At 72.7% G+C, this 56792-nt stretch carries 50 protein-coding genes and 1 tRNA gene (2 of these 51 cut by a window edge); 30 read left to right on the top strand and 21 right to left on the bottom strand.

Translation table 11 applies throughout. The annotated features are described in order from the left end of the window. The 4 genes from ACIBIW_RS15225 to pyk all read left to right on the top strand — a co-directional run. Window positions 1-969, top strand: partial view of a pyridoxal phosphate-dependent decarboxylase family protein gene (locus ACIBIW_RS15225; RefSeq protein ID WP_399336061.1) — the 3' portion only. 423 nt of this gene lie to the left of the window's left edge; only the last 969 of its 1392 coding nucleotides appear in the window; its start codon lies beyond the left edge, outside the window; its stop codon occupies window positions 967-969. Continuing rightward, on the top strand, window positions 966-2414 hold the full coding sequence (locus ACIBIW_RS15220) for a lysine N(6)-hydroxylase/L-ornithine N(5)-oxygenase family protein (RefSeq protein WP_399336059.1): 1449 nt from the start codon (window positions 966-968) through the stop codon (window positions 2412-2414). Before ACIBIW_RS15225 ends, ACIBIW_RS15220 begins: the two co-directional genes overlap by 4 nt. Window positions 2415-2651: 237 nt before the next feature. Next, window positions 2652-3497, top strand: a complete 846-nt coding sequence (locus ACIBIW_RS15215) for a sulfotransferase family protein (RefSeq protein ID WP_399336708.1) — start codon at window positions 2652-2654, stop codon at window positions 3495-3497. A 244-nt stretch (window positions 3498-3741) separates the two neighbouring features. Beyond that, the gene (gene pyk, locus ACIBIW_RS15210; RefSeq protein WP_399336057.1) at window positions 3742-5178 is read left to right on the top strand and encodes a pyruvate kinase; all 1437 of its coding nucleotides are present in this window, start codon (window positions 3742-3744) and stop codon (window positions 5176-5178) included. Between the two features lie 124 nt (window positions 5179-5302). On the opposite strand, the gene ACIBIW_RS15205 is transcribed toward pyk, so the two are convergent. Further along, a tRNA-Leu gene (locus tag ACIBIW_RS15205) sits at window positions 5303-5375 on the bottom strand. A 100-nt stretch (window positions 5376-5475) separates the two neighbouring features. On the opposite strand from ACIBIW_RS15205, the gene ACIBIW_RS15200 reads away from it, so the two are divergent. Further along, window positions 5476-6126: an ANTAR domain-containing response regulator gene (locus ACIBIW_RS15200; protein ID WP_399336055.1), complete on the top strand. Its 651-nt coding sequence runs from the start codon at window positions 5476-5478 to the stop codon at window positions 6124-6126. Between the two features lie 62 nt (window positions 6127-6188). On the opposite strand, the gene ACIBIW_RS15195 is transcribed toward ACIBIW_RS15200, so the two are convergent. The 7 genes from ACIBIW_RS15195 to ACIBIW_RS15165 form a co-directional block, all read right to left on the bottom strand. Then, entirely contained in the window at window positions 6189-6905 is a 717-nt protein-coding gene (locus tag ACIBIW_RS15195) for an ABC transporter ATP-binding protein (protein WP_399336053.1), read from the bottom strand. Beyond that, window positions 6902-7798, bottom strand: a complete 897-nt coding sequence (locus ACIBIW_RS15190) for an ABC transporter ATP-binding protein (protein WP_399336051.1) — start codon at window positions 7796-7798, stop codon at window positions 6902-6904. The genes ACIBIW_RS15195 and ACIBIW_RS15190 overlap by 4 nt, the downstream gene beginning before the upstream one ends. 3 nt (window positions 7799-7801) lie before the next feature. Continuing rightward, window positions 7802-9655 carry a branched-chain amino acid ABC transporter permease gene (locus ACIBIW_RS15185; RefSeq protein WP_399336049.1) on the bottom strand — a complete coding sequence of 618 codons (1854 nt, stop codon included), beginning with the start codon at window positions 9653-9655 and terminating at the stop codon, window positions 7802-7804. 5 nt (window positions 9656-9660) lie between these two features. Then, the gene (locus ACIBIW_RS15180; protein ID WP_399336047.1) at window positions 9661-10590 is read right to left on the bottom strand and encodes a branched-chain amino acid ABC transporter permease; all 930 of its coding nucleotides are present in this window, start codon (window positions 10588-10590) and stop codon (window positions 9661-9663) included. 126 nt (window positions 10591-10716) lie between these two features. Continuing rightward, entirely contained in the window at window positions 10717-11925 is a 1209-nt protein-coding gene (locus tag ACIBIW_RS15175; protein WP_399336045.1) for a branched-chain amino acid ABC transporter substrate-binding protein, read from the bottom strand. Window positions 11926-12771: 846 nt separating this feature from the next. Beyond that, entirely contained in the window at window positions 12772-13245 is a 474-nt protein-coding gene (locus ACIBIW_RS15170; protein WP_399336043.1) for a PaaI family thioesterase, read from the bottom strand. Window positions 13246-13329: 84 nt separating this feature from the next. Next, window positions 13330-15654 carry an FdhF/YdeP family oxidoreductase gene (locus tag ACIBIW_RS15165; RefSeq protein WP_399336041.1) on the bottom strand — a complete coding sequence of 775 codons (2325 nt, stop codon included), beginning with the start codon at window positions 15652-15654 and terminating at the stop codon, window positions 13330-13332. 228 nt (window positions 15655-15882) lie between these two features. On the opposite strand from ACIBIW_RS15165, the gene polA reads away from it, so the two are divergent. The 3 genes from polA (at window position 15883) to ACIBIW_RS15150 (ending at window position 21598) form a co-directional block, all read left to right on the top strand. Beyond that, complete coding sequence (polA, locus tag ACIBIW_RS15160; RefSeq protein WP_399336039.1) at window positions 15883-18627, top strand: DNA polymerase I; 2745 nt, start codon at window positions 15883-15885, stop codon at window positions 18625-18627. Between the two features lie 245 nt (window positions 18628-18872). After that, window positions 18873-19577, top strand: a complete 705-nt coding sequence (locus tag ACIBIW_RS15155) for an NAD(P)H-binding protein (protein WP_399336037.1) — start codon at window positions 18873-18875, stop codon at window positions 19575-19577. Between the two features lie 308 nt (window positions 19578-19885). Beyond that, window positions 19886-21598, top strand: coding sequence for a lytic transglycosylase (locus ACIBIW_RS15150; RefSeq protein ID WP_399336035.1), 1713 nt, complete (start codon window positions 19886-19888; stop codon window positions 21596-21598). 126 nt (window positions 21599-21724) lie between these two features. Here ACIBIW_RS15150 and hrpB read toward each other — a convergent pair whose 3' ends face one another. Beyond that, complete coding sequence (hrpB, locus tag ACIBIW_RS15145; protein WP_399336033.1) at window positions 21725-24295, bottom strand: ATP-dependent helicase HrpB; 2571 nt, start codon at window positions 24293-24295, stop codon at window positions 21725-21727. Between the two features lie 88 nt (window positions 24296-24383). Beyond that, window positions 24384-25247, bottom strand: a complete 864-nt coding sequence (locus ACIBIW_RS15140) for a class I SAM-dependent methyltransferase (RefSeq protein ID WP_399336031.1) — start codon at window positions 25245-25247, stop codon at window positions 24384-24386. 489 nt (window positions 25248-25736) lie between these two features. Between ACIBIW_RS15140 and rpsA the strand changes: the two genes are divergently transcribed. From rpsA to ACIBIW_RS15120, 4 genes are all read left to right on the top strand, one after another. Beyond that, window positions 25737-27227, top strand: coding sequence for a 30S ribosomal protein S1 (gene rpsA, locus ACIBIW_RS15135; protein ID WP_399336029.1), 1491 nt, complete (start codon window positions 25737-25739; stop codon window positions 27225-27227). A gap of 211 nt (window positions 27228-27438) precedes the next feature. Next, window positions 27439-28377 carry a PAC2 family protein gene (locus ACIBIW_RS15130; RefSeq protein WP_399336027.1) on the top strand — a complete coding sequence of 313 codons (939 nt, stop codon included), beginning with the start codon at window positions 27439-27441 and terminating at the stop codon, window positions 28375-28377. Window positions 28378-28426: 49 nt separating this feature from the next. Next, window positions 28427-29038: a dephospho-CoA kinase gene (gene coaE / locus ACIBIW_RS15125; RefSeq protein ID WP_399336025.1), complete on the top strand. Its 612-nt coding sequence runs from the start codon at window positions 28427-28429 to the stop codon at window positions 29036-29038. A 58-nt stretch (window positions 29039-29096) separates the two neighbouring features. After that, a complete protein-coding gene (locus tag ACIBIW_RS15120; RefSeq protein WP_399336023.1) occupies window positions 29097-29477 on the top strand; it encodes a tetratricopeptide repeat protein in 381 nt (126 codons plus the stop codon). Between the two features lie 53 nt (window positions 29478-29530). On the opposite strand, the gene ACIBIW_RS15115 is transcribed toward ACIBIW_RS15120, so the two are convergent. Beyond that, window positions 29531-29791 (bottom strand): DUF6343 family protein, encoded by a 261-nt coding sequence (locus ACIBIW_RS15115; protein WP_399336021.1) that lies wholly within the window; start codon window positions 29789-29791, stop codon window positions 29531-29533. A gap of 140 nt (window positions 29792-29931) precedes the next feature. Between ACIBIW_RS15115 and ACIBIW_RS15110 the strand changes: the two genes are divergently transcribed. Further along, window positions 29932-30642, top strand: coding sequence for a class I SAM-dependent methyltransferase (locus ACIBIW_RS15110; RefSeq protein ID WP_399336019.1), 711 nt, complete (start codon window positions 29932-29934; stop codon window positions 30640-30642). Window positions 30643-30676: 34 nt separating this feature from the next. Here ACIBIW_RS15110 and ACIBIW_RS15105 read toward each other — a convergent pair whose 3' ends face one another. Beyond that, window positions 30677-31264: an RNA-binding S4 domain-containing protein gene (locus ACIBIW_RS15105; protein ID WP_399336017.1), complete on the bottom strand. Its 588-nt coding sequence runs from the start codon at window positions 31262-31264 to the stop codon at window positions 30677-30679. A 107-nt stretch (window positions 31265-31371) separates the two neighbouring features. Between ACIBIW_RS15105 and ACIBIW_RS15100 the strand changes: the two genes are divergently transcribed. From ACIBIW_RS15100 to ACIBIW_RS15090, 3 genes are all read left to right on the top strand, one after another. Beyond that, a complete protein-coding gene (locus tag ACIBIW_RS15100) occupies window positions 31372-32073 on the top strand; it encodes a uracil-DNA glycosylase (RefSeq protein WP_399336015.1) in 702 nt (233 codons plus the stop codon). A 132-nt stretch (window positions 32074-32205) separates the two neighbouring features. Continuing rightward, window positions 32206-32667 (top strand): hypothetical protein, encoded by a 462-nt coding sequence (locus tag ACIBIW_RS15095; protein ID WP_399336013.1) that lies wholly within the window; start codon window positions 32206-32208, stop codon window positions 32665-32667. A 105-nt stretch (window positions 32668-32772) separates the two neighbouring features. Beyond that, window positions 32773-33579 (top strand): nucleotidyltransferase domain-containing protein, encoded by an 807-nt coding sequence (locus ACIBIW_RS15090; RefSeq protein ID WP_399336011.1) that lies wholly within the window; start codon window positions 32773-32775, stop codon window positions 33577-33579. A gap of 38 nt (window positions 33580-33617) precedes the next feature. Here ACIBIW_RS15090 and ACIBIW_RS15085 read toward each other — a convergent pair whose 3' ends face one another. Further along, on the bottom strand, window positions 33618-34478 hold the full coding sequence (locus tag ACIBIW_RS15085; protein ID WP_399336009.1) for a trypsin-like serine peptidase: 861 nt from the start codon (window positions 34476-34478) through the stop codon (window positions 33618-33620). Window positions 34479-35153: 675 nt separating this feature from the next. On the opposite strand from ACIBIW_RS15085, the gene ACIBIW_RS15080 reads away from it, so the two are divergent. Then, window positions 35154-35327, top strand: coding sequence for a hypothetical protein (locus ACIBIW_RS15080; protein ID WP_399336007.1), 174 nt, complete (start codon window positions 35154-35156; stop codon window positions 35325-35327). 130 nt (window positions 35328-35457) lie between these two features. Here the strand turns inward: ACIBIW_RS15080 and ACIBIW_RS15075 are convergent, their stop codons facing one another. Both ACIBIW_RS15075 and ACIBIW_RS15070 read right to left on the bottom strand, forming a co-directional pair. Continuing rightward, window positions 35458-35889, bottom strand: coding sequence for a hypothetical protein (locus tag ACIBIW_RS15075; RefSeq protein WP_399336005.1), 432 nt, complete (start codon window positions 35887-35889; stop codon window positions 35458-35460). After that, a complete protein-coding gene (locus tag ACIBIW_RS15070; RefSeq protein WP_399336003.1) occupies window positions 35877-36419 on the bottom strand; it encodes an ATP-binding protein in 543 nt (180 codons plus the stop codon). The genes ACIBIW_RS15075 and ACIBIW_RS15070 overlap by 13 nt, the downstream gene beginning before the upstream one ends. Before the next feature lie 165 nt (window positions 36420-36584). On the opposite strand from ACIBIW_RS15070, the gene ACIBIW_RS15065 reads away from it, so the two are divergent. The 3 genes from ACIBIW_RS15065 to ACIBIW_RS15055 all read left to right on the top strand — a co-directional run bounded on the left by ACIBIW_RS15065 (window position 36585) and on the right by ACIBIW_RS15055 (window position 38953). Continuing rightward, window positions 36585-37445: a helix-turn-helix domain-containing protein gene (locus ACIBIW_RS15065; protein WP_399336001.1), complete on the top strand. Its 861-nt coding sequence runs from the start codon at window positions 36585-36587 to the stop codon at window positions 37443-37445. Then, window positions 37446-37688, top strand: a complete 243-nt coding sequence (locus tag ACIBIW_RS15060; RefSeq protein WP_399335999.1) for a DUF397 domain-containing protein — start codon at window positions 37446-37448, stop codon at window positions 37686-37688. Between the two features lie 446 nt (window positions 37689-38134). Next, window positions 38135-38953 (top strand): SAM-dependent methyltransferase, encoded by an 819-nt coding sequence (locus tag ACIBIW_RS15055; protein ID WP_399335997.1) that lies wholly within the window; start codon window positions 38135-38137, stop codon window positions 38951-38953. 78 nt (window positions 38954-39031) lie between these two features. Here ACIBIW_RS15055 and ACIBIW_RS15050 read toward each other — a convergent pair whose 3' ends face one another. Beyond that, the gene (locus ACIBIW_RS15050; protein WP_399335995.1) at window positions 39032-40519 is read right to left on the bottom strand and encodes a glutamate synthase subunit beta; all 1488 of its coding nucleotides are present in this window, start codon (window positions 40517-40519) and stop codon (window positions 39032-39034) included. Between the two features lie 255 nt (window positions 40520-40774). Here ACIBIW_RS15050 and ACIBIW_RS15045 point away from each other — a divergent pair, with 255 nt between their 5' ends. Then, window positions 40775-41407: a uridine kinase gene (locus tag ACIBIW_RS15045; RefSeq protein ID WP_399335993.1), complete on the top strand. Its 633-nt coding sequence runs from the start codon at window positions 40775-40777 to the stop codon at window positions 41405-41407. Window positions 41408-41417: 10 nt separating this feature from the next. On the opposite strand, the gene ACIBIW_RS15040 is transcribed toward ACIBIW_RS15045, so the two are convergent. Next, on the bottom strand, window positions 41418-42545 hold the full coding sequence (locus tag ACIBIW_RS15040) for a magnesium and cobalt transport protein CorA (protein WP_399335991.1): 1128 nt from the start codon (window positions 42543-42545) through the stop codon (window positions 41418-41420). 196 nt (window positions 42546-42741) lie between these two features. On the opposite strand from ACIBIW_RS15040, the gene ACIBIW_RS15035 reads away from it, so the two are divergent. Together ACIBIW_RS15035 and ACIBIW_RS15030 are read left to right on the top strand one after the other, a co-directional pair. Beyond that, complete coding sequence (locus ACIBIW_RS15035) at window positions 42742-43599, top strand: methyltransferase domain-containing protein (RefSeq protein WP_399335989.1); 858 nt, start codon at window positions 42742-42744, stop codon at window positions 43597-43599. Between the two features lie 133 nt (window positions 43600-43732). Further along, on the top strand, window positions 43733-44179 hold the full coding sequence (locus ACIBIW_RS15030) for a VOC family protein (protein ID WP_399335987.1): 447 nt from the start codon (window positions 43733-43735) through the stop codon (window positions 44177-44179). 58 nt (window positions 44180-44237) lie between these two features. Here ACIBIW_RS15030 and fdhA read toward each other — a convergent pair whose 3' ends face one another. From fdhA to ACIBIW_RS15015, 3 genes are all read right to left on the bottom strand, one after another. After that, the gene (fdhA, locus tag ACIBIW_RS15025) at window positions 44238-45464 is read right to left on the bottom strand and encodes a formaldehyde dehydrogenase, glutathione-independent (protein ID WP_399336706.1); all 1227 of its coding nucleotides are present in this window, start codon (window positions 45462-45464) and stop codon (window positions 44238-44240) included. A 139-nt stretch (window positions 45465-45603) separates the two neighbouring features. Next, a complete protein-coding gene (locus tag ACIBIW_RS15020) occupies window positions 45604-46158 on the bottom strand; it encodes a methylated-DNA--[protein]-cysteine S-methyltransferase (RefSeq protein ID WP_399335985.1) in 555 nt (184 codons plus the stop codon). 129 nt (window positions 46159-46287) lie between these two features. Next, complete coding sequence (locus ACIBIW_RS15015) at window positions 46288-47184, bottom strand: glycerophosphodiester phosphodiesterase (protein ID WP_399335983.1); 897 nt, start codon at window positions 47182-47184, stop codon at window positions 46288-46290. 241 nt (window positions 47185-47425) lie between these two features. Between ACIBIW_RS15015 and ACIBIW_RS15010 the strand changes: the two genes are divergently transcribed. The 7 genes from ACIBIW_RS15010 (at window position 47426) to aroQ (ending at window position 56438) form a co-directional block, all read left to right on the top strand. Then, window positions 47426-48325: an MHYT domain-containing protein gene (locus ACIBIW_RS15010; protein ID WP_399335981.1), complete on the top strand. Its 900-nt coding sequence runs from the start codon at window positions 47426-47428 to the stop codon at window positions 48323-48325. A gap of 66 nt (window positions 48326-48391) precedes the next feature. After that, a complete protein-coding gene (uvrB, locus tag ACIBIW_RS15005) occupies window positions 48392-50554 on the top strand; it encodes an excinuclease ABC subunit UvrB (RefSeq protein WP_399335979.1) in 2163 nt (720 codons plus the stop codon). Between the two features lie 136 nt (window positions 50555-50690). Next, entirely contained in the window at window positions 50691-51269 is a 579-nt protein-coding gene (locus tag ACIBIW_RS15000) for a TerD family protein (protein ID WP_399335977.1), read from the top strand. 99 nt (window positions 51270-51368) lie between these two features. After that, the gene (locus ACIBIW_RS14995) at window positions 51369-53270 is read left to right on the top strand and encodes a TerD family protein (RefSeq protein ID WP_399335975.1); all 1902 of its coding nucleotides are present in this window, start codon (window positions 51369-51371) and stop codon (window positions 53268-53270) included. Window positions 53271-53624: 354 nt separating this feature from the next. Further along, a complete protein-coding gene (locus ACIBIW_RS14990) occupies window positions 53625-54647 on the top strand; it encodes a TerC family protein (RefSeq protein WP_399335973.1) in 1023 nt (340 codons plus the stop codon). Between the two features lie 110 nt (window positions 54648-54757). Continuing rightward, window positions 54758-55858 carry a calcium:proton antiporter gene (locus tag ACIBIW_RS14985; RefSeq protein WP_399335971.1) on the top strand — a complete coding sequence of 367 codons (1101 nt, stop codon included), beginning with the start codon at window positions 54758-54760 and terminating at the stop codon, window positions 55856-55858. Between the two features lie 97 nt (window positions 55859-55955). Continuing rightward, a complete protein-coding gene (gene aroQ, locus ACIBIW_RS14980) occupies window positions 55956-56438 on the top strand; it encodes a type II 3-dehydroquinate dehydratase (protein ID WP_399335969.1) in 483 nt (160 codons plus the stop codon). A 99-nt stretch (window positions 56439-56537) separates the two neighbouring features. Here aroQ and ACIBIW_RS14975 read toward each other — a convergent pair whose 3' ends face one another. Then, window positions 56538-56792: the 3' portion of an MBL fold metallo-hydrolase gene (locus ACIBIW_RS14975; RefSeq protein WP_399335967.1), read on the bottom strand. It continues 402 nt past the right edge of the window; 255 of the gene's 657 nt are visible here — the last part of the coding sequence; its start codon lies off the right edge, out of view — the gene reads right to left on this strand; its stop codon occupies window positions 56538-56540.

Genomic DNA, 56792 nt, shown 5'->3' with positions numbered 1-56792 from the left:
CCCACCGCGCCCCGCCCCGACGCCCTCGTCACCACCGGCGGCACCGAGGCCAACCAACTCGCCCTCCTCCTCGCCCGCGAACACCACCCCACCGCCCCCCTCCAGCTCATCTGCGGCGCCAACGCCCACCACTCCCTCCACCGCGCCACCTGGCTCCTCGGCCTCCCTGCCCCGCACGTCCTGCCCACCCCCGACGGCACCCTCGAACCCCAGTCGCTCGCCACCGCCCTCGCCCGCTCCGCCCCCGGCACCCCGCTGCTCGTCGCCGCCACCGCAGGCACCACCGACGCCGGACTCATCGACCCGCTCCCCGAGATCGCCGATCTCTGCCACCGCCACGGCGCCCGCCTCCACATCGACGCCGCCTACGGCGGGCCGCTCCTGCTCAGCGACCGCCTCCGCCCCCTCCTCACCGGCCTCGACCACGCCCACACCGTCGCCCTCGACCTCCACAAACTCGGCTGGCAGCCCGTCGCCGCCGGACTCCTCGCCGTCCGCGACCCCCACGACCTCGCCGCACTCGCCCACCGCGCCGACTACCTCAACGCCGACGACGACACCCACGCCGGCCTCCCCGACCTCCTCGGCCGCTCCCTGCGCACCACCCGCCGCCCCGACATCCTCAAGGTCGCCGTCACCCTCAGGGCGCTCGGCCGCACCGGCCTCGCCCACCTCGTCGAGGCCGTCCACACCCAGGCCCACGACCTCGCCGCCCGTATCACCGCCCACCCCCGCCTCGACCTCTGGGCACCCCCCACCATCAGCACCGTCCTCTTCCGCCCCACCGGCGCCCCCGACGACCACATCGCCCGCGTACGCCGCGCCCTGCTCACCGACGGCCGCGCCGTCCTCGGCCGCGCCCACCTCCAGGGGCGCCTCTGGCTCAAGGCCACCCTCCTCAATCCGCACACCCGCCCGAGCGACCTCGACGCGCTCCTGAAGCTCGTGGAAGGACACCTCTCCCCGTGACCCCGCCGCCCCTGCCGCCCACACCCCCCGCAGAGCCGCACGACCTCGTCGGCATCGGCATCGGCCCCTTCAACCTCTCCCTCGCCGCCCTCGCCCACCCCCTCGGCCTCGCCACCGCCTTCTACGACCAGAAGCCCGCCTTCCACTGGCACCCGGGGCTCCTCATCGAGGGCACCACCCTCCAAGTCCCCTACCTCGCCGACCTCGTCACCCTCGCCGACCCCACCAACCCCTGGAGCTTTCTCAACTACCAGCGCCACACCGACCGGCTCTACCCCTTCTACTTCGCCGAACGCCTCCACATCCAGCGCACCGAGTACGACGCCTACTGCCGCTGGGTCAGCGACCACCTCCCGGGACTCCACTTCGGCCACCGGGTCGACGCCGTACGCCACGACCCCCACGACAACCTGTTCCACATCGACGTCACCCGGACCGGCACCGACGGCGGTGCCACCGCACCCGGCCGCGCCACCGCCCGCAACATCGTCCTCGGCACCGGCACCGTCCCCCACATCCCCGACCCCCTCAAACCGCTCGCCGACGCCCCCGCCGTCCCCGTCATCCACTCCAGCGACTACCTCCGCCACCGCGAACTCCTCCTCGGCGCCGGGCACATCACCGTCGTCGGCTCGGGACAGTCGGGCGCCGAGATCTTCCTCGACCTCCTCAGACACCGCCCCCACGGCCGCGAACGCCTCCACTGGCTCACCCGCACCGAAGCCTTCGCCCCCATGGAGTACTCCAAGCTCGGCCTCGAACACTTCACCCCCGACTACACCCGCTACTTCCACCACCTCCCCGAAGCCACCCGCGACCAGCTCCTGCCGCGCCAGTGGCAACTCCACAAGGCCGTCGACCACACCACCCTCGCCGCCATCCACGACGAGCTGTACCACCACACCCTCCACGGCGGCTGGCCCGACGCCACCCTCACCCCCGGCGTCGACGTGCGCACCGCGGGACGCGCCGCCGTCCACCGCATCGAACTCCACCTCGAACACACCCAGCAGGGCACCCGCAGCCGCCACACCACCGACGCCGTCGTCCTCGCCACCGGCTACCGCGAGAAGCCCGTCGAACAGCTCCTCGGCGACCTCGCCCCCCACATCGGGCGCGACACCGCGGGACGCCCCCTCGTCGACGCACACCACCGCCTCGCCCTCGACCCCCACACCGTGCCCCCCGGCCGCCACATCTACGTACAGAACGCGGAACGCCACACCCACGGCGTCGGCACCCCCGACCTCGGCCTCGGCGCCTGGCGCAGCGCCACCATCCTCAACGACCTCACCGGCACCACCCCCTACCCCCAGCCCACCCGCACCGCCTTCACCACCTTCGGACTCCCCATGACCACGCACAGCCCACCCACGACCCACGAGAGACCCAAGAACCCGCCCCCAGTACCAAGAACCACCCCACGGCTTCCCATGAAAAATTAAGGAAAAGTGACACCGCAGGTCAGAACCGCGCCACGGCCCCCGGCACCACCGCCCGTTCCCTCCCGGACACCTGGAGTTCTCCTCCCACCCCTGGGATGAGGCCCAAGGGGGAGCGGCGCCGACCCCCACCGGCCCGCGCCCCACCGCGGCAACCAGGAGAACGACCAGGAGGAGTACGGCGTGCCAGAACCGCGCATCACCGCCATCGGCAAGGGACTCAAGCGACGCGGCAGACTCATGGCGCAGGCCGTCGCCCCGCCCCGGCGCACCACCCCCACCCACCCCGGCAGCATCCCCCGCACCGGCACCGCGCCCGGCGCCCGCCAGCACGCCGACGGCTACACCGCCCCCGCCACCGCCCGCCTCGTCCCCTCGCCCGTCTTCGTCCTCTCCTCGGTGCGCTCCGGCTCCACCCTGCTGCGCGTACTCCTCAACAGCCACAGCAGAATCCGTGCCCCCCACGAAATGCATCTGCGGACCCTCCACGTCCACCTCTCCCGCGAATTCACGGCGGACGCCATGAGGGAACTCGAACTCGACAAGGAAGAACTCGAACACCTCCTCTGGGACCGCGTCCTCCACAAGGAACTCGACCGCAGCGGAAAAGACGTCATCGTCGACAAGACCCCGCCCAACACCCTCATCTGGCCGCGCCTCGAACGCTGCTGGCCTGAGGCCCGCTACATCCTGCTGCTGCGCCACCCGGGCGCCGTCATCACCTCCCTCACCAAACGCCGCGCCGACCCCGACCCCGAGGAGATCCGCGCCGAAGTACTCGAATACAGCGAGAAACTCGAAGAGGCACGCGGCGCCCTCGACTGCCACGTCATCACCTACGAACAGCTCACCGCAGAACCCGAGGAAACCACCCGCGGAATCTGCGACTACCTCGACATTCCCTGGGAGCAAGGAATGCTCGACTACGGCACCCGGGACCACGGCAGCTTCCGGCCCCAGCTCGGCGACTGGAGCGACACCATCAAGTCGGGGCGCATCCAGACCGCACGCCCCGCCGACCCCGGCACCGGCCTTCCGCCCCGCCTCCAGGAGATCGCCGCCGCCTGGGGCTACCCCACCACCTGACCGCCGCCCGCCCCCACCGGCCGCCCCCGAGGCCACGGCACCGCGCCACCGGCGCCGTGGCCCCCACTCCCCGTACCCGCCCCCTCACGGCCCGCCGCCCGCACCCCGGAAAACGCCCCCGAACCGCTCATCGGAGCGGGTCCCCGCACAATTCAACAGTTGTCAATAACCCTTCACGCAAAGGTTGTTGGGTAGTCATGCCCGGCCAATTGCCTACCCATCGGTAAGGTCTAGGCTCCCTTACATGCGCCGAGCAAAAATCGTCTGCACCCTCGGACCCGCCACCGACTCATACGACCAGATCAAGGCCCTGGTCGAAGCCGGAATGGACGTGGCCCGCCTCAACCTCAGCCACGGCGGCTACGCCGACCACGAGGCCCGATACCAGCACGTCCGCAAGGCCGCCGACGAAACCGGCCGCAGCGTCGGCATCCTCGCCGACCTTCAGGGCCCGAAGATCCGACTCGGAGAGTTCGGCGAGGGCCCCGTACTCCTTGAACGCGGTGACGAATTCACCATCACCGTCGAAGACGGCGTCGAGGGCGACCGCGGTATCTGCGGCACCACCTACCCGGGGCTCGCCGCCGACGTCTCCGCCGGCGAACGCATCCTCGTCGACGACGGCAAGGTCGCCCTGGAGGTCACCGGCGTCGACGGGCCCCACGTGCACACCGTCGTCATCGAGGGCGGCATGGTCTCCGACCACAAGGGGCTCAACCTCCCCGGCGTCGCCGTCTCCGTCCCCGCGCTCTCCACCAAGGACAAGGACGACCTGCGCTGGGCCCTGCGCACCGGCTGCGACATCATCGCGCTCTCCTTCGTCCGCACCGGCCGCGACATAGACGACGTGCACCGCATCATGGATGAGGAGAACCGCCGCCTCCCCGTGATCGCCAAGGTCGAGAAGCCCCAGGCCGTCGAGCACATCGACGACATCGTCGCCGCCTTCGACGGCATCATGGTCGCCCGCGGCGACCTCGGCGTCGAAATGCCCCTGGAGCAGGTCCCGATCGTCCAGAAGCGCGCCGTGAAACTCGCCAGGCGCAACGCCAAGCCGGTCATCGTCGCCACCCAGATGCTCGACTCGATGATCGACAACTCCCGCCCCACCCGCGCCGAGGCGTCCGACGTCGCCAACGCCGTCATCGACGGCACCGACGCCGTCATGCTCTCCGGCGAGACCAGCGTCGGCAAATACCCCGTCGAGACGGTCAGCACCATGGCCCGTATCGTCGAGGCCGCGGAAGAGGACATCCTCGCCAAGGGCCTGCCCCCGCTCACCGAGCACAGCAAGCCGCGCACCCAGGGCGGCGCCGTCGCCCGCGCCGCGGCCGAGATGGGCGACTTCCTCGGCGCCAAGCTCCTCGTCGCCTTCACCCAGTCCGGGGACACCGTACGGCGCCTCTCCCGCTACCGCTCGCCCATCCCGCTGCTCGCCTTCACCCCCGACGAGGCCACCCGCGCCCAGCTCAATTTGACCTGGGGCGTCGAGACGTTCCTCGGCCCGCACGTCGACTCCACGGACGCGATGGTCGCCCAGGTCGACGAGGAGCTTCTCAAGATCGGCCGCTGTCGCCGCGGCGACGTCGTGGTCATCACCGCGGGCTCCCCTCCCGGCGTGCCCGGCACCACCAACCTGGTCCGCGTCCACCACATCGGCGAGGACGACGCCCCGAAGTAACCGCTCTGCCGTCACCGACATATACGGGCCGGGGTACGCGTCAGTACGCCGGCCCTACGTGTGTGCACGGGGGATACGGAGGGCTCGCGACCATTAGGTGCGATCCTTGGAATCTAAGGGAAAGTGCCCCGGGTGGGATTCGAACCCACGCTGTCGGTGGTTTGAGCACCGTGTCTCTACCGCTGGACTACCGGGGCTTCCTATGAAACGAAGGTCGGGAGTTCCCGACGTGCCCCCACCATACCGCAGCTAGGTACCCTTTTGGGAGCCGACCAGCCACACCCGAGGAGCCCTCCCGTGAGCGTCCCCGAGCCGCCGCAGAACGACGACGACAAGTCGCACGTTCCTCCGCTGACGACCCGCGTCGTCATCGCCGAGGACGAGGCGCTGATCCGCCTCGACCTCAAGGAGATGCTTGAGGAGGAGGGCTACACCGTCGTAGGAGAGGCCGGCGACGGAGAGCGTGCCGTGGAACTGGCCCGCGAGCACCGCCCCGACCTGGTCATCCTGGACGTGAAGATGCCCAAGCTCGACGGTATCTCGGCGGCGGAGCAGATCGCGGGCGAGTCGATCGCGCCGGTGCTGATGCTGACGGCGTTCTCGCAGCGCGACCTGGTGGAGCGGGCGCGGGACGCGGGCGCGATGGCGTATCTGGTGAAGCCGTTCAGCAAGACCGACGTGGTGCCGGCGATCGAGATGGCGGTGTCGCGCTTCACCGAGCTGCGGGCGCTGGAGCGGGAGGTCGCGGACCTCACCCAGCGCCTGGAGACGCGGAAGCTGGTGGACCGGGCGAAGTCGGTTCTCCAGACGGACTACGGCCTGTCGGAGCCGGCCGCGTTCCGCTGGATTCAGAAGACGTCGATGGACCGCAGGATGTCGATGCAGCAGGTGGCCGAGGCCGTGATCGAGGACGCCGAGGAGAAGAAGGCCCAGCAGGGCCAGCGCTGAGACCTGTGGCGAGGCCCCGGCTCCCGTGGTGGGGGCCGGGGCCTTCCGCCGTCGCGGCGGGGTCAGTCCTCGCCGAGGTACGCCTTGCGTACGGACTCGTCGTGGAGGAGGTCGTTCCCGTCCCCGGAGAGGACGATCTTTCCGACCTCCATGACGTGGCCGCGGTCGGCCAGGGAGAGCGCGGCCTGGGCGTTCTGCTCGACGAGCAGGATGGTGGTGCCCTCGGCCTTGAGGGCGCCGATGGTGGCCATGATCTTCTGCATCATGATCGGCGAGAGGCCCATGGACGGCTCGTCGAGCATCAGGAGCCTGGGCTGCGACATGAGGGCGCGGCCCATGGCGAGCATCTGCTGTTCGCCGCCCGAGAGGGTGCCCGCCGCCTGCCTTCTGCGCTCTTCGAGGATGGGGAAGATCTCGTAGGCGCGCCGGATGTCCTTGGTGATCTTCTCGCGGTCGTTGCGGAGGTAGGCGCCGAGCCTGAGGTTGTCCTCGATGGTCATGCGGGGGAAGATGTGGCGGCCTTCGGGGGAGTGGGCGAGGCCGAGTTTGACGATCTGGTCGGCGCGGTACCTGCGGAGCGGTTTCCCGTTGAAGGCGATGTGCCCGCCGACGGGTTTGATGAGTCCTGAGAGGGTGCGGAGCGTGGTGGTCTTTCCCGCTCCGTTGGTGCCGATGAGGGTGACGACCTCGCCGGGTTCCACGGTGAAGGAGATGCCTTTGACGGCCTCGATCTTGCCGTAGGCGACGCGCAGGTCCTCGACTTCGAGGAGTGGGCTCATCGGTCGTTCTCCTTGGGCTGCGTGGGCACTCCCGCCGCCTGGTGGCCGGTGTCGCCGTCCGGGGTGTTCGCGGTCTCGGCGGCGATGACGGCCGCCTCGTCCTCGTCGGCGGGGATGTCGTCGAGGGGTTCGCCGAGGTAGGCGGCGATGACCCGGTCGTCCTGCTGGACGGTGGCGCTGTCGCCCTCGATCAGCTTCTCCCCCTGGACGAGGACGGCGACGCGGTCGCAGAGGTTGAAGATGAAGCGCATGTCGTGCTCGATGACGAGGACGGCGATGCCCATCTCGCGGATGGCGAGGACAAGTTCCTCGGTGGCGCGGGTCTCCTGCGGGTTCATGCCCGCGGTGGGCTCGTCGAGGAGCAGGAGCCCCGGCTCGCTGGCGAGGGCGCGCGCGATCTCCAGCTTGCGCTGCTCGCCGTAGGGGAGGTTGCGGGCGAGCTGCTCCGCCTTGTCGGTGAGGCCGACGAAGTCGAGGAGTTCGAGGGCGCGTTCCCTGCTCCGCGCTTCGGCGCGGTGGAACCGGGGCCCGCGCAGGAGCGCGGACCAGAGCCCTTCCTTGGTGCGGGTGTGCCGGCCGACGAGGACGTTCTCCAGGACGGTCATGTTGGCGAAGAGCCTGATGTTCTGGAAGGTACGGGCGATACCGGCGGCGGTGACCTTGAAGGACTTGGTGGGCAGGACGGTGCCCCTGTAGCGGACCTCGCCCTCCGTGGGGATGTAGAGGCCGGTGAGGCAGTTGAAGAAGGTGGTCTTTCCCGCGCCGTTGGGGCCGATGAGTCCGACGATCTCGCCGCTGTCGACGGTGAGGTCGACGGAGCGTACGGCGGTGAGCCCGCCGAAGCGCATGGTGACGCCGCGTGCGTCGAGGACTGTTCCCGGGTGGGTGGTCATGGCTTAGGCCCCTGTCTTGCCGAGGGCTGCGGGGGCCTTCGGTGCGGCGCCCGGTTCCTGGGTGGTTTCGTGGAATTCGAGTTGGCGGCGCCGGTTGGGGATGAGCCCTTCCGGGCGGGTGCGCATGAGGATGACGAGGGCGACGCCGAAGGCGAAGAGCTGGTAGTCGCCGAGGAACTGGAGCTTGTTGGGGATGAGGTAGAGCAGCGCGGCGCCGACGAGCGGCCCGCTGATGGTGCCCATCCCGCCGAGGACGACGGCGGCGAGGAGGAAGGCGGAGTTGGGGGGCACGCTGTTGGCGAACTGGTACTGCTCAGGGGTGACCGTGTAGGTGACGTGGGCCTGGACGGTCCCGGCGAGTCCGGCGAGTGCGGCGCCGAGCGCGAAGGCGACGAGCTTGACGCGGAAGCCGTTGATGCCCATGGCGAGTGCGGCGGTCTCGTCCTCGCGGATGGCGACCCAGGCGCGGCCGATGCGGGAGTCGCCGCTGCGCCGGAAGACGAGGACGACGACGAGGGTGATGATCAGCATCAGCAGCATGTAGTTGGCGAAGCGGCCGATGGTGAACCCGGCGACGTCGTGCGCCTTGCCGAAGTCGAACCCGAAGATATTGAGGTTGGGGATGCTGGAGATGCCGTTGGCGCCGTTGGTGACCTTGGGGCCCGAGGTGCCGTCGAGGTTGTTGGCGGCGATACGGAAGATCTCCCCGAAGCCGAGGGTGACGATGGCGAGGTAGTCGCCGCGCAGCCGGAGGGTGGGGGCCCCGATGAGGACGCCGAAGATGAGGCTCGCGGCGGCTCCGACGAGGAGCGCTCCCCAGAAGGGGAGGTGGACGTCGAAGGGCGAGAAGGTGGAGCCGGAGACCATGGAGGCGGCGTAGGCGCCGACGCCGAGGAAGGCGACGTATCCGAGGTCGAGGAGCCCGGCGAGGCCGACGACGATGTTGAGGCCGAGGGCGACCGTGGCGAAGATCAGGATGTAGACGCCGATGGTCGCGTACTGGTCGTCGGTCTGGGTGAAGGGGAAGAGCGCGGCGGCGATGAAGGCGCCGACGAGGGTGATGTTGCGGTGGCGGCCCGTGATCGTGGAGAGCTGGGCGATCAGGCCGGTCTTGTTGAGCGCGGCGAAGCCGAATCCCGCGGTCAGCAGGAAGCCGACGAAGAGTTCGTCGTACTCGGTGCTGATGCCGTAGGTGAAGACGATCAGGCCGAGCGCCATGACGGCGACGATGATGAGGATGTCGACGGCGCCGGGCAGGGCCCGGGGCGCCGGGGGCTCCTCCGCGGCGAGGGATGCCTTGAACGTGTCGAGGCCATTGCGCGTGCGGTGGCCCAGGCGCTGCCAGGCGGTGTCCTCGGGGGCCGGCGGGTAGTGGGCGGGCCGGGCGAAGGGCAGCGCGAGGGCGCCGACGAGGGCGATGAGGGTGGCCGCGGCGGCGACCCAGCCGCCGGGGTCGAGGTTGGCGAGGCCGCCGAGCTGGGCCGCGATGGCGATGACGGTGAACCAGGCGGTGGTGAACGCGGCCAGGGCGGCCATCTTGATGCCGGGATCGGGGCTGCCAGGGGCGAGAAACCTGAGGGGCCTGACGCCGTAGGAGGCGAGACCGATCAGGGCGGTGAGGGCGCCGGCGATGAGGACGAGCCACTGGAGCCCGCCGGGGTAGCCGTAGACGGTGAGGTCGCCGGGGAACGCGGCCGTCCAGGTCCAGGACATGAAGGCGGAGACGACGGTGAGGGCGCCGCCGCCGGTGGCGAGGGCGCGCGCGACACCCTCGGGGAGGCGTATCAGACCGGTGGCCTTGGGGGCGGCGGGGCCCTCGGGGGTCTCGCTCACGGTGCTTGTCTGCTGTGTCGTCATGGTGGTCACGCCCTGTCCGCGACGCGCTCACCGAGGAGGCCCTGTGGCCTGACCAGGAGTACGACGATGAGGAGTACGAAGGCCCAGACATCGGCCCAGGACTGGCCGCCGAGCTGCTGCATGCCGGGGATGTCGGAGACGTATGCGGTGGTGAGGGCCTCGGCGACACCGAGGACGAGACCGCCGATCATGGCGCCGTACACATTGCCGATGCCGCCGAGCACGGCCGCGGTGAAGGCTTTGAGGCCGAGGAGGAAGCCCATACGGAAGTTGATCTGGCCGTACTTGAGGCCGTAGGCGACGGCGGCGATCCCGGCGAAGGCGGCGCCCAGCGCGAAGGCGATGACGATGACGCGGTCGGTGTTGATGCCCATGAGCTTGGCGGTGTCGGGGTCCTGGGCGGTGGCCTGCATCCCGCGTCCGACACGCGTCTTCTGGACGAACCAGCCGAGGAAGAGGACGCACACGACGGCGGCGGCGATGAGGAAGATGTCCCCGGTCTGGAGCGTGGCACTGCCGATGTGGATGTTGTCGCCCGGGATCTGCGGGAAGGTGCGGGCGGACTTGGCGTCCGGGTACCAGGCCCACACCGCCTGCTGGAGGGCGAGGGAGAGGCCGATGGCCGTGATGAGCGGGGCGAGGCGCGGGGCGCCGCGCAAGGGGCGGTAGGCGAAGCGCTCCGCGCCGACGGCGACGAGGGTGGCGACGACGACCGCACCGATGATCATGAGTGGGAGGGCGAGCCACATCGTGGTGCCGTCCGGGAGGGAGAGCCAGACGGTGAGGGCGCCGAAGCCGCCGGTCATGAAGATCTCGCCGTGGGCGAAGTTGATCAGCTGGACGATGCCGTAGACCATCGTGTAACCGATGGCGACGAGACCGTACATGGCCCCCAGGAGCAGGCCGTTGACGAGTTGTTGCGGCAGTTCGTGCACCGCGGTCCTCCGGTTGATGGTGCGGGGGGATTGGCGGGGCCCGGCCGGGGGGTGCCCCGTGCGCCGGGTCATGCCGCGCGGGGCGCTGTGGTGGTCAGCGCCCCGCGCGGAGGTGGTACGGGTGTGTCAGCCGCCGAACTTGCCGGACTCGACGGGGGTGAACAAGCCGCTCTTGACCTGGTAGACCGTGAGCTGCTTGTTGGTCGTGTCGCCGTACTTGTCGAAGGACACGGCGCCGGTCACACCGTCGAAGGACACGTCCTGCATGGCCTTGGCGACCTGCTCGCGTGCGTCGTCGGGCAGCTTGCCGTCGTTGCCGTCGACGACCTTCTTGACGGCCTCGACGACCGACCAGGTGCTGTCGTAGGCGTAGCCGCCGTAGGTCTCGTACGGGTCCTTGTAGCCGGCCTTCTTGTAGGCGGAGATGAACTCCTTGGCGGAGTCCAGCTTCTCGATGGGCAGGCCGACGGAGGTGGCGAAGTCACCGTCGTTCTTGCCGCCGGCGAGCTTGATGAACTCGTCGCTGTCGAGGGCGTCGCCACCGGCGACGGGGGCGTCGACACCGGCCGACTTGAGCTGCTTGCTGAGGGGGCCGCCCGCGGGGTACTCGCCGCCGTAGTAGACGAGGTCGGCCCCGCTGGACTTGACCTTGGTGACGACCGCGGAGAAGTCCTTGGTGTCGGGGTTGATGTGCTCGGTGCCGGCGATCTTGCCGCCCAGCTTGGCGAACTCGGCCTTGAAGGTGCCGGCGAGTCCCGCGCCGTAGGTCTTCTTGTCGTCGATGACGAAGACGCTCTTGCGCTTGGCCTTGTTGTACAGGTACTGGGCGCCGAAGGGGCCCTGGACCGCGTCGGTGGTGCAGGTGCGGAAGAAGGACGCGTAGGGGCGCTTCTTCGTGCCGCCGTTCCAGTCCTGGCCCTGGCTGAGGGAGGGGTTGGTGGTGGCGGGGGAGACCTCGACGAGGTTTCCGTCGGCGAAGACCTTCTGCATGGACTCGGCGACGTTGGAGTTCAGGGGGCCCACGGCCCCGAGGACGTCCTTGTCGGCGACGAACTTGGAGGCGTTGGTCTGGCCGGAGGAGGGCTGCGCCTGGTCGTCGAGCGCCTCGACCTTGAAGGTGACACCGTCGACGTACTTCTTGCTGTTGGCCTGCTTGGCGGCGAGGTCGGCGGAGTTGTGGATGCCCACGCCGAGCGCGGACAGGTCACCCGTCAGCGGGGCGTCGACTCCGATGACGACGGTGGTGGTGTCACCGGCGCCGGAATCGCTCTTGCCGTCGTCGCGCGAGCCACAGGCCGTGAGGGTGAGTGCTCCGGTGGCGAGAGCAGCGGTCATAGCTATAAGCGAACGTTGACGCACGATCAGTCCTTTCGGTGGCACGCCCCTTGTTGGGGTACCGAGTCGAGCGCTGGAACCGAACTGACTTGAATCCGGTGGCGCGGTGACTTGCGGTGACTATAGGGACCATTTGTGGGTACAGGACTCGTCCGGCTCAGGCTGTGACTCTCTTGTTATGCCGCTGCGTAATAGAGGTGGAAGCAGATGGGGCGGTTGGGAACGTTTGCGCCCTTTCTGGTTTTACCGTTCGTGGTCAAGCGGCAGGACCGTCAAGGGTTTTGGTCATGACAGTGTGCCCGGAGTACGCCGAGCGCAAGGCCATGCGGGCGTCTTACGGGCATGTGTCGTACAGGCCCCGACGGGGCCCTTGCTTTGCACGCTTATTGCGCAGTGTTACGCGCGGGAAAAGGGGACCGGCATTCCGTGGCACTTTCGCGTATTCCCGGGTGCGCACGGTGCGCGGGGCGCTATCCGGGGATACCGATTTCACGGCGGCGGGGGCGGTGGGGAGGGCCGGTGCGGGTGTGCCCGCTTCGCGCGGCCGTGCGGCGCCCCCGGCGCGCGGGTCCGGCGGCCGCGCTGCGCCACATTGCCTTCGCTGTTGGCGATGGCAATGCCGAGGGTGAACGATGGGCGGCGCGAACTCGCGGCGACATCGCGCCAGTCTGCCGGGTGGCGGCGGTGGTGTGCGGTGCCGCCGTGACGTGGCGGTACGGCGCGTGGCGCGGCCCGTGCGGGCTCCGGCGGGGCACGTTCCGGGTCCGGGCGGGGCGCGTGGCGTGGGCGGGTCCGGGCGCGGGGCGCGGCGCCCGGCGTCGGCTCCGGGCCGTCAGCTTCGGGCCGTCAGCTTTGGGCGGGGGCGCCGTCGGCGGGGCGCAGCAGGCAGGTGAGCCGTGCGGTGCACACCCGTCGGCCCTGCTCGTCGGTGATCACGACCTCGTAGGTGGTGGCGGTACGGCCGCGGTGGGCGGGGGTGGCGACTCCGGTGACGGTGCCGGTGCGCGCGGCCCTGTGGTGGGTGCAGTTGAGGTCGACGCCGACGGCGGACTTCCCGGGGCCGCCGTGGAGCATGGCGCCGACCGAGCCGAGGGTCTCGGCGAGTACGGCGGAGGCGCCGCCGTGCAGCAGCCCGTAGGGCTGGGTGTTGCCCTCGACGGGCATGGTGGCGACGACCCGTTCCGCGGACGCCTCGATGACGCGGATGCCCATACGGGCACCGAGGGCGCCCGCGGAGAAGAGTTCCGACAGGTTGATCCCGAGCGCCTCATAGGTGTCGATGACGTCCTGCGGGAACTTCACGGGGGGCGCCTCGCCCATGGACCGGCTCCGTTCTTCTCGTCGGCGGCTGCCGCGGGGGCCGTCCACCGTCGTCGCTGCCCCGGGCGCTGTCCCGGGTGTGCCTCATGCTTCCAGAGGCGCGGCCGCGGCCTCCGCCGGGGCGGTGGCGGGCCCGTCCCCGGCGGCCTCCAGGCGCACGACGACGGACTTGCTCGCGGGGGTGTTGCTGGTGTCGGCGGTGGCGTCGAGGGGGACCAGCACATTGGTCTCCGGGTAGTAGGCGGCGGCGCAGCCGCGCGCGGTGGGGTAGTGCACCACCCGGAAGCCGGGGGCGCGGCGCTCGACGCCGTCGCGCCACTCGCCCACCAGGTCCACGTAGCAGCCGTCGGCGTGGCCGAGGGCGGCGGCGTCGTCCGGGTTGACGAGGACGACGCGGCGGCCGTTGGTGATGCCGCGGTAGCGGTCGTCGAGGCCGTAGACGGTGGTGTTGTACTGGTCGTGGGAGCGCAGCGTCTGGAGCAGCAGCCGGCCCTCGGGGACCCTCGGGTACTCGACGGGGGCCGCGGTGAAGTTGGCCTTGCCGGTGGCGGTGGGGAAGCGGCGCTCGTCGCGCGGGGCGTGCGGGAGGGCGAAGCCGCCGGGGTGCGCCACGCGTGCGTTGAAGTCCTCGAAGCCGGGAATGACGCGCGCGATGCGGTCGCGGATGGTGGCGTAGTCCTTCTCGAACTCCTCCCAGGGCGTGGCGGAGGCGGCGCCGAGGACGCGGCGGGCGAGGCGGGCCACGATCGCGGGCTCCGACAACAGGCTCGGCCCCGCCGGTTCGAGGCGGCCGCGGGAGGCGTGCACCATGCCCATGGAGTCCTCCACGGTCACGAACTGCTCGCCGCTGCCCTGGAGGTCGCGCTCGGTGCGGCCGAGGGTGGGCAGGATGAGGGCGCGGGCGCCAGTGACCGCGTGCGAGCGGTTCAGCTTCGTGGAGACGTGCACGGTGAGGCGGGCGCGGCGCATGGCCGCCTCGGTGACGTCGGTGTCGGGGGAGGCGGAGACGAAGTTGCCGCCCATGGCGAAGAACACCTTCGCGTCGCCGTCGCGCATGGCCCTGATGGCGCGTACGACGTCGTAGCCGTGCTCGCGCGGCGGCGCGAAACCGAACTCCTTCTCCAGCGCGTCGAGGAGCGCGGCCGGGGGCCGCTCGAAGATCCCCATGGTGCGGTCGCCCTGCACGTTGGAGTGGCCGCGGACGGGGCAGACGCCCGCGCCGGGGCGGCCGATGTTGCCGCGCAGCAGCAGGAAGTTGACGACCTCGCGGATGGTGGGCACCGAGTGCTTGTGCTGGGTGAGGCCCATCGCCCAGCAGACCACGGTCCGCTCGGAGGCGAGCACGAGGCGCAGCGCCTCCTCGATCTCGGCGCGGGTCAGCCCGGTGGCGGTCAGGGTCTCGTCCCAGTCGGCCGCGCGGGCGGCCTTCGCGAAGTCGTCGTAGCCGTGGGTGTGCTCGGCGATGAACGCGTCGTCGAGCGCGCCCCCGGTCTCGATGATCAGCTTGTTGAGGAGCCGGAAGAGCGCCTGGTCGCCGCCGAGCCTGATCTGGAGGAAGAGGTCGGTGAGCGCGGCGCCGGCCGCCAGGCCCTTGGGGGTCTGCGGGTTCTTGAACCGTTCGAGCCCGGCCTCCGGCAGCGGGTTCACCGAGATGATCTTCGCGCCGCCCGCCTTGGCCTTCTCCAGCGCGGAGAGCATACGGGGGTGGTTGGTGCCGGGGTTCTGCCCCGCGACGATGATCAGGTCGGCCCGGTAGAGGTCGTCGAGGAGGACGCTGCCCTTGCCGACGCCGATGGTCTCGCCGAGCGCGGAGCCCGAGGACTCGTGGCACATGTTGGAGCAGTCGGGCAGGTTGTTCGTGCCGAACTCGCGCGCGAAGAGCTGGTAGAGGAACGCGGCCTCGTTGCTGGTGCGCCCCGAGGTGTAGAAGACGGCCTCGTCGGGGGAGGAGAGCGCGGTCAGCTCGTCCGCGACGATGTCGAGGGCGCGCTCCCAGGACACCGGCGCGTAGTGGGTGGCGCCGTCGGCGAGGTACATGGGGTGGGTGAGGCGGCCCTGCTGGCCGAGCCAGTAACCGCTGCGGCGCGCCAGGTCCGCGACGGGGTGGGCGGCGAAGAAGTCCGGGGTGACCCGGCGCAGGGTGGCCTCCTCGGCGACCGCCTTCGCGCCGTTCTCACAGAACTCGGCGGTGTGCCGGTGTCCTGGCTCGGGCCAGGCGCAGCCGGGGCAGTCGAAGCCGTCCTTCTGGTTCACCCGCAGCAGGGTCAGCGCGGTGCGGCGCACGCCCATCTGCTGCCGGGCGATCTTCAGCGAGTGCCCGACGGCGGCCAGACCGGCCGCGGAGTGCTGGGGCTCCGCCACGCTGGGTGCGTCCTGCACCGGATCACCCTTCGGCGCCTTGCTGGCCATCCCGGTACCCCTTCCCACGGCCCTCCGCGCACGGCTACCCCTCGATCTTCCCACGCCGCGCCGACAGCGGGCCGCCCTCCCGGCGCGGGGCGGCGTCCCCGCCCCGTCGCCCCGGGTGCCGGACGCCGTACGCGTGTACGGGCTGCGGGCGGCCGGGGAGCGGGTGCGGCCCCGCGCGGGCGACCGGGGGAGACCCGGTTGTCAGTGCGGCATGGCAGGATCGGTCCCGTGGCAGAGAACGCAGCGAAGAAGACCCGTAAGCCCGCGGAGAAGCCGGCGGAGAAGTCCGCGGGGCAGGCCCGCCCGCGCCTGATGCTCATGGACGGGCACTCCCTGGCCTACAGGGCGTTCTTCGCCCTGCCCGCGGAGAACTTCACGACGTCCTCGGGCCAGCCGACGAACGCGATCTACGGCTTCGCCTCCATGCTGGCGAACACGCTGCGCGACGAGTCGCCCACGCACTTCGCGGTGGCCTTCGACGTCTCCCGCAAGACATGGCGCTCCGAGGAGTTCACCGAGTACAAGGCGAACCGCTCCGAGACCCCCGACGAGTTCAGGGGCCAGGTCGAGCTGATCGGCGAGCTGCTCGACGCGATGCACGCGGAGCGCTTCGCCGTCGCGGGCTTCGAGGCCGACGACATCATCGCCACCCTGGCCACCCAGGCCGAGGAGGCCGGTTTCGAGGTCCTGATCGTCACGGGCGACCGCGACTCGTTCCAGTTGATCACCGAGCACACCACGGTGCTCTACCCCACGAAGGGCGTCTCGGAGCTGACCCGCTTCACCCCGGCGAAGGTCGTGGAGAAGTACGGCCTCACGCCCGAGCAGTACCCGGACTTCGCCGCCCTGCGCGGCGACCCGTCCGACAACCTCCCGGGCATCCCCGGCGTCGGGGAGAAGACGGCCGCGAAGTGGATCAACCAGTTCGGGTCCTTCGCCGAGCTGGCCGACCGCGCCGACGAGGTGAAGGGCAAGGCGGGGCAGAACTTCCGCGACCACCTGGAGGCGGTGCGCACCAACCGCCGCCTGACGGAGCTGGTGCGCACGGTGGAGCTGCCGCGCGCGGTGGCCGACCTGGAGCGCGCGCCGTACGACCGCAAGACCCTGGCAATGGTCCTCGACACGCTGGAGATCCGCAATCCCTCGCTGCGCGAGCGGCTGCTCGCGGTGGACCCGGGCGTCGAGGAGGCCGAGCCGCCCGCGCCCGAGGGCATCGAGCTGGACGGCGTCGTCCTGGACACCGGCGCCCTCGCGCCCTGGCTCGCCGAGCACGGCGGCGTGAAGCTCGGCATCGCCTCCGTGGACTCCTGGCACCTCGGCTCCGGCTCGGTCGCCGAGATCGCGCTCGCCGACGCGGACGGCGCCGCCGCCTGGTTCGACCCCGCGGAGCTGGACGAGGCCGACGAGACCGCCTTCGCTGCCTGGCTCGCGGACCCCGCGCGCCCCAAGGTGATGCACGACGCCAAGCGCGCCATGCGGGTCTTCGCCGAGCACGGCTGGCGCATCGACGGCGTCGGCATGGACACGGCGCTGGCCGCGTACCTGGTGAAGCCGGGCCGCCGCTCCTTCGCGCTGGACGCGCTCTCGCTGGAGTACCTGGGCCGTGAGCTGGTGCCCGCCGCGTCCGCCGACGGCCAGCTCGCGTTCGGCACGGACGAGCAGGCCGAGGCCGACGCGCTCATGGTGCAGGCCCGTACGATCCTCGACCTCGGTGAGGCGTTCACGGGACGGCTCGCCGAGGTGAGCGCGCGGGAGCTGCTCACCGACATCGAACTGCCCACCTCGACGCTGCTGTGCGGCATGGAGCGGCACGGCATCGCCGCCGACCGCGCCCATCTGGAGTCCATGGAGGAGGTGTTCGCCGCGGCGGTGCAGCAGGCGGTGAAGGAGGCGCACGCCTCCGTCGGCCACGAGTTCAACCTCGGCTCGCCCAAGCAGCTCCAGGAGGTCCTCTTCGGCGAGCTGGCCCTGCCGAAGACGAAGAAGACCAAGACGGGCTTCACCACCGACGCGGACGCGCTCGCCTGGCTCGCCACCCAGACCGAGCACGAGCTTCCGGTGATCATGCTGCGCCACCGCGAGCAGGCCAAGCTGCGGGTCACGGTCGAGGGCCTGATCAAGTCGATCGCCACGGACGGCCGCATCCACACCACGTTCAACCAGACCGTCGCCGCCACGGGACGCCTGTCGTCGACGGAGCCCAACCTCCAGAACATCCCGGTCCGCACGGACGAGGGCCGCGCGATCCGCCGCGGATTCGTCGTCGGCGAGGGCTTCGAGTCGCTGATGACCGCCGACTACAGCCAGATCGAGCTGCGGGTCATGGCGCACCTCTCCGAGGACGAGGGCCTGATCGAGGCGTTCACCTCGGGCGAGGACCTGCACACCACGGTCGCCTCCCAGGTGTTCGGGGTGGACAGGCCGGCCGTGGACGCCGAGATGCGCCGCAAGATCAAGGCGATGTCGTACGGCCTCGCCTACGGCCTGTCCGCGTTCGGGCTCTCCCAGCAGCTCGGCGTCGAGGCGGCCGAGGCCCGCGCCCTCATGGACACGTACTTCGAGCGCTTCGGGGGCGTGCGCGACTATCTGCGGCGCGTCGTCGACGAGGCGCGCGCCACCGGCTACACCGAGACCATGCTCGGCCGCCGCCGCTATCTGCCCGACCTCAACAGCGACAACAGGCAGCGCCGCGAGATGGCCGAGCGGATGGCGCTGAACGCCCCCATCCAGGGCACCGCGGCCGACATCGTCAAGATCGCCATGCTGAACGTCGGCCGCGCGCTGACCGGGGCGGGCCTCACCTCGCGGCTGCTGCTCCAGGTCCACGACGAAGTCGTCCTGGAGATCGCGCCGGACGAGCGCGAGCAGGTGTCGAAGATCGTCAGCGACGAGATGTGCGGCGCCGTCCACCTGAGGGCGCCGCTCGCGGTCTCCCTCGGCGTGGGTACCGACTGGGAGGGCGCGGCCCACTGACCCCGGCCGCGCACCGCTCGGCGCGGGGAGGAGGCCCGGGACCGGTGCCCGGCGGGCGCGTAGGGTGGCGTGCGTCTTCGCAGGGGCGCCGGGCGTGCCCCGGGCCGGAAGGGGTGGGGGATGGTCGCGGTCGTCTTCGGAGCCAGGGGCAACGTCGGGCGGCACGTCGCCGAGGGACTGCTCGCCGCGGGCGAGCGGGTCAGGGGCACCAGCAGAAACCCGGCCCCGGCCCCCGGGGCATCGAGATGGCCGCCGCCGACCTGGACCGCCCCGAGACCCTGCCCCCGGTCCTCGAAGGGGCCGACCGGGTCTTCCTCTACGCAAGACCCGAGGGCGCCGCCGGATTCGCCGCCGCCGCCAGGGCCGCCGGAGTGCGGCACCTGGTGCTGCTGTCGTCCGCGGCCGTGGCCCAGAAGGAGGCGCGGGGCCCGATCGCGGACGCCCACCGCGCGGTCGAGGACGCCATCGAGGACTCCGGGATTCCCCGGACGTTCATCAGGCCCGGCATGTTCGCCACCAACGCCCTGTGGTGGTGGCGCGAACCGGTGCGCGCGGGCCGCCCGGTCCTGCTGCCCTACCCGCTGTCGAGGACCGCGCCCGTCCACGAGAAGGACATGGCCGCGCTCGCCGTCCACACCCTCACCCACCCCGGCCACGAAGGCCGCGCCTACACGGTGTTCGGCCCCGAGGGGCTGACCCTGCTCCGGCAGGTCGAGCTGATCGGCGCCGCGCTCGGCCGGGAGCTGACCGTCGAGACCGTCTCCCCGGACGAGGGCCGCGCCGAACTCGCCCGCACCATGCCGGAGCTGGGCGTCAGCGCGGTGCTCGGGGCCTGGGAGGCGGGCGTGCGCACCGACCCCGCCACCTCCACCGTCATCGAGGACGTCACCGGCAGGCCCGCGCGCACCTTCGCCCGCTGGGCCGAGGACCACGCCGCCGACTTCCGCTGACGGCACGCCCGCCATTCGCCGCCGCACCGGCGCCCGTACGCGCGCCGCTCCACCCGCGCCCGAAGCGCCACCCGCACCCCGCGCGGGAGCGGGAACCACAACGTGCCCCGGCACGTCGGAAGTTCGGGGGCGCGCCGCCGGTCACGCGGCCCCGGCCGGTTCCGGACGCGCCAACGGTACGTGGGCAACTGGTGAACAAGGGACACGAAGAGGTGTCTGGGCCGCGGAACTTGTCGTAATGTCACGAAGAGAAGCAGACGCGTAGAAGGCCCGGCCCCAGGGGACCGGATCGAGGAGGGGTTCACGCAATGGCGGCGCAATTCGGCAGGAGGCTGCGCAGAGGGGCGGTGACCACCGCCGTGGCCGCGGCCGCGGTGGCGGCGCTCTCGGCCTCCCAGGCCCCGGGGTTCACCGACAGCCAGAAGCCCGACACATCGGACCAGGCGTCCGACTCCGACACCTCCCCGGCGGGCCCGTCCGTCAGCGGCGACTCCCCCTACTACACGGACCTGCCGCCGCTGAACAGCCCCACCCCGCCGCCCTCGGCCGACCACCCCCCGGCCGCCGGGGGCACGGAATCCGGCATCCCGGCCACCGTGCTCGACGCGTACAAGAAGGCCGCCTCGTCGCTCCGCACCTCGCAGCCCGAGTGCAACCTGCCCTGGGAACTCCTCGCCGCCATCGGCAAGGTGGAGTCCGGGCACGCCTCCGGCGGCCGCGTCGACTCCCACGGCACGACCCTCAAGCCCATCCTCGGCCCCGTCCTCGACGGCAACGGCTTCGCGAAGATCACCGACACCGACGGCGGCGCCTACGACGGCGACACCACCCACGACCGGGCCGTCGGACCCATGCAGTTCATCCCGTCGACCTGGACCCAGGGCGGCCCCGACCACAACGGCTGGGGCGCCGACGGCAACGGCGACGGCAAGAAGGACCCCAACAACGTCTACGACGCGGCGCTCGCCGCCGGGCGCTACCTCTGCGCGGGCGGCAGGGACCTCTCCGCCGACTCCGACATGCGCCGCGCGATCCTCGGCTACAACAATTCGAGCGACTACCTCGCCACCGTCCTGTCCTGGTACGAGTACTACCGCAAGGGCACCCACGAGGTCCCCAACGGCAGCGGCTCCCTGCCCGGCCACCGCAGCGACAACGCGACCCCCTCCGCGCCGCCGAGCCCCACGGCGAGCAAGCCGCCCGCCACGGACAAGCCGTCCTCGCCCGGCAAGCCGTCGAAGCCCGGCGGGGGCTCCGGCAGCCCCACGCCGTCCGACCCGTCCAAGCCGCCGGCCGGGGACCCCGAGCCGACCCCGACCGAGAGCGTCACCCAGATCGAGGACGCCGGCAGCGGCGCCCTCAACGCCACCGCGGGCGACGCGTTCTCCGGCCAGGTGAAGGTCCGCACCGTCGACAAGGGCGGCGACGCCGTCGCCAAGGTCCGCGTCCGCTTCACCCTGGTCGGCGACACCGACGCCACCTTCGCGGGCGGCGAGTCGGTCGCCACCGTGCAGACCGGGGCCGACGGCACCGCCACCGCCCCCGCGCTCACCGCGGGCGACAAGGCCGGCTCCTTCACCGTCCGCGCCTCCGTCGTCGGCCGCTCGCTGCCGACCCTCGACTACAAGGCCACCGTCACCGCGCGCCAGGCCGACGCCCTCGCCAGGGTCGGCGAAGAGCCGCTGGTGTGCGCTCCGGGCGAGCAGTTCGCGGCCGACGTCCAGGTCAAGGCGACCTACAAGGGCGCGCCCGCCGCCAAGGTCGGCGCCACCGCCACCCTGGTCGCCTCCGCCGACGGCACCGCCCCGAACACCAAGGGCCCCTACTTCAAGGACCAGGCGGGCAAGCCGCTGCGCACCCTCACCGGCCTCACCACCGACGAGGACGGGCTGCTGACGCTGCCCGAGCTGTACGCGGACGACACCACAGGCACCTTCACGCTCCGTGTCACCACCGAGGGCGGCGCCGCCCTCACCGTGGAGCTGACCGTCAAGGCACCGGACACGCCCCCGGCGGCGTAGCCGCGGCAGGGGCCGAGGACACCGGCGGCCCGCGGGCGCGAAAGCCCCCGCGGGCCGCCGCCGTTTCTCCCGGACACGTTTCTCCCGGCCGCCGCGCGTCCCGCCCCTCTCCCCGCTTCGCGCCGGTCAGCCCCCGGAGCGCGCCTTGGTGAACCGCGTCGGCCGGGCCGTCGAAGGATCGTCCGGCCAGGGGTGCTTCGGATAGCGGCCCCGCAACTCGGCGCGCACCGCCCGGTAGCCCTCCCGCCAGAACGACGCCAGATCCGCCGTCACCGCCGCGGGACGGCCCGCGGGGGTCAGCAGATGCACCAGCAGCGGCACCCCCGCCACCGTCGGTGTGCTCATCAGACCGAACATCTCCTGTAGCTTCACCGCGAGCACCGGGCGCTCCGGGTCCGTGTAGTCCACCCGGACCCGGGAACCGCTCGGCACCGTCAGCCGTTCCGGCGCCAACTCGTCGAGACGCGCCGCCTCGCCCGACGCCCACGGCAGCAGCCTGCGCAGACACCCCGCCGCGTCGATACGCGCGAGATCGGCCCGCCGCCGCGCCCTGCCGAGTTCCGGCTCCAGCCAGTCGTCGGGGCGCGCGAGCAGCGCCGCGTCCGACACATCCGGCCAGCCGCCGCCCACGCGCGCGTGCAGGAACGCCAGCCTGGCCCGCAACTCCCGCGCCCCCTGCGGCCAGCGCAGCAGCCCGAGACCCTCGCGCGCAAGCCCGTCGAGCAGCGCCGCGCGCACCGCCGCCGCCCCCGGCGCCCGCAGCGGCTCCGCGGCAAGCTCGACCGCGCCGAGGCGCTCCACCCGGCGCGCCACCACGTCGCCGCCCGACCAGCCGACCTCCTCGCCCGCCGAGCCGAACGCCGCCCCCGCGCGCCGCGCCGCCGCCTCGTCGATCGGCGCCGCGAGGCGTACGCGCGCGTGGGCGCGGTCGGCCGAGCGGTCCGCCACCGCCACCGCGAGCCACGGCAGGCCGCCGAGGCGCGAGCCCCCGGCAAGCTCGGCGCCGGTCCCGTTCACCATCAGATACGCGCCGCCGCCCCGGGCCCTGGCCAGCCGCTCGGGGAACGCGAGCGCCGCCACCAGGCCCGCCGCCGCGTCGTCCCCCGGCGCGCCACGGGCCCCCGCATCCCGCGCCGCCCCCGGGCCCGCGCGCCCGCCGCCTGCCTCGCCGAGCGCCGCCGTCAGCCGCCCCGTCTCCCTGCGCCACCGCGCCGCGTACCCGGCGTCCCGGCCGCCGCCGGGGCCGCGCGCCGCCCGCCACACCGCCGCCAGATCGTCGCCGTACGCGCGCGGCGGCTCCTCACTGAGCAGCGCGACCAGCTCCGCCGCGCGCCGGGCGCCCACCTCGGGCGCCCCGTCGAGCAGCGCACGCGCCAGCCGGGGATGCAGCCCCATACGTGCCATCCGCTCCCCGCGCCCGGTCGCCCTGCCCGCGCCGTCCACCGCGCCGATCCCCGCCAGCACCGCGCGCGCCGCCGCCATCGCGCCCGCGGGCGGCGCGTCGAGCAGCGCGAGGCCCGCCGCGTCGGGATCGCCCCAGCAGGCCGCCCGGAGCGCGAACGCGGTCAGCTCCGCCACCCTGATCTCCGGCTCGGGAAACCGCGGCAGCCGCCCGAACTCGGCCTCGGCGAGGCACCGGTAGACCGTCCCCGGCGCCTCGCGCCCCGCCCGCCCCGCCCGCTGCTCCGCCGCCGCCCGCGACGCCCGCACGGTGGTGAGCCCGCCGAGACCGCGCGCGTGGTCGGTACGCGGCTCGCGCGCCAGGCCCGAGTCGACCACCACCCGTACCCCGGGCACCGTCAGGCTCGACTCCGCGACCGACGTCGCCAGCACCACCCGGCGCCCCGCGGACGGCGTCAGCACCGCGTCCTGCACCGCCGCCGACGCCCGCCCGTGCACCTGGAGCACCTCGGCCCCCGCCGCCGTCCCCAGCAGCGCCGCCACCCGCGCGATCTCGCCCACGCCCGGCAGGAAGCACAGCACGTCCCCCGCGCGCTCCGCGAGCGCCCGCCGCACCACCGCCGCCACATGGGCGAGCAGCGCAGGATCGACCCGGACGCCGTGCGGCGGGCGCACCGCCGCGGGCGGCGGCGCCCACACCGTCCCCACCGGGTGCGCCACCCCCTCGGCCGCCACCACGGGCGCCCCGCCGAGCAGCCGCGACCAGCCCTCCGCGTCCGTCGTCGCGGACGCCGCGAGCAGCCGCAGCTCCGGGCGGAGCGCCGCGCGCACGTCGAGCAGGAACGCGGTCACCGTGTCGGCGTCCAGGTGCCGCTCGTGACACTCGTCGAGCATCACCGCGCCCACGCCCGGCAGCTCCTGGTCCCGCTGGAGGCGCTGGAGCAGCACCCCGGTGGTGACCACCTCCACGCGTGTGCGCGGCCCGGCCACGCGCTCCCCGCGCACCGTGTACCCGACGCTCTCGCCGACCCGCTCGCCCAGCAGCCACGCCATCCGCCGGGCCGCGGCCCGCGCCGCGATCCTGCGCGGCTCCGCCACCACCACCCGCCCCTCCGGGGCGGCGTACCCCGCCCCGGAGGGCCCGGCGAGCCCCGCGAGCGCGAGCGGTACGAGCGTCGTCTTGCCGGTGCCGGGCGGCGCGCACAGCACCGCCGCGCCCCGCTCCGCCAGGGCGCCGTACAGCGCGGGCAGCGCCCCGCGCACCGGCAACGCGCCGAGGGCTTCGCTACGGATCACGGCCCCAGTCTCCCGGACCCGCCATGCTCCCCGACGGCCCGCCCGCGGGCCGCCACCGCACGCGCACGCGTGGGCGCGGCGCCCGCCCTCAGCGCTCCTCCCGCGCGCACACGAAGATCGCGGTCCCCGGGATCAGATTGCCGCGCAGCGGGGACCAGGCGCCCCACTCCTGGCTGTTCCACGCGGGCCACTCGGGCTCCACCAGGTCCACGAGGCGCAGCCCGGCGCCCACCACGTCGCGCACCCGGTCCCCGAGCGTCCTGTGGTGCTCCACGTACTCCGCGCGCCCCGTGCCGTCCTGCTCCACGTACGGCGTCCTGTCGAAGTACGACGCGGACACCGTCAGGCCCTCGGGGCCCGGCTCGTCGGGGAACGCCCAGCGGATCGGGTGCGTCACCGAGAACACGAAGCGGCCACCGGGCCGCAGCACCCTGCGCACCTCGCGCAGCACCTCCACCGGCCTCGCCACGAACGGCAGCGCCCCGTACGCCGAGCACGCCAGGTCGAACGAGCCGTCCGCGAACGGCAGCATCCCCGCGTCGGCCTGCACCAGGCGCACCCGCCCCTCGCCCGCGGCGACCGGCTCCGTGCCGATCCGCAGCGCGTGCTGCAACTGCCGGTGCGACAGGTCGAGCGCCACGGGCCGCGCGCCGTGCGCGGCGAGCCAGCGCGAGCACTGCGCGGCCCCCGCCCCGATCTCCAGCACGTCGAGCCCGGCGAGCAGCTCAGGCGGGCCGAGCAGCCCCGCCTCCTCCTCGTGCAGCCCCTCGGGCCCCCACACGAAGCGCTCGTCGCCGAGGAACGTGCCGTGCTCGCGCTGGTACTCGTCGGCGTTCGCGTCCCACCAGCCGCGATTGGCCCTGATGCTCTCCGTGGTCGAGGCGGCACGGCGGGTCGCCTCGGGTTCGCCCGGTTCCACGGCGGAACTCGGCTCTTGGATGATTCGCTCCATCGTCGTATTCTCCCGGGTGTTCCGGCGGCCCCGTACCGGCGGAACACCACGCGGAAGCCTCGCCGTTCCCGGGACGGGCACGGCGGTCGACCCGTAGTATCGGTCGGCACACGCCCGGTGTCGCCGGGCGTGCGGTGCCGACGGATGCCTGTGGTGCGCGCTGCCCCGACGGCCGGGAACTGCCGGGTATGCGGCGATCCGCCCCGGGTGTGCATCTTCGTGCATTGACCCTGCCCAGCCGCCCCCGTATGCTACAAGTTGCGCTGCGGGCCTGCGCGCTTCAGACGGAGCAGGCTGCGCTCGCCTCCAGGTATGTTCCCTCGTTCGTCGAGGCGCTTCCGGTCATCGTCGGCCGCTCCGGAGCCATCCGGTCCGGTGCGACGCCACGGAAGCGTCCCCCCGGTCGCGCGGTTCGTTCCGGGGGTGAAACTGGCTCCGGCGCAATGCAGTGCCTACGACCTCAATGTCCGTACCGGAGCCCTTTCCCACATGACGAGCAGCACCGAGACCACCGCCACCACCCCGCAGGTAGCGGTCAACGACATCGGTAACGAGGATGCCTTCCTCGCCGCGATCGACGAGACGATCAAGTACTTCAACGACGGCGACATCGTCGACGGCGTCATCGTGAAGGTCGACCGGGACGAGGTCCTGCTCGACATCGGTTACAAGACCGAAGGTGTGATCCCGAGCCGCGAGCTCTCGATCAAGCACGACGTCGACCCCAACGAGGTTGTCGCCGTCGGTGACGAGATCGAGGCCCTCGTCCTCCAGAAGGAGGACAAGGAAGGCCGCCTGATCCTCTCCAAGAAGCGTGCCCAGTACGAGCGCGCCTGGGGCACGATCGAGAAGATCAAGGAGGAGGACGGGATCGTCACCGGTACCGTCATCGAGGTCGTCAAGGGCGGCCTCATCCTCGACATCGGCCTCCGCGGCTTCCTCCCCGCCTCCCTGGTGGAGATGCGCCGGGTCCGCGACCTCCAGCCCTACGTGGGCAAGGAGCTCGAAGCCAAGATCATCGAGCTGGACAAGAACCGCAACAACGTGGTCCTTTCCCGCCGTGCCTGGCTGGAGCAGACCCAGTCCGAGGTCCGCCAGACCTTCCTCACGACCCTCCAGAAGGGTCAGGTCCGCTCCGGTGTGGTCTCCTCGATCGTCAACTTCGGTGCGTTCGTGGACCTCGGCGGCGTCGACGGCCTGGTGCACGTCTCGGAGCTGTCCTGGAAGCACATCGACCACCCCTCCGAGGTCGTCGAGGTCGGCCAGGAGGTCACGGTCGAGGTCCTCGACGTCGACATGGACCGCGAGCGCGTCTCCCTGTCGCTGAAGGCGACCCAGGAAGACCCGTGGCAGCAGTTCGCCCGCACCCACCAGATCGGCCAGGTCGTCCCCGGCAAGGTCACCAAGCTGGTGCCGTTCGGCGCGTTCGTCCGGGTCGACGAGGGCATCGAGGGCCTGGTCCACATCTCCGAGCTGGCCGAGCGCCACGTGGAGATCCCGGAGCAGGTCGTCCAGGTCAACGACGAGATCTTCGTCAAGGTCATCGACATCGACCTGGAGCGCCGCCGCATCAGCCTCTCGCTGAAGCAGGCCAACGAGTCCTTCGGCAGCGACCCGGCCGCGGTCGAGTTCGACCCGACGCTGTACGGCATGGCCGCGTCCTACGACGACCAGGGCAACTACATCTACCCCGAGGGCTTCGACCCCGAGACCAACGACTGGCTCGAGGGCTACGAGAAGCAGCGGGAGGAGTGGGAGCACCAGTACGCCGAGGCGCAGCAGCGGTTCGAGCAGCACCAGGCGCAGGTCATCAAGTCCCGCGAGGCCGACGCCCAGGCGGCGGCCGAGGGCGGCGAGGCCGCGGCCCCGGCGTCGTCCGGCGGTTCGTACACCTCGGAGCCCCAGGACCAGTCGGGCGCGCTCGCGTCCGACGAGGCCCTCGCCGCGCTCCGGGAGAAGCTGGCGGGCGGCCAGAGCTGACCCCCAGGGTGGGCTCCGCCGACTGACGGACTCCTGAACGGGCCCGCGTTCCCTCCGGGGAGCGCGGGCCCGCTCGCGTCCGCGGCCGGGTACGGACACGGCGGACCGTGCCACAGCCGCCGCGGCGGCGCGACGGAGTGTGACGCGGCGGGAATGCCGGGGCGCGACGGGGCGTTCTTCCCAGTGCCAGACACGAGGAGGAGCGGTCATCGTGCTTGATCCGCAGGATTTGTACGCGTGGGAGCCCAAGGGTCTGTCCGTCGTGGACATGGCGCTGGCCCAGGAGTCCGCGGGGCTCGTCATGCTCTACCACTTCGACGGTTACATCGACGCGGGCGAGACGGGCGGGCAGCTCGTGGAGTCGCTGCTCGACTCCCTCCCGCACCAGGTCGTGGCCCGTTTCGACCACGACCGTCTCGTGGACTACCGGGCCCGCCGCCCGCTCCTCACCTTCCGCCGCGGCAGTTGGACGGACTACGAGGTCCCGGCCCTCGAAGTGCGGCTCGTGCAGGACGCCACGGGCGCCCCCTTCCTGCTGCTGTCGGGTCCGGAACCCGACGTGGAGTGGGAGCGGTTCGCCGCCGCCGTCGCCCAGATCGTCAAGCGCCTCGGCGTGCGGCTCTCCGTCAGCTTCCACGGCATCCCCATGGGCGTGCCCCACACCAGGCCCGTCGGCATCACCCCGCACGGCAACCGCACCGACCTCGTACCGGGGCACCGCAGCCCCTTCGACGAGGCCCAGGTCCCCGGCAGCGCCGAATCCCTGCTGGAGTACCGGCTCTCCGAGGCGGGCCACGACGTCCTCGGCGTGGCGGCGCACGTGCCGCACTACATCGCCCGCTCCGCCTACCCCGACGCCGCGCTCACGGTCCTGGAGTCCATCACCGCCGCCACCGGCCTCGTACTCCCCGGCATCGCGCACGCCCTGCGCACCGAGGCCCACCGCACCCAGACCGAGATCGACCGCCAGGTCCAGCAGGGCGACGAGGAACTGGTCGCGCTCATCCAGGGCCTTGAGCACCAGTACGATGCAGCCGCGGGCGCCGAGACCCGTGGCAATATGCTCGCGGAGCCGGTCGACATCCCCTCGGCGGACGAGATCGGCCAGGAATTCGAGCGCTTCCTCGCGGAGCGCGAGGGCGACGGCTGACACCCGGCGGCCCGGCGGGCGCGAGGGGCGTGCCAGAGGAGGAACAGGCATGGTGTCCGTGGGCCTGACCGGCGGTATCGGGGCCGGCAAGAGCGAGGTGTCCCGGCTGCTCGTGGCGCACGGCGCCGTCCTCGTGGACTCCGACCGGATCGCCCGGGAGGTCGTCGAGCCCGGCACCCCCGGGCTCGCCGCGATCGTCGACACCTTCGGCCCCGGCGTCCTCGCCCCCGACGGATCGCTCGACCGCCCCGCGCTCGGCGCCATCGTCTTCGGCGACGAGGGCAAGCGCGCCGCTCTCAACGGCATCGTCCACCCCCTCGTGCGCGCCAGGTCGGCCGAGCTGGCGGCCGCCGCGCCCCCCGGCGCCGTTGTCGTCCACGATGTGCCGCTGCTCGCGGAGAACGGGCTCGCGCCGCTGTACGACACCGTGATCGTCGTCGACGTCAGCCCCGGGACCCAGGTCGACCGGCTGGTACGGCTGCGCGGCATGGACCCCGGCGAGGCGCGGGCCAGGATGGCCGCCCAGGCCGACCGGGAGGAACGCCTCAAGGTCGCGGACATCGTCATCGACAACGACGTCCCCCTCGGCGAACTCCGCGCCAGGGTCGACGAGGTCTGGGCGGAACTGACCGGCCGCGAGGCCCAGGGCGAAGGACGGTGACCCCGGCGCGATCCCGGGGACAAGGGGAACTCCCGAGAAAAAGGGAAAGGATTCAGGCGTGCCCGACAGCAGCGGACCCACAGGACGTACCCCCGAGACGCATGTCATCGACTTCCGAGCCGCCGAACAACTCCTCGCCGCCCGCGATCCGCGCGGCGCCGTGAAGCTCCTCGACCCCGTCATCGCCGCCCACCCCGAGAACACCGCGGCCCGGCTCCTGAGGGCCCGCGCCTTCTTCGCCGCAGCCCAGCTCCGGCCCGCCGAACTGGAGTTCAGCATCGTCCTTGAGCGTGAGCCGGACAACGCGTTCGCGCACTTCGCGCTCGCCCGCACCTACGAACGCGCCGGGCGGCCCCAGCAGGCCATACGGCACTTCAGACTGGCCGCCGCCCTCGATCCCAATCCGGAGTATCTGAAGGCCGCCCGCTTCGACGCCTGATCTCGGCGCCCCGCCCAAGCGGGGCCCGGTCGCGCTCGGCGGAGCGGACCGGCTCAGCGCCGTGACGGCGGAAGGTACGGGGGGACGTCGCGTCCCGGCTGGAAGCGCGGGCCCTGGCGCATCCGGTGCACCACCACCGCCAGGTTCACCAGCGCCACCAGTGCCAGCGCCCCGCAGAGCGCGGCCCAGCCGACGCGGCCGACCACCGCGAAGGCGGCCGTGCCACCGCCGAACCACAGCAGCCCCCACACGCTCAGCCACAGACGCATACGCAGCGCGCTGCGCGCCGTCGCAGGCTCACTTCCGGTACGCATCACCCTCACCTCGCCGGGGTCCCGTGCCCCCTCTCCAGTGTGCCGCGCCGGACCCCGGGACCGCGGCGCATGCCCCTATCCGCGGGGCCCCGCTGGTGGCATCGTGGGAGATGATCACCGGCCACGGGAGGGAAACCGCCATGGAACCACGCGTACGCGAGGGACACTCGGGCACCGGCCCCGGGGCCTTCACACCTGACGGCTGCGCGGTGGACTTCTACGCCCGGCTGCCCGTGGGCGGCGAGCCCGACATCATCGCCGCCGCCGTGCCGCCCGGCGCCCGCATCCTGGAGCTGGGCTGCGGCGCGGGCCGGGTGACCCACCCCCTGGTCGGGCGCGGCTTCGACGTCACGGCGGTCGACGAGTCCCCGGAGATGCTGGCCCGGGTGCGCGGCGCCCGCACCGTGCGCTCCAGCATCGAGGAGCTGGACCTCGGCGAGACCTTCGACGTGGTGATGCTGGCCTCTTACCTGGTGAACACGGGCGACATCGAGGTGCGGCGCGGACTGCTCTCCACCTGCCGCCGCCATGTCGCCGACGACGGCTGTGTGCTCTTCCAGCGCGAGGGCGACGGCTGGGAGGACCGCGGCGCCTTCGAACGCGACGACCCGGGCGGCTACACCGTCCGCATGGGCCCGAAGGAGCCGATCGGCGGCGGCGTCACGGTGATGCGGATGGAGTACGCCTTCCCCGACGCCGTCTGGACCCAGACCTACCGCACCCGCACCCTCGTCAGAGGAGACTTCGAGGAGGCACTGGCCGCGGCGGGACTGCGTGTGGACCGCTACCTCACCGACGACGGCTGCTGGGTACGCGCGCTTCCGGCGACGCCAGGAGCGGCCGGGGGGTGAGGGCGCCGCGGCCGCGCGGCCACCGAGGGCCAGCTCAGTCCTCCGAGCCCTCAGGGTTCTCCAGACCCTCCGGATAGCCCTGCTCGTCCGCGGCCTCCCGCCGCCCCCGCTCCCGCGGCTCACCCCGGGTGCCGCCCGGCCCCGTGGACTCCTCCGGCCGTACCCCGCGGGCCGCCGTGCCGCCCGGCGGGCGCCAGCCTGGCGGCGGCACGGCCATCCCGCGCAGCCGCTCCATCTCACGCCTGTCCCGCTTCGTCGGGCGGCCCGCGCCGCGGTCGCGCACGCCCGCGGGGGCCACCGCGGCACTGGGCGGTGGCGGCGGGCTGTTGTCCGCGTAGCACTCCACGGCCACCGGGGCGCCCACCCGCTTGCGGATGATCCGCCGCACCACCACGACCCGCTCCCTGCCGCCGTGCCGCAGCCGCACCTCGTCGCCCACGCGCACGCCGTACGCGGGCTTCACCCGCTCGCCGTTGACCTTCACATGGCCGCCCCGGCAGGCCGTCGCCCCCATCGAACGCGTCTTGACGAGCCGCACTGACCAGATCCAACTGTCCACCCGCACCGAGCCCGCCGCGCCCCCGCCCTGCGCCCGCACCGCCCCCGGTGCCTCATCACTCATGCCACCGACCCTAGCCCCCGCCACCGACATCCCCGAGTCCTTTACCCCGTACCACCTCGCGGAGGCCCCGGCGCCCCCGCGGCGCGCGGAGCCGTACCGTGGGCGCCATGGAGACCCTCGCCGACCTCGACGCGCGCGTGACCGAGTGCAGGGCGTGCCCGCGCCTCGTCGAGTGGCGCGAGGAGGTCGCCCGTACCAAACGGGCCGCGTTCCGCGACTGGACCTACTGGGGCCGCCCGGTGCCCGGCTTCGGGCCCGCCGACGCCTCCCTGCTGATCGTCGGGCTCGCGCCCGCCGCCCACGGCGCCAACCGCACGGGGCGCATGTTCACCGGCGACAGCTCGGGCGACGTCCTCTACGCCGCGCTGCACGCCGTCGGGCTCGCCTCCCGGCCCACCGCCGTCAGCGCCGACGACGGACTGACCCTGCGCGGCGTGCGCATCACCGCGCCCGTGCGCTGCGCGCCCCCCGCCAACAAGCCCACCCCGGCAGAACGCGCCAACTGCCGCCCCTGGCTGCTGGACGAGCTGCGGCTGCTGCGCCCCACCGCGCGCGCCCTCGTCGTGCTCGGCGGCTTCGGCTGGCAGGCCACGCTGCCCGCGCTCGCCGAGGCCGGCTGGGCGGTGCCGAAGCCGCGCCCCGCCTTCGGACACGGCGTGCGCCGCACGCTCCCCGCGAGTGACGGCGGGCCCCCGCTCGACGTCTTCGGCTGCTTCCACGTCAGCCAGCGCAACACCTTCACGGGGCTGCTGACCCCCGCCATGCTCCGCGACGTGCTCCGTGACGCGGCACACGTGGCCGGGCTGTGAACGCCGCCCACGGCCGCCCCACCGTACGCAAACGGCCACGGCACCCCGTTCACCCCGTCCCGGGCCGCACACTCGGCTACGGTGGGACACCGGACAGCACGGGTGGTGACCGGTCGTGATCAAGGGGGTTCGATGGAGGCGGAGTTGGCCGCGCTGGCGACGTCAGGCGCGACGGTGCTCGTACAGCAGATGGTGGGAGACGGCTGGGCCCATGTGCGCGACCGCGTCGCCGCCTTCTTCTCCCGCGCCGACGGCGCGGCGGACGGCGCCCCGCGCGACGGCACCCGCAGGGAGCTTGACCGCTCACGCGACGAGCTGATCGCGGCGCGGGACGCGGGGGACGAGGAGGCGGTCGCCGACGTCCAGGCGGGCTGGCGGGCCCGGCTGCGCAGCACCCTGCGGGCCGACCCGCAGCTCGCCGGCGAGCTGCGCACCCTGCTCGACGAGATGTACCCGGCGTCCTCGCGGGACGACGCCAGCATCCACAACACCATCAACGGCGGCGTGTTCAACCAGCCCGTCATCCAGGCGGGCCACATCGGCACCGTCCACCAGCCCACCACACCGCACCGCGCCGCCGGGCAGGCCGACTAATTCCGGGGTCACCGGGGACACCCGCCCGGGGCCGTCGTACGGTCTGCCCGTGGAGCACGCGCGCGTGCCCCGCGGACCGCACGCACCGACCGCCCCGGAGCCCGTATGACCTCGCAGCGCAGCCCGTACGGAGACGACGGGTTCCTTGAGCCGCTGGCGGACGATCTCGCCGCGCTGCCCGGGGTCGTGGCGGTCGCCCTCGGCGGCTCGCGCGCCCAGGGCACGCACAGGCCCGACAGCGACTGGGACCTCGCGGTCTACTACCGGGGCGCGTTCGACCCCGCCGCGCTGCGGGCGCTCGCGGCCGGGCGCGGCTGGCCGGGCGAGGTCTCCCCGGTCGGTGGCTGGGGCGGCGGCGTCTTCAACGGCGGGGCCTGGCTGACCGTGGCGGGCCACAGGACCGACGTCCACTACCGCGACCTCACGGCCGTGGAGCACGAGTCGGCCGAGGCGCGCGCGGGCCGCTGGCACTGGGAGCCGCTGATGTTCCACCTCGCGGGCATCCCCAGCTATCTGGTGGTGGCCGAACTCGCCGTCAACCGCGCGCTGCGCGGCACCCTCCCGCACCCCGGCGGCTACCCCGGGCCGCTGCGCCGCACCGCGCCGGGGGAGTGGCACGGCAGGGCCCTCGCCACCCTCGGCTACGCGCGCACGGGCAGCGCCCCGCGCGGCGCGCTCACCGAGGTCGCCGGGGCCGTCTCGGTCGCCGTGCACCAGAGCGCGCACGCGGTGCTCGCCGCCCGCGGCACCTGGGTCACCAACGAGAAGACGCTGCTGGCCACGGCGGGGCTGCGGGAGGCCGACGCGATCCTCGGCGCGCTGCGGCCCGAGCCCGCCGCCCTCGTCGCCGCCGTCGACCGCGCCGAGGCGCTCTGCACGGCGGCGGTCGAGGCGGCGGCCCCGCGGGACTGAGCGCCCGCGGGGCCCGGTGCCGTGCGGGGAACGCCCCGTCAGCCGTCCGCGGGCTTGGGGAGGGTGCAGTCGGGCGCGGACAGGTCGATCTTGTTGCCGGTGCCGACGCATGCCGGGATGATGTAGGTCTCCTCGGCGTAGTTGGTGCCCTGGTGCACCGTCACATTGCCGTCCTCGTCGACCTCGCAGGGGTTGTTGAGGGTGCAGCGCCCGCCGTCGTCGTTGCCCGTGTTGTTCACGGCCACGACCTGGCCGCTGGCCTCGTCCACGACGGGCGAGCCCGAGGTGCCCCCGATGGTGTCGCACTCCGGGGTGTAGCGGACGGAGTCCTTCCAGGTCCAGTCGGCCTCCTTGAGCTGCGGCACGAACCCGTCTATGGAGCAGCTGTACGTCTGCTTCCAGTAGCCGGAGACGACGGTGATCGCGTTGCCCTGCGCCGGGTGCTGGTCGGACAGGTCGAGCGGCGCGATGCCGTAGTCGTCCTCGATGTCCTGGTAGGTGGTGGTGAGTTCGTACAGCGAGATGTCCGTGTCGGTCATCGTCGCGTACGCCAGCTTGTCCGCCTGGAGGGTGGCGACCGAGCCGGCGTCCGCGTCGAGCAGGTCGAAGGTCCTGCTGGAGGGCTGGTCGAGGACGACCTCGCCCGGGCCCGGCATACCGGACTCGACACAGTGCCCGTTGGACAGCACGAGCGCGGGGTCGGTGGGCTCCGAGTCGGGCATCCGCACCACGGAGCCCGAGCAGTTGCTGAGCGCCACGGCGCCCGCGAAGTCCACGGCCCGCACGGGGGCGCCGGAGGGCGCTGCCGAGCCGTCGGGAAGGGCGACGGCCGCGGCCGGGGTGGCCGCGGCGCCGAGGAGCAGCAGGGCGGTGAAGGTGCCGACGAGAGGTGTTCTCATGTGGGGGGTCCTCTTCGGTCCGTTGTGTCCTGTGGAGTTGTCGCGGCCCTCTCCTGGCGCGTACGGCGCGCCGGTCGTGGGGGAGCGGGGAAGGCCGTGGAGGTCATTGGACACCGCGACACCCCCGCCCCACAACAGCGCGGGCGCCCCGCGGCACGTCACGGCACGGGCGCCCGCGCGGGTACGCGTCGTCCCCCCGTCGGCCCGGGGAACCGCGCGAGCGCCACGACCCCTCGCTGCGCCCCTGGTTCGTCCTCTTCGACGGCAACGCCGCCACCCGCTCGCCGGGCGGCAGCCCGGCATCGTGTCGTCCGACTGGTACCCGCCGCCCTCGGCGCTCTCGCGACCGTGGTGCCGCGCGGCTGCGGCGGCGCCCCGCCAACGGGCCTCCGATCGCCGCCGGTTGCCCTCGGCCGCTCCCCATGTGGCCTTCTCTTTCCCGCCGTATCCGGGTGGGGTGCCTGGGGCACACGGGGTGAACGGGGGATGTCCGTTCCGTGTGCCGAAACGGTCTCGGTCCGATCACGTTGTGAAACACGTCACAGCGGTGCCTCGTCGGTGCCCGCCATCATTTCTGAGCCGCCGCACCGCGGGGCCGGGCGCGGCGGCAGCGGACCGGCGCCCGCCGGTCGCGCACGCGCCCGCAGCGGGCGCCGGAACGGAAGAGACGAGACGGTGCAGGGGCGGACAGTGCTGGCGAGTTTCCCCGCGGGCGGGCCACACGGGTCCCGGCCCGCGGAGGAGTTCGCGCGGGAGAAGTGCCACGAGGGGCAGGAGGCCGAGGTCGTGATGGACCTCGCCTCCGACACCTTCCTGGTGGTCGTACGGGGCCGCGAACCGGTCGAGTAGCCCGCCTCCGGCGGCTCACGCCGCTGCCACGTGGCGGAGCCCGCCCGGCTGCGGCGATGCGGGGCCGGGACTGCCGGAGGCGGGTGGGCCCGCGGGACCGGGGGGTGGTCCCGCGAGCGTTCTTGGTCGCCTACGCGGGGATCGCCCGCGACCAGGGAGGTGTGGTGCCGGTGATGCCGCAGAGCGCCAGATACAGCGGGATCGGCGGGGTGTAGGGGAGGCTGCCCTCGGGGCGGTGGATCAGACCGGGCGGGCGCGCCGCGTCCGGGACCACCGCGCCGGTGGCGTAGTGCGCGGGCGCGGGCCACTCCAGCGCGACATCAGAGTCGGACGGCACGATCCACCACCAGAAGGTGCCGTCCTCGTAGACACAGCCGACCCGGGGAAGCCGCTCAAGCACCCGGCGGCCGTAGGCGGCGGGCACCGCCACCGCGTCGCAGCCGAGCGGGACGCTCATCCCCGCGGGCACCGGCAGCCGGGACGGCACGGCGCTGGTCTCTCTGCGGCGGGCCAGGCCCACCAGCGTGTCGAGACTCAGCAGCTTCGGTGTCATGACACCCATGCGGCCCCCGTTCCGCGGACGCCGTCCGCATCGGTTTCCGTGGCGGTGCGGTCGTCCCCCGCGGCGCTCGGCAGTTCGGCCCAGACCAGCAGACCGGGGCCGGTCTCGTGCGCGCCCCAGGCGCTGCACACGGCCGAGACCAGGAAGAGGCCCCGGCCGTGCTCCTCCTCGTCGCGCACCGCGGACGGCCGGGGCTCGCCCGGCGCGCGGCCCTCGTCGCACACGGCTATCCGCAGCTTCTCGGGGTCCTCCCGCAGCTCGCAGACGATCTGCCGGGAGTCGGTGTGCACGATGGCGTTGGTGACCAGCTCGGACACCACCAGCTCGGCGGAGTCGCAGGTGTCCGCTCCGATGTCCCAGGCGGACAGCCAGGCGCGCGTCATTCTCCGGGCCTGAGCGGCCGAACCCGGCTGGGCGGCCAACTCGAAACGGAAGCGGCGCACCGCCTCCTCGGCCGGGCAGGGCTCGGCGCCGGCGGCGCGGCCGGCTGCTTCGGAGGCGTCTGCTTCCAACGACGCGGGCGGAGTCACGCTTGCCACTATCTCCCCGCCGTGAACACTTGGCAAGTAGCACTCTGGAAAGTGCAGAGTGTGCGGTGCCTGGTCCGGCGCCATGGCACACTGCTCGCATCAGCTCGCCTCGCGCGGCCCTGTCGGGCTGCGCCCGAGCGGTCAGGAACCAGGTGGAGGTGGGACGTGAGTGAGCCGCGGTCCGCGCCGACGGTCGGTCAGGTCGTGCTCGGCCGACGCCTCCAGGACCTGCGGGAACGCGCGGGCCTCAAACGGGACGAGGCCGCCAGGCTGCTGCGTGTCGCCCCGGCGACGGTGCGGCGCATGGAGATGGCGGAGGTCTCGCTCAAGATCCCGTACCTCCAGATGCTGCTGCGCGCGTACGGCGTCTCCGACGAGGAGGCGTCGGTCTTCGTCACCCTCGCGGAGGAGGCGAACAGGCCGGGCTGGTGGCAGCGGTTCCATGACATCCTGCCCGGCTGGTTCTCGATGTATGTCAGCTTGGAGGGCGCCGCGAGCCTGGTGCGCTCCTATGAACCGCACTTCGTCCCCGGCCTGTTGCAGACCGAGGACTATGCGCGTGCGGTGCTGCGCTCGGGGGCCGTGGGCCAGACGAGGCCCGAGGACATCGAGCGGCACGTGGCGCTGCGGATGCAGCGGCAGGAGCTGCTGACACGCGAGGGCGCGCCGCGTTTCTGGGCCGTGCTGGACGAGACGGCGCTGCGCAGGCCGGTCGGGGGCGCGGACGTGATGCGCGCTCAGATCGACCGGCTGCTGGAGTCCAGTGCGCTGCCGAACGTGACCCTTCAGGTCGCCCCGTTCTCCTCGGGTCCGCACCCGGGGACGTATGGCCCGTTCGTCCTGTTCCGATTTGCCATGCCGGAGCTTCCGGACATGGTCTACAGCGAGTACCTGACCGGCGCCGTCTATCTGGACGCGCGTGCCGAGGTGGCGACCCACCTTGAGGTCATGGACCGCATGGCGGCACAAGCCGCCACAGCACATCGCACGAAGGAGATTCTCAGGGATCTCCGCAAGGAGCTGTGAATGGATCGAGCTCGGATATACAACGGAATGCCTGCGCGGGAACTGGGCGCCGAGGGATGGCACAAACCGTGGAGTGGAGGCAATGGCGGCAACTGCGTCGAGGCCATGAAACTGGCCGACGGAAGAATCGCCGTCCGGCAGTCGGCCGATCCGGACGGACCCGCCCTCATTTACACGTCAAGCGAGATCAACGCGTTCATTCTCGGCGCGAAATCCGGGGAAGCGGATTTTCTGCTGTCGTGACCGCTCGACCACTCATCGCAGTGTGCTCGGTGTACCGGGCGTGGTCAACCCGGAGAGCAACCCCGTACCCCTTCGCACCCCACGACCCATGGGGCGACCGGACGACACGAGCCCGCACCCGCCTCGTCACCGCCGGTCAGGGGCAAGCAGGGCAACCCCCGTACCCAGCACACAGGGTGACCGCCTCGTGACGAGACAGTACCCGATCGGCCGAGGCCCGTCCAGACCCCGGCCGGAATTCCCCGCCCGCCCCCAGGAGGCCCAGATCCGGGAAACCCGGCACGCCCGGCGCACCCCGGAAATCCTTCGTCCGATTTCTGTTTCTGATTCAGCTCCCGTGATTCCCAAGGCGATTGGTCCCGTGCTCCTGCTGTTAACATCACCGCCCGCGACGGCTCGTTGCGCCCTCGCGCCCGCCCGCCCCCTGTGTGCCCCTGGAGAACGCCATGACCGGTCATGACAGCGGCCCCCGGGGACTCCCGGGGATCGACACCGGCAAACCGCATCCCGCCCGCATGTACGACTGGTTCCTCGGAGGCAAGGACAACTACCCCGTCGACGAGGAGATGGGCAGGCAACTTCTCGCCCTTGAGCCGCGCCTGCCGGTGATGGCCCGTGTCAACCGCGCGTTCATGCACCGGGCCACCCGCTGGCTCGCCGGGCGGGGCGTGCGGCAGTTCCTCGACGTCGGCACCGGCATACCGACGGAGCCGAACCTCCACCAGGTGGCCCAGGGGATCGCGCCCGCGTCGCGCGTCGTCTACTGCGACAACGACCCGATCGTCCTGGCCCACGCGGAGGCCCTGCTGCGCGGCACGCCGCCCGGGGTGACCGAGTACCTCCAGGCCGACGCCCGCGACCCGGACGCCATCCTGGAACAGGCCCGGCTCGTCCTCGACTTCGGCGAGCCCGTCGCCGTGTCGCTGATCGCGCTGCTCCACTTCGTCACGGACGACGACGGGGCGTACGCGCTGGTGCGGCGGCTGATGTCCGAACTCCCCCCGGGCAGCCACCTCGTGCTGTCCCACGCCTCGGCGGACTTCACCCCCGACACCGCCAAGGAGGCGGGGGACCTCTACAGGTCACGCGAGGTCCCCCTCGCCCTGCGCTCGCGCGAGGAGGTCACCCGCTTCTTCGACGGCCTCGACCTCGTCGAGCCCGGCGTGGTCGTCGTCGACCGCTGGCACCCGGAACTCGGCGACCCCGTCCCCGGGCAGCACGACGGCCCCATCCCCGGCTACGGCGCCATGGGCAGAAAGCCCTGACACCGCCCCGTCCGCCCTCCGGGGGCGGGCGGAGCGCTCGTCCCTCGGGCCGCGGCGCGGACGGCGGCGGACCGGGCGTCAGGCCGTCAGCGGGCGGTCGTACGGGCCGATGGGCGCGTGCAGGCCGGTGCGCCCCGTGAGATGGCGGTCCACTGCGGCCGCCACGGAGCGCCCCTCCGCGATCGCCCACACGATCAACGACTGCCCCCGGGCCGCGTCCCCCGCCGCGAACACCCCCGGCACATTGGTGCCGAAGCCCTCGTCCCGGGCGAGGGCGCCACGCCCGTCCAGCGCGAGCCCGAGGCCGTCCACCACCCCGTCGTCCAGAACGGGACCACGGAAGCCCAGCGCCAGCAGCACCAGATCCGCCGGAAGCTCCCTGTCGGTGCCCGCCCTGGGGTGCCGCTCGGCGTCCACCTCCCGCAGCCGCAGCGCGCGCACCCGGCCCCGCTCGTCGCCCGTGAACCGCAGCGTCGCCGCCGAGAACACCCGTACGTCCGTGTCCGCCACCGCCGCGAGGCCCAGCTCGGCCGCCTCCTCGTGCGCGGGCGAGACACGGTGGATTCTCGGGAAGGTCGGCCAGGGCTCCACCACGTCGTCGCGCCCCGCCGAGGGCCGCGCCCTGATGTCGAGCTGTGTCACCGACAGCGCCCCCTCCCGCACCGCGGTCCCCAGGCAGTCCGCCGCGGTGTCGCCGCCGCCCACGATCACCACGTGCCGGCCCGCCGCGGACAGCGGAGAGGCGTCCAGGCCGCCCTCCAGGACCCGGTTCGCCAGCGGCAGGTACTCCATCGCCTGGTGCACCCCGGCGAGTTCCCGCCCCGGCACGGCCAGCTCCCGCCAGGCTGCGGCCCCCACCGCGATCACCGTCGCGTCGTAGCGCGCGGCCAGCTCGGCCGCGTCCACGTCCGATCCCACCCGCACCGACGTACGGAACCTGGTGCCCTCCGCCGCCATCTGCCCGAGGCGGCGGTCCAGATGACGCTTCGCCAGCTTGTACTCGGGAATCCCGTACCGCAGCAGGCCGCCGACCCGCTCGTCGCGCTCGTACACCGCGACCGTGTGTCCCGCCCGGGTGAGCTGCTGGGCCGCGGCGAGGCCCGCGGGGCCCGAGCCGATCACCGCCACCGTCCTGCCGGAGAGCCGCTCGGGCGGCCTGGGCCCGGCCAGGCCCTCCTCCCAGATCCGGTCCGCGACCGCGGCCTCGACGTTCTCGATGGTCACCGCGGGCTGGTTGATCGCGAGGACGCACGCGGGCTCGCAGGGGGCGGGGCACAGCCGCCCGGTGAACTCGGGGAAGTTGTTCGTGGCGTGCAGCCGCTCGCCCGCGGCCCGCCAGTCGTCCCTGGCCACCAACTGGTTCCACTCCGGAATGAGATTGCCGAGCGGACACGCCTCGTGACAGAACGGAATGCCGCAGTCCATGCACCGCCCGGCCTGCTCCCGCACGATCGGCAGCAGCCCGCCCGGCGTGTACACCTCGCCCCAGTCGCGGACCCGCTCGCGCACGGGCCGCCGGGGCGCCTCGCGCCGCGGGGTGCTCAGAAAGCCCATGGGGTCGGCCATGGCGTTCCCTTCTCGCCGACTGCCGCTCCGGGCGTACCGCGCGCGGTACGCACCGGCCTGCTCTCCGGCCCGGCCACCGGAGGAACGCGTTCCGCTCGTGTGACTCCCCATGGTCCGCTCCCCGGCCGTGGGATGCCACTCGTGCCACTCCTGCCGCCCGGGGCCGCCCCGCGCCGCCGCGTGCCGCCCCGCGCCGCCCCGCGCCGCCGCGGAGCCCGGCGAAGGCCCCGGGGCGCCGGGAGGCATCATGGCCGGGTGCGATTCGAAGCGATCACCTGGGAGCGGCTCGCCGACGCGCTGGCCGAGCGGATGAGCACCCTGCGCCCCGCGGACGGCAGCCCCTGGCCGCGGATCGCCTTCGACGGGCCCCCGGCGGGGCGCCCGGGCGACCTCGCGGAACGGGTCGCGCAGGCGCTGCGGCTGCGCGGCCGCGCAGCCCTCGTCGTCGGCGCCGAGGGCTTCCTGCGCCCGGCCTCCGTGCGGCTGGAACACGGCAGACGGGACGTCGACGCCTACTACGACGGCTGGTTCGACACCGGGGCGCTGTGGCGTGAGGTGTTCGGACCGCTGGAGAAGGACGGCACCGGGCGCGTCCTCCCCGACCTCTGGGACCCCGCGGTGGACCGCGCCACCCGCAGCCCCTACACCACGCTGCCGCCCGGCGGGCTGCTGCTCCTGCACGGGCCGCTCCTGCTGAAGAACTGGTTCCCCTTCGACTTCGCCGTCCATGTGCTGCTGACCCCCGGCGCACTGCGCCGCCGCACCGCCCCCGAGGAGCAGTGGACCCTCCCGGCCCACGAGCGGTACGCCGCGGAGGCGGGGCCCGCCGAGGCCGCGGACGTGGTGGTACGGGCGGACGACCCGCGCCGCCCCGCGTGGACGGGGTGAGCGGCCCGGCTCAGAACCACCCGTTGCGCCTGAACCCCCGGTACAGCGCCGCGCACACCACGAGGATGACCAGCCAGACCAGGCCGTAGCCGAACCGCCAGTGCAGCTCCGGCATGTGCTCGAAGTTCATCCCGTACACCCCGCACACCATCGTCGGAACCGCGATCACGGCGGCCCACGCCGTGATCTTGCGCATGTCCTCGTTCTGCGCCACGGTCACCTGGGCCAGGTGCGCCTGGAGGATCGAGTTCAGCAGCTCGTCGAAGGCCGCGGCCTGCTCCACCGCGCGCAGCAGATGGTCGTCGACGTCGCGGAAGTAGGCGCGTATCTCGGGGGCGATGACCCGTATCGGCTCGGTGGACAGCACGTGCAGGGGGCGGCCCAGGGGGACCACCGCGCGCTTCAGCTCCAGCAGTTCGCGCTTGAGCTGGTAGATGCGGCCCGGGTCGACGCGCGCCCCGCCCTCCGCGAACACCTCGCCCTCCACCAGGTCGATGTCCGCCTGAATGGCGTCGGTGACCTCCAGATAGTCGTCGACGACATGGTCCGCGATGGCGTGGAGCACCGCGGCCGGCCCCTTGGCCAACTGGTGGGGGTCGGCCTCCAGGGCCTCGCGGACAGGACCGAGCGAGCCGTGCCTGCCGTGCCGGACGGTGACCACGAAGTCCTCGCCGGCGAACACCATGATCTCGCCGGTGTCCACCACCTCGCTGGTGGAGGTCAGTTCCTTGTGCTCGATGTAGCAGACCGTCTTGAACACGGCGAACAGGGTGTCGCCGTACCGCTCCACCTTGGGGCGCTCATGCGCCTCCACCGCGTCCTCCACGGCGAGCGGATGCAGGTCGAAGACATCCGCCACCTCCGCGAACTCCTCCTCCGACGGCTCGTGGAGACCGAGCCAGACGAAGTCGTCGTCGCCCTTCCTGACCCGGTCGACGGCGTCCGCCAGGGCGTCCCCCGCGGGGTGGCGCGCGCCGTCGCGGTAGGTGAGGCACCGGACCACGGACGAGCCCAGGGGCGATCTGGCGTGGTGGCTCAGGTCGACCCGGGGGCGCGCGGGGACGAGGCGCGCCGCCCTGCGGAGGCCCCGCACCGGGTGGATGCCCCGGGCCTTTCGCAGATTGCCCGACATGGCCATGTGCGGCTCCTTGCGCTGGAGGACTGACGGCTGCGTGGACGGACGGGTGCCCGCCGCTCCTGCCGCGGAGGGTGACCCGGGGGGAGAGTCTGCCAGCCGCGTCCGACATGCGGGGCGGCCTGTGGGAACGGAAGATTCCGCTCCGCTCCCGGCGTTAATGACCATCAGAAAAGCTAATAAATGGGATGATTCGTGCATGATGAGCAACGAGGACCCCACCCCCGCCCAGGAATCCCCGCGCCCCGGGCCCCACCCCGTCGACGCCCACGTCCCCGCCCCTCCCGGCGAGCACCACGACGCCTTCGCGGCCCTCTTCGACCCGGTCACCTTCCGGCACCTGGACGAGTTGGGCGTGGGGCCTGGCTGGCGCTGCTGGGCCGCCGCCGCGGGCGGACGCTCCGTCGTCGACTGGCTCGCCAAGCGGGTCGGCCCCACCGGCAGGGTCCTCGCCACCTGCCCGGGCGACGCCGCCTGGACCGCCTCCGCACGGCCGCCCGTCGAGGTCCGCCGCCACGACCTGGCCGTCGACCTGCCGCCGGGGGAGGGCTTCGACCTGGTGCACGCCAGGCTCGCGCTCGCCGCCGTACCCGACCCGGAGAAGACCCTGTTCACGCTGGCCGACGCGCTGCGCCCCGGCGGCAGGCTGCTGATCGAGGAGGCCGATGTCGGGCTGCAACCGCTGACCTGCCCGGACGAGCACGGTGACGCGCAGCGCCTCGCCAACCGGCTGCGCGCGGCCGTCCGCACCCTCGCCGGCGACCGCGGCGAGCCCCAGGCCCACGGCCGGGCGCTGCCCCGGATGATGCGCGCCGCGGGGCTCCACCATGTGCACGCCGACGGGCACCTGCCGCTGGCCTCCGTGGCGTGCTCCGTCCTTGAGACGGCCACGATCCGGCATGTGCGCCCCGCGCTCGTCGCCGCGGGGCTCGCCACCGACGAGGACGTCGACCTGCACCTGACCCACGTCGCCGCAGGCGCCATGGACGTGGCGGCGGTCCCGCTCGTCTCCGCCTGGGGGCGCCGGCCGCGCACCGTACGTGGGGAGGGGACCTGACCGTCCCGACGCGCCCGGGCGGCCCCCCGGCACCGGACGGCCCGACGGCGCCCGCCCCCACGGCGGCCCGCCGCCGTGGCGCCACCCTGCGTCACACCTTGCGGACGGCCTCTCAGGGCGGAACCCTGGAGCCATGACGGACAACTCGGCGCGTCTCGACCATGTCGTCCTCTGGGTGCGCGATCCGGTCGCTGCCGCGGAGTTCTACTCCGACGCGCTCGGCTGCACCCCGCTCAGGCTGGTCGAATACACCGCCCAGGAGGTGTCGTTCCCCTCCGCGCGCCTCAACGACGAGACCATCCTCGACCTGGCCCCGCTGGACATGGCGCCGCGCATGCACATGGTCCCGGGCGCCGACCGCAGCGCGGGCCACCCGGTCAACCACATCTGCCTCGCGGTCCCCGCCGCCGAGTTCGACCGGCTGCGCGCCCGGCTCACCGAGCAGGACGTGCCGATGTCCGAGGTCTCCGAGAACTCCTTCGGCGCCCGCGGCAACGCGGTCCGCTCCTTCTACTTTCCCGACCCCGACGGCAACGTCTTCGAGGTCCGGCACTACGACCCGGTGCCCACCGAGGGGTGACGCACACACGCGCGTGCCGGTGGCCGGACCGGCACGCGCGCGTGATGGCTCTCGGGGCTCAGACGGGCCGCACCCCGGCCAGCGCGCCGTGCGGGTCGAGTACGTACTTGCGGCTCGCGCCCTGGTCGAACTCGGCGTAGCCGCGCGGGGCGTCGTCGAGCCCGATGACGGTGGCGTTGACCGCCTTCGCGATGTGCACCCGCTCGTGCAGGATCGCCATCATCAGGCCCCTGTGGTACTTCATCACCGGGCACTGCCCCGTCGTGAAGGAGTGGCTCTTCGCCCAGCCGAGGCCGAGCCGCACCTTCAGGGTGCCCACCCGCGCCTCGCTGTCGGAGCTGCCCGGGTCGTCCGTGACGTACAGGCCGGGGATGCCGAGCGCGCCGCCCGCGCGGACCACGCCCATCAGCGAGTTGAGCACCGTCGCCGGCGCCTCGCCCGCGTCCTTCCCGTGACCGCGCGCCTCGAAGCCGACCGCGTCGACGGCGGCGTCCACCTCGGGCACGCCGAGGATCTGCTCGATCTGGTCCTCCTCCTTGCCGCGCGTCAGGTCGACCGTCTCGCATCCGAAGCTGCGCGCCTGCGCGAGCCGCTCCTCGTTGAGGTCGCCGACGATCACCACGGCGGCGCCGAGCAACTGGGCCGACGCGGCGGCAGCCAGCCCCACGGGGCCCGCGCCCGCGACGTACACGGTGGAGCCGACCCCGGCGCCCGCCGTCACGGCACCGTGGAAGCCCGTCGGGAAGATGTCGGACAGCATCGTCAGGTCGAGCAGCTTCTCCCGCGCCTGGTCGGGGTCGGGGAAGCGCAGCACGTTGAAATCGGCGTAGGGGACCATCACGTACTCCGCCTGGCCGCCGACCCAGCCGCCCATGTCGACATAGCCGTACGCGGCGCCCGGGCGCGCCGGGTTCACATTGAGACAGATGCCGGTCTGGCGCTCCTTGCAGTTGCGGCAGCGGCCGCACGCGATGTTGAAGGGCACCGACACGATGTCCCCGACCTCGACGAACTCCACGTCGGGGCCGCGTTCGACGATCTCCCCGGTGATCTCGTGCCCGAGGACGAGACCCGCGGGGGCGGTCGTGCGCCCCCGCACCATGTGCTGGTCGCTGCCGCAGATATTGCTGGCGAGCACCTTGACGATGACCCCGTGCCGGCATGTGCGGCCGACGTTCGCGGGGGCCACGCCTGGCCCGTCCTTGAGTTCGAGCCCGGGTTCGTCGATTGTCCTGACCTCGACCGTTCCCGGCTTCACATAGGCGACTGCCCGGTTGCCACTCACTGTCATCGCCGTCCCTTCGGTGCCGTTGACATATCGGGTCCCCGTTGGGCTGTACGTATGACGGAGTCTGCTACCGCGCGGGCGGCTCGGCCACCCGGCGGACGGGCACGGGCGGGGGAGGGGTGCGGAGGCGCGCGTGTCAGAACAGCGGCTCGGGCAGCACGCCCTCTAGCGCCAGCAGCTTCCGCTTGGTCTCCAGGCCGCCCCCGAAGCCGCCGAGGCCGCCGCCGCTCTCGACCACCCGGTGGCACGCCACGATCACCGGCAGCGGATTCGAGCCCATGGCGATGCCCACGGCCTGCGCCGCCTCCGGCCTGCCGACGCGCCGCGCCAGGTCCCCGTAGCCGACGACGGCCCCGTACGGCACCCCTGCGGCCAGCTCGTGCAGCACCTCGCGGTGGAAACCCGCGCTCAGGGACCAGTCGAGGGGCAGGTCGAAGTCGCGCCGTACACCGGCGAAGTACTCACCGAACTGCCGCAGCGGCTCGGCGAGCAGCGGGGAGCCCGGCTCCTCGGCGCTCGGCGCCCCGAGCCGGGAGGCGATCCTGGCCAGGGCCGCGTCCCGCACCGCGGCGTCGGCGTGGAAGACCACGTTGACCAGGCCGTCCTCGGTGGCGGCGAGCAGCAGAGGCCCGATGCCTGTGTCCATGACGGTCCACACGGACCGCCGCCCTTCCGCTCCAGGAGTACTCATACCGGCCACGGTACGGGCCACCACTGACACCGCCCCCGGCGTCCCGGGCGCCCGCCCTCCCGCGCGGGTGCGCGGCGCCCTTGCGCGCGGGTGCGGCGCCGCCCGCGCGCGTACGCCCTTCCGAGGGGATCACGCAGTGGGGGCCGGTTGCTTCCCCAGCGCCCGGTCGACCACGTCGGGCCGGTCGGTGATGATGCCGTCCACGCCGTACCCCGCGACCCGCCGGGCCGTACGCGCGTCGTCCACCGCCCAGGTGAACACTTCAAGGGGCCGCCCGTGCGCACCCTTGACCGCGTGCACGGCCGACACGTACGAGGCGGAGAGGGTGCCGACGTCCGGGTTGACCTGGTCGGCGAACGACGCGTAGTCGGCGATCTTGTCGGCCGGGGGACTGCCCAGGAGGCCGGTCTTGATGTCGGGGCGCGCCTTGTGCACCGCGCGCACACTGCCCGCGTCGAAGCTCTGCACGATCAGCCGGTGCGCCACGTGGCCGGTGTCCAGCCAGCCCTTGCGGCCGAGCAGCTTCAGGATGTCGCCCTCCACGCCGGGGTAGAGCGCGGGCGACTTGATCTCCAGCAGCAGGCTCTGGCGGTTCGCCTCCACCCGGTCCAGGTACGCGTCCAGGGTGGGGATGCGCGTGCCCGCCCAGCCGGGGCCCTTCCAGGCGCCCGCGTCGAGCCGGCCGATCTCCGCCGCCGTGAAGTCCTTCACCCGCCAGGGGGAACGGCCGGGGTAGACCTCCTCGGCGTTCGTGGTGCGCCGCAGGTCGGTGTCGTGCAGCACCACCAGCACGCCGTCCCGGGTGCGCTGCACGTCGTTCTCGACCCACTCGGCGCCGAGCGCCGCCGCCCGGTCCACGGCGGCCAGGGTATTCTCCGGGGCCTCGGCCGAGGCCCCGCGGTGCGCGACGACCACGGTGGCGGCATGGGACGGCGCGGGCGCGGTGGACGCCCGCGGCGCGGTGAGGGCGGGGATGCAGAGGCCCACCAGGGCCGCGGTGGCGACCGCTGCGGCACGAGCTGACACGGACGGCTCCTGTCGTCGGGGACGTGCGACAGTACGAGCCTGACAGCACCGGGGCGACCGTGTGCGGGGGAACGGTGTCGGCCGGGTGAACGGCGGCCGAGATGTGGACCCCGTCTGTGGTGCCTGTGATTCTTTGCCGCAATTTCGTTCGTCTGTTCCAGAATGAGCCATACTCTCTCGGCGCACCTCGTGATCGCTCGCGGCGGGGGAAGCGGCACGACAGGGCGGAGGACTGTCACGCATGGAGGGCACGGTCGGCGCGGTCAGCACAGTCAACGGCTTCAGCTACGGAATCGTCACCCCCGTGGCGGCGTATGTCATGGCCTGCCTCGGCGGCGCCCTCGGGCTGCGCTGCCTGAGCCTCTCGTTCGACACCTCGCCGCAGCGCCGCGCCTTCTGGCTGACGCTGGCCTCCGCCGCGCTCGGCGCCGGGATCTGGACCACCCACTTCATCGCCATGATGGGCTTCTCGATCGACCGCAGCGGCGTCGACTACCAGGCACACACCATGTTCGCGGGCCTCGGCGTCGCCATCGCCATGGTCGGCGCCGGGATCTTCGTGATCGGCTTCCGCAGGGGCGGCGCCGCCCTCTTCACCGGCGGCACCGTCACGGGGCTCGGCATCGCGTCCATGCACTTCCTCGGCATGGCGGGCATGCAGCTCGACGGGCACTTCGAGTACGACACGCTGACGGTCACCGCCTCCGTGCTGATCGCGGTCGTCGCCGCGGTCGGCGCGTTCTGGGCCGCACAGCGCGGGGGCTTCCTGTGGAGCCTGGGCGCCAGCCTGGCCATGGGGCTCGCGGTCACGGGCATGCACTACGTCGCCATGGCCGCCGTCCACGTGCACCTGGACGGCGACGGCATGACCACCGGCGGCGCCTCCTCCGCCAAGATGCTCGCGCCCATGCTGATCGGCCCGCTCGGCTTCCTGCTGCTCGCCGCGGCCGTCGTCCTCGTCGACCCGCTGCTCGTCCTCGGCCGCGGCGGCAGGCGCGAGCGGCAGGGCGGGCCGCGCCGCGACGAGCTGCCCGGCAGGCTCGGCCACCGCGGCCTCGCCTCGCTGCCTGGACCCGGCCACGGCCCCCGGCGCCGCACCGAGCGCCGCGAGCCCTCCCGCACCGGACCGCCCGGCTCCTGACTCCCGTGACCTGCGGATCTCTCCACGAGGGCCGCGTTGTCAGTGGAGGGTCGTACGGTGGATGCCATGCGGCCAGTACCGAAGATCGAACAGCTACGCCGGGAAAACGACCATCCCTTCGAGGTCGTCAGCCCCTACCGGCCGAGCGGTGACCAGCCCACCGCCATCGCCGATCTTGAGCGACGCGTGCGCGCGGGCGAGAAGGACGTCGTCCTGCTCGGCGCCACCGGCACCGGCAAGTCGGCCACCACGGCGTGGATGATCGAGAAGCTTCAGCGGCCCACCCTCGTCATGGCGCCCAACAAGACCCTGGCCGCCCAGCTCGCCAACGAGTTCCGCGAACTGCTGCCGAACAACGCGGTCGAGTACTTCGTCTCGTACTACGACTACTACCAGCCGGAGGCGTACGTCCCGCAGTCGGACACCTACATCGAGAAGGACTCCTCGGTCAACGAGGAGGTCGAGCGGCTGCGGCACTCCGCGACGAACTCCCTCCTCACCCGGCGTGACGTCGTCGTGGTCGCCTCCGTCTCCTGCATCTACGGCCTCGGTACCCCCCAGGAGTACGTCGACCGCATGGTCTCCCTGGAGGTCGGCGACGAGATCGACAGGGACGAGCTGCTGCGCCGCTTCGTGGACATCCAGTACACGCGCAACGACCTCGCCTTCACCCGCGGCACCTTCCGCGTCCGCGGCGACACCATCGAGATCTTCCCGGTCTATGAGGAGCTGGCCGTCAGGATCGAGATGTTCGGCGACGAGATCGAGGCCCTGTCCACGCTGCACCCCCTCACCGGCGAGGTCATCAGCGACGACCGCAGGACCCATGTCTTCCCCGCGACGCACTACGTGGCGGGCCCCGAGCGCATGGAGCGCGCGGTGCGCGACATCGAGAAGGAACTCGGCGAGCGCCTGGCCGAGATGGAGAAGCAGGGCAAGCTCCTTGAGGCCCAGCGGCTGCGGATGCGCACCACGTACGACATCGAGATGCTGCGCCAGATCGGCTCCTGCTCCGGCGTGGAGAACTACTCGATGCACTTCGACGGCCGCCTCCCCGGCTCCCCGCCGAACACCCTCCTCGACTACTTCCCCGAGGACTTCCTCCTCGTCATCGACGAGTCGCACAACACCGTGCCCCAGATCGGCGCCATGTACGAGGGCGACGCCTCCCGCAAGCGCACCCTCGTCGACCACGGCTTCCGGCTGCCGTCCGCGCTGGACAACCGCCCGCTGAAGTGGGAGGAGTTCCAGGAGCGCGTCGGGCAGACGGTGTACCTCTCCGCCACCCCGGGGGCGTACGAGCTGTCCCGCGCCGACGGCCATGTCGAGCAGATCATCCGCCCCACCGGGCTCATCGACCCCCAGGTCGTGGTGAAGCCCACCGAGGGCCAGATCGACGACCTGGTCCACGAGATCCGCACCCGCAGCGAGAAGGACGAGCGCGTCCTCGTCACCACCCTCACCAAGAAGATGGCCGAGGACCTCACCGACTACTTCCTCGAACTGGGCATCCAGGTCCGCTACCTGCACAGCGACGTCGACACCCTGCGCCGTGTCGAGCTGCTGCGCGAGCTGCGCTCCGGCGAGTTCGACGTCCTCGTCGGCATCAACCTCCTCAGGGAGGGCCTGGACCTGCCCGAGGTCTCCCTCGTCTCCATCCTGGACGCCGACAAGGAGGGCTTCCTGCGCTCCGGGACCTCCCTGATCCAGACCATCGGCCGCGCCGCGCGCAACGTCTCGGGCCAGGTCCACATGTACGCCGACAAGGTCACCCCCGCCATGGAGCGTGCCATCGAGGAGACCAACAGGCGCCGCGAGAAGCAGCTCGCGTACAACAAGGAGCACGGGATCGACCCCCAGCCGCTCCGCAAGCAGATCAACGACATCGTGGCCACCATCGTGCGCGAGGAGGTCGACACCGAGGCGCTGCTCGGCACCGGCTACCGCAAGCCCAGGGACGGCAAGGGCGCCAGGACCCCGGTGCCCGCCGCCGGGGGCTCCGCCGCGGGCGGGGCGGGCGCGAAGAAGGGCGCCAAGGGCAGGGCCAAGGGCGCGGCCACCCCCACCGACCGTCCGGCCGCCGATCTCGCCGAGCAGATCGAGGACCTGACGGAGCGTATGCGGGCCGCCGCCGCCGACCTCCAGTTCGAGATCGCCGCCCGGCTGCGCGACGAGGTGTCCGAGATGAAGAAGGAGCTGCGGCAGATGAAGGAGGCCGGGCTGTCCTGACGGCGCCGGGCCGATGTGTTGCAAGACCGCCACAATGTCCCCCTCGCGGTGCGGCCCTGTCAGTGGCTCTGCATAGGGTTTGGAGACAACCGCGGAGACCGCGGCAACAGGGGAAAGTCCGAGAGGGGATCAGCGCGTGACGGTCAATATGACCAAGGGTCAGGCCATCAGCCTGCAGAAGAACGACGGGGGCACTCTGACCGCGGTGCGCATGGGACTCGGCTGGCAGGCGGCGCCGCGGCGCGGTCTCTTCGGCTCACGCACCCGCGAGATCGACCTCGACGCGTCGGCGGTGCTCTTCGCCGACAAGCAGCCGGTCGACGTGGTGTTCTTCCAGCACCTCGTCAGCGACGACGGCTCGGTGCGGCACACGGGCGACAACCTGGTCGGCGGCGCGGGCCAGGGCGGCGACGACGAGTCCATCCTCGTCGACCTCCAGCGCGTCCCGGTCCACATCGACCAGATCGTCTTCACCGTGAACTCCTTCACCGGCCAGACCTTCCAGGAGGTGCAGAACGCGTTCTGCCGCCTCGTGGACGAGACCAACGGCCAGGAGCTGGCGCGGTACACGCTCGACGGCGGCGGCGCCTACACCGCCCAGATCATGGCGAAGGTGCACCGCGCGGGCACCGGCTGGCAGATGACGGCCCTGGGCAACGCGGCCAACGGCCGCACGTTCCAGGATCTGATGCCGACCATCCTGCCGTACCTGTAGAGCCGGACCCGGCCCGGCCGGGCCCCGGCGCTGACGATCGAAACAGGCCGTGGCCGGGCCGCACGGCCGCCGCGGCCCCGACGAGGGGGACAACGAGCGATGACGGTCGAGCTGGTCAGAGGGCAGAACCACGCCCTCACCCAGACCCGTCTTGAGATCCGGGTGACGGTGGGCGGCCCCGTCGTCGCCGGTGCGAGCCTCACCGACGCCGACGGCGCGGTGCTTGGCCCCGACCAGGTGGCGCATCCGGGCGCGCCCGCGCTGCCCGGTCTTGAGGTGTCGCAGCAGGCGGCGGCCGAGCACCGGCTCGCCGTCGACCTGGCCGCGCTGCCCGAGGCGGCGCACCGGGTCAGCGTGGTGCTCGCGCTGCCCGACGGGACCGGGGGGCCGAGCAGGTTCGGCGCCGTCGCCGCCCCCTTCGTCGCGGTCACGGGACTCGACGGCACCGAGGTCGCCACCTACACGGTCACGGGGCTCGACAGGGAGTCGGCCGTCGTCGCCGTGGAGCTGTACCGCCGCCAGGGCGGCTGGAAGGTGCGGGCCGTCGGCCAGGGGTACGCGGGCGGCCTCGCCGACCTCCTCGCCGACCAGCGCCACCCCGGCGCCACGGAGCTGTCGGCCCGTATCCACGAGGCTGTGGCCAGGCGGCTCACCCATACCGTCGCCGCGCCGCCGCCGCGGACGCCGGGGGACACCCGCGAGCGCGCCGGGGCCCCGATGGCGGCGGCCCCCGCCGGGGGCACAGCGGACGCCGCGGGCGTCCAGGACGCGAGCCAGGGCCCCATCGACTACTCCCACCCGCGCCGTCGCAACGACACACCGCCCCCGCCGCCGCCCACCGCGCCCCCGGCCCCGCCGGGCACGCCCGCGCGGCCGGTGGCCGGGGACGCCGCCGGGTGGTCGATGGAAGAGCGGCTGTACAACCAGGTCTGGGGCATGTTCGAGGACCTGGCGAGGAGCGTGGCCGCGTACCGCAGCGCGGTCGACTTCGCCGAGTCCCGCAGGGAGCAGGAGCTGGACAAGGTGCTCTCCGACCCCCGCAGCCGCATGAGCGGCGCCGGGGACGCGGCCCGTGACGCCGCCAGGGGCCGGTACGCCGACCTGGTCGGCCAGGCCAGGCAGGCGCTCGACCGGGACCTCGCCCAGCTCGGCGAGGAGTCCGCCGTCGTCGAGCCCGCACTGCCCGCCGCCTACGCCCGCTGGGACAACCCCGTCTGGCACGCCTACGAGGTGCCCAAGGAGATGCCGATGGCGGTGCGCCTCGGCGACCTCCACGTCCCCGAGAGCGCGGCGCTGCGGATACCCATGCTGGTCCGCCTCCCCCTGGAACGCGGCCTGTGGATCGACAGCGGCAGGAGCAGCGTCGAGTCCGCCGCGCTCGCCGACCCCGACGACCTGCGCCGCCGTGCCGCGGACACCGCCGTCGCGCTGGCCGCCCGGCTGTTCGCCGTGCATCCGGCGGGGGAGTTCTCCCTGCACGTCATCGACCCCGCGGGCGCCGCGGCGCCCGCGCTCGAACCGCTGGTCGCCTCCGGGGCGCTCGCCGGGCCCCCGGCCGCCGGGGCCGCGGGGGTCACGGCGGTCCTCGCGCACCTGACCCGGCGGGTCGACCTCGTACAGATGGCGGTGCGCAGCGGCGCCGCCGACTCGCTGCCGCCCGACGTCGACACCGGTCAGCAGTTGCTGATCGTCCACGACTTCCCGCACGGCTTCGACGACCGCGCCGTCACCCAACTGCGCTACCTCGCCGACGAGGGCCCCCGGGTGGGCGTCCACGTGATGATGGTCGCCGCCCGGGAGGACGCGTCCGCCTACGGCCCGCTGCTCGACCCGCTGTGGCGCGCCCTGCTGCGGGTCACCCCGGTGCCGGACGACCACCTCGCCGACCCCTGGGTCGGCCACGCCTGGACCTACGAGCCCGCCCTCGTGCCCTCCGGCAGCCAGGTGCTGCGGCAGGTGCTCGGGCAGGCCGGCGCGGCCCGGCGCTCCTGGGGCGGCTGACAGCCCCCGCGACCCGACGGCGGGGCCCGCACCGGCGGTGACCGGTGCGGGCCCCGCCGTTCGCGGTTCCTCCCCGGCGCTCGACGAGCGGCCCGTGAACCCCCGTCGTAAACTGGCCTGACCAGCATTTTTGGTGAACCTTTTACAGATCTCTTTACCTTCACTTGGTTATTCATGTACCTTTCCTTGGTGTGGAGGGGAGTACTCCCCAGCGGCGCGCCCGCCAGGACGGACCCAGGGGGTCCCGGGGCGCCGGTCCGCGCCACCGCCTCGGAGCCCCGGCGGTGGCGGGGCGGAAGAGACCTCCAGCAGCGACAACGCTGAACCGCGACGTTACGACCTGCCGGAGGCGCCATGGATGTGTCACTGACGCTGTGGGTGCTCACGATCGCGGGCCTGTGCGCCCTGATCGGGGCCGACTTCTTCATCGGCCGCAAGCCCCACGACGTCTCGCTCAGGGAAGCCGGGATCTGGACCTGCGTCTGGATCGCGCTCGCCGCGCTCTTCGGCGTCGGGCTGCTGGTGTTCGGCGGCGGCACGGCGGGCGGGGAGTTCTTCGCCGGGTACGTGACCGAGAAGTCCCTCAGCGTCGACAACCTCTTCGTCTTCGTGCTGATCATGGCGAAGTTCTCGGTGCCCTCCCGCTACCAGCAGCGGGTCCTGCTCGTCGGCGTGCTGATAGCGCTGGTGCTGCGGGCCGCGTTCATCGCCGCGGGCGCCGCCGTCATCGCCAGCTTCGCCTGGGTGTTCTTCATCTTCGGCGCCTTCCTCATCTGGACGGCGTGGAAGCTCATTCAGGACGCCAGGTCGGGCGACAAGGGCGACGAGAACAAGGAGTTCGAGGAGAACCGGGTCCTCAGGGCCGCCGAGCGGCGCTTCGGCGTCGCCGACCGCTACCACGGCACCCGGCTGTGGATCAGGCGGGGCGGCAAGCGCGTCATGACGCCCATGCTCGTCGTGATGCTCGCCATCGGCACCACCGACGTCCTCTTCGCCCTCGACTCCATCCCCGCGATCTTCGGCCTCACCCAGGACCCGTACATCGTCTTCACCGCGAACGCCTTCGCGCTGATGGGCCTGCGGCAGCTCTACTTCCTCATCGGCGGGCTGCTGCGCAAGCTCGTCCACCTCAGCTACGGGCTGTCCGTCATCCTCGGCTTCATCGGCGTCAAGCTGCTGCTGCACGCCCTGCACGAGACCGGGGTCCATGTGCCGGAGATCTCCATCCCCGTCTCCCTCGGGGTGATCTGCGGCGTCCTGGCGGTCACCACCGTCACCAGCCTGATCGCCTCCTCCCGGCAGGCGGGCGCGGGCGGCGGGGGAGGCGAGGGCACCGGGAAGACGGGGCAGCGCGACAAGGACCCGGCCAGGAGGTGACACCCGCGCCCCCGCACCCCGCGGGGGCGCCCGGGGGATCGGGGGTGACCGGAAGCGGTCGCGGCCGGTAGGAAATGCGACATTCCGATCCCTCTGGAACGATCAGTTCCGTGACGGGTCGACTGCGGGCGCTGGCCACCCACTGGACGGCTGTCGTGCCGGTCCTCGCCATCGTGCTGCTGGTCTTCACCTGGGGCCGGCAGATGCCGGTGTACGTCGTCGTCATCGTCACCCTCGTCCTGGCCGGATCGGTCCTCGCGGCCGTCCACCACGCGGAGGTCGTCGCCCACCGCATCGGCGAGCCCTACGGCTCCCTGGTCCTCGCGGTCGCCGTCACCGTCATCGAGGTGGCCCTGATCGTGACCCTCATGGTCGACGGCGGCAGCAAGAGTGCCACCCTCGCCCGCGACACCGTGTTCGCGGCGGTCATGATCACCTGCAACGGCATCGTCGGGCTCAGTCTGCTGATCGCCTCGCTGCGACACCGGGTGGCGGTCTTCAACCGCGAGGGCGCGGGGGCCGCCCTCGCCACCGTCGCCACCCTGGCCACCCTCGGCCTCGCGCTGCCCACCTTCACCACCAGCCAGTCGGGACCCGAGTTCAGCCCCGCACAGCTCACCTTCGCGGCGCTCTCCTCCGTCATCCTTTACGGGCTCTTCGTCGCCACCCAGACCGTCAGGCACCGCGACTACTTCCTCCCGCTGACCCGCCACGGAGAGGTCATCGACAGCGAGGAGCACGCCGACCGCCCCTCCGCGAGGCTCGCGGCGTTGAGCCTGGCCCTGCTCGCCCTCGCGCTGATCGGCGTCGTCGGACTCGCCAAGGGCGTCTCGCCGACCATCGAGTCCGGCGTCGACGCCGCCGGGCTGCCCCAGGCCGTCGTCGGCGTCGTCATCGCCCTGCTCGTGCTGCTGCCCGAGACCCTCGCGGCGGTGCGCGCCGCCCACCGCGACCGCGTCCAGACCAGCATCAACCTCGGCCTTGGCTCCGCCATGGCCAGCATCGGACTGACCATCCCCGCGGTCGCCGCCGCCTCCGTCTGGCTGCCGGGGCCCCTGATCCTCGGGCTCAGCCCCACCCACCTCGTCCTGCTCGCCCTCACCGTCGCCGTCGCCACCCTCACCGTGGGGCCCGGCCGCGCCACCCCCCTCCAGGGCGGCGTCCACCTGGTGCTCGTCGCCGCCTACCTCGAACTGACGGTCACCCCCTGAGCGGGGCCCGCGGTGCCGGGCGGGACACCCGTCCTCGGGCGGTACGGGGCGTGATAGACCGGCTGCGACAGCCAGCCGACCCCCGGAGGTAACAGCCGTGCCCCGCTCGCTCGCGACCGCGCCGATCCTCGTCCTGAACGGGCCGAACCTGAACCTCCTCGGCGCCCGCCAGCCCGAGATCTACGGCACCGACACCCTCGCCGACATCGAGGCCCTGTGCGCCCGCACCGCCGCCGCGCACGGCGCGAGCGTGGAGGCCCGGCAGTCGAACCACGAGGGCCGGCTCGTCGACTGGGTCCAGGAGGCCCGCGACCGGCACGCGGGGATCGTCATCAACCCCGGCGCCTACTCCCACACCTCCGTCGCCCTCCTCGACGCCCTGAACCTCTGCGACGGGATGCCCGTGATCGAGGTGCACATCTCCAACATCCACCAGCGCGAGGAGTTCCGGCACCACTCCTTCGTCTCGCGGCGTGCCGACGGCGTCATCGCGGGCTGCGGAGTCCAGGGCTACGCCTTCGCGGTGGAGCGGGTCGTCACCCTCGCCGCGCAGGTCACGGGGGGTGCAGGGGCCGCGTAGGGGCCCATTGTCAGTGGTGGGTGCCACCATCGGGGCATGGCACTTTCCGGGATCGCCGCAGACGGCGGGGGCGGCGGACGCGCGCGGCGCCCCGCGGGCTCACCAGCCGCGCTCGCGCCACTCGTCGAGGTGCGGGCGCTCGTCGCCCAGCGTGGTGTCGGCGCCGTGCCCCGGATAGACCCAGGTCTCGTCGGGCAGCGGCCCGAAGATCTTGGCCGCCACGTCCCCGAGCAGGCTGGCGAACGCCTCGGGGTCCTGGTGCGTGTTGCCGACCCCGCCGGGGAAGAGGCAGTCGCCCGTGAAGACGTGCGGATGGCCGTGTGGGTCGTCGTAGACGAGGGCGATCGAGCCCGG

Source organism: Streptomyces sp. NPDC050560, assembly GCF_044457285.1.
Classification (GTDB): Bacteria; Actinomycetota; Actinomycetes; order Streptomycetales; family Streptomycetaceae; genus Streptomyces.
The sequence above is the reverse complement of the archived record's forward strand: the minus strand, read 5'-3'. Positions and strand labels throughout refer to the sequence as shown.

Coding starts and splice junctions, on each gene's coding strand:
- ACIBIW_RS15150 (WP_399336035.1), top strand. CDS start 19,886: ATGGCGGCGCAATTCGGCAGGAGGCTGCGCAGAGGGGCGGTGACCACC.
- ACIBIW_RS15105 (WP_399336017.1), bottom strand. CDS start 31,264: ATGAGTGATGAGGCACCGGGGGCGGTGCGGGCGCAGGGCGGGGGCGCG.
- pyk (WP_399336057.1), top strand. CDS start 3,742: ATGCGCCGAGCAAAAATCGTCTGCACCCTCGGACCCGCCACCGACTCA.
- ACIBIW_RS15090 (WP_399336011.1), top strand. CDS start 32,773: ATGACCTCGCAGCGCAGCCCGTACGGAGACGACGGGTTCCTTGAGCCG.
- ACIBIW_RS15100 (WP_399336015.1), top strand. CDS start 31,372: ATGGAGACCCTCGCCGACCTCGACGCGCGCGTGACCGAGTGCAGGGCG.
- ACIBIW_RS15155 (WP_399336037.1), top strand. CDS start 18,873: ATGGCCGCCGCCGACCTGGACCGCCCCGAGACCCTGCCCCCGGTCCTC.
- ACIBIW_RS14990 (WP_399335973.1), top strand. CDS start 53,625: ATGGATGTGTCACTGACGCTGTGGGTGCTCACGATCGCGGGCCTGTGC.
- ACIBIW_RS15055 (WP_399335997.1), top strand. CDS start 38,135: ATGACCGGTCATGACAGCGGCCCCCGGGGACTCCCGGGGATCGACACC.
- ACIBIW_RS15215 (WP_399336708.1), top strand. CDS start 2,652: ATGGCGCAGGCCGTCGCCCCGCCCCGGCGCACCACCCCCACCCACCCC.
- ACIBIW_RS15110 (WP_399336019.1), top strand. CDS start 29,932: ATGGAACCACGCGTACGCGAGGGACACTCGGGCACCGGCCCCGGGGCC.
- ACIBIW_RS15165 (WP_399336041.1), bottom strand. CDS start 15,654: ATGGCCAGCAAGGCGCCGAAGGGTGATCCGGTGCAGGACGCACCCAGC.
- ACIBIW_RS15195 (WP_399336053.1), bottom strand. CDS start 6,905: ATGAGCCCACTCCTCGAAGTCGAGGACCTGCGCGTCGCCTACGGCAAG.
- ACIBIW_RS15035 (WP_399335989.1), top strand. CDS start 42,742: ATGATGAGCAACGAGGACCCCACCCCCGCCCAGGAATCCCCGCGCCCC.
- uvrB (WP_399335979.1), top strand. CDS start 48,392: ATGCGGCCAGTACCGAAGATCGAACAGCTACGCCGGGAAAACGACCAT.
- ACIBIW_RS15075 (WP_399336005.1), bottom strand. CDS start 35,889: ATGGGTGTCATGACACCGAAGCTGCTGAGTCTCGACACGCTGGTGGGC.
- ACIBIW_RS15175 (WP_399336045.1), bottom strand. CDS start 11,925: ATGACCGCTGCTCTCGCCACCGGAGCACTCACCCTCACGGCCTGTGGC.
- ACIBIW_RS15085 (WP_399336009.1), bottom strand. CDS start 34,478: ATGAGAACACCTCTCGTCGGCACCTTCACCGCCCTGCTGCTCCTCGGC.
- ACIBIW_RS15010 (WP_399335981.1), top strand. CDS start 47,426: ATGGAGGGCACGGTCGGCGCGGTCAGCACAGTCAACGGCTTCAGCTAC.
- ACIBIW_RS15190 (WP_399336051.1), bottom strand. CDS start 7,798: ATGACCACCCACCCGGGAACAGTCCTCGACGCACGCGGCGTCACCATG.
- ACIBIW_RS15095 (WP_399336013.1), top strand. CDS start 32,206: ATGGAGGCGGAGTTGGCCGCGCTGGCGACGTCAGGCGCGACGGTGCTC.
- rpsA (WP_399336029.1), top strand. CDS start 25,737: ATGACGAGCAGCACCGAGACCACCGCCACCACCCCGCAGGTAGCGGTC.
- ACIBIW_RS15185 (WP_399336049.1), bottom strand. CDS start 9,655: ATGACGACACAGCAGACAAGCACCGTGAGCGAGACCCCCGAGGGCCCC.
- coaE (WP_399336025.1), top strand. CDS start 28,427: ATGGTGTCCGTGGGCCTGACCGGCGGTATCGGGGCCGGCAAGAGCGAG.
- ACIBIW_RS15020 (WP_399335985.1), bottom strand. CDS start 46,158: ATGAGTACTCCTGGAGCGGAAGGGCGGCGGTCCGTGTGGACCGTCATG.
- ACIBIW_RS15040 (WP_399335991.1), bottom strand. CDS start 42,545: ATGGCCATGTCGGGCAATCTGCGAAAGGCCCGGGGCATCCACCCGGTG.
- ACIBIW_RS15170 (WP_399336043.1), bottom strand. CDS start 13,245: ATGGGCGAGGCGCCCCCCGTGAAGTTCCCGCAGGACGTCATCGACACC.
- ACIBIW_RS15115 (WP_399336021.1), bottom strand. CDS start 29,791: ATGCGTACCGGAAGTGAGCCTGCGACGGCGCGCAGCGCGCTGCGTATG.
- ACIBIW_RS14995 (WP_399335975.1), top strand. CDS start 51,369: ATGACGGTCGAGCTGGTCAGAGGGCAGAACCACGCCCTCACCCAGACC.
- ACIBIW_RS15140 (WP_399336031.1), bottom strand. CDS start 25,247: ATGGAGCGAATCATCCAAGAGCCGAGTTCCGCCGTGGAACCGGGCGAA.
- ACIBIW_RS15060 (WP_399335999.1), top strand. CDS start 37,446: ATGGATCGAGCTCGGATATACAACGGAATGCCTGCGCGGGAACTGGGC.
- ACIBIW_RS15050 (WP_399335995.1), bottom strand. CDS start 40,519: ATGGCCGACCCCATGGGCTTTCTGAGCACCCCGCGGCGCGAGGCGCCC.
- ACIBIW_RS15030 (WP_399335987.1), top strand. CDS start 43,733: ATGACGGACAACTCGGCGCGTCTCGACCATGTCGTCCTCTGGGTGCGC.